This is a genomic window from Clostridium sp. AF20-7 (assembly GCF_003479275.1).
In the GTDB taxonomy this organism is placed as follows: Bacteria; Bacillota; Clostridia; order Lachnospirales; family Lachnospiraceae; genus Otoolea; species Otoolea fessa.
Genome location: NZ_QUGF01000009.1, coordinates 1 through 57671 on the forward strand (window position 1 = coordinate 1; position 57671 = coordinate 57671).

The following is a 57671-nucleotide window of genomic DNA, read 5'->3' on the forward strand; positions in this document are numbered from 1 at the left end:
GAACGTTTGTTGAATGGGATTAACCCATCAACACGTTTTGTCCTATAACCCAATATTTACACAAGTGCAGCAGGATTGCGGACGAAATTTTTTTGTTGCGAAATCTTACGCATGTAATAAAAAGAGAGGAGGAATGCATAGTACGATATACCCAGCAAAGAGAAATTTTTTTATTTTAAAATCTTACGAATGTAATATTTTGAAGATATAACGTACATTGAAAATAGAATATGACCATATCAGCAAAGCAAAATGAATGGAGGTCAATATGAAGAAAGGAAAAAGCAGAAACAAGCGAAAGAAAACAAGAAGCAGGCTTCTATGGATTGCGATTGCTGTTATAGGAATAGCTGCGGTAATTTCTGCAGTATGCGTGGCAGGAATGTTGGCAACAAAGGAAAATGCCTGGAGGACACCGGAAGAACTTCTGGTGGAGTACATGGATCATATTCCAAAACAGGAGTATGAAGAAATGTATGCGATGCTACATATTGAGGCATCGGGGAATGTCAGTCAGGAGGATTTTGTAACTCGAAATTCAGCTATTTATGAAGGTATAGAAGTCCAGAATATGGCTGTTCAGATTATTGCATATGATGAGGAGCAAATGGCGGTAACCTACCAGACTTCTTTTGATACAGTTGCAGGAACTATCAGCTTTGAGAATGAAGCACTCTTCCTAAAGGGCGAAGATGGATATAAGTTGGTTTGGGATGATTCCATGATTTTTCCGAATCTGACTTCTACAGATAAAGTAAGAGTTTCCACTACACAGGCAGTAAGAGGAGAAATTCTGGATAGGAACGGACGTGTCCTTGCAGGAAAAGGTATAGCTTCTTCGGTTGGAATCGTTCCGGGCAAGGTGGAAAACAGAGAGGAAGCAATTGCACAGATTGCAGAACTGTTGGAAACAACTCCGGAAGCGATAGAAAAGATGCTGTCGGCACAGTGGGTAAAGGATGACTCCTTTGTGCCGATAAAAACCATTCCGAGGGTTGAAGAAATCGAGTTGATGAAGATTGAACCGGACGAAGAGGTGCTGAAAGAAAAGGAAAGACATGAAAAGCTACTGGAAATTCCCGGAGTGATGATATCTGATGTTGAAGTGCGTGAATACCCATTAGGAGAAGCGGCTGCACATTTGGTCGGGTATGTTCAAAGCGTTACTGCGGAAGATTTAGAGGAACATGCAGGAGAAGGCTATACAGCCAATAGTGTAATCGGCAGAAGCGGAATGGAGGGCTTGTTTGAGAGTGAACTGAAAGGCCAGAACGGTTGCAGGATTTACATTGTAAATTCGGAAGGCAAAGAGAAGGAGGAACTGGCTTGTATTCTGGTACAGCATGGGCAGGATATTCAGCTTACGATAGATGCCAATTTGCAGGTTTCCTTGTACGAACAGTTTAAGGAAGATAAAAGCTGCTCAGTGGCCATGAATCCTTATACCGGAGAGGTATTGGCCTTGGTCAGCACACCGTCCTATGACAATAACGATTTTATTATGGGATTGTCCAGTGAACAGTGGACTGCGCTTAATGAGGATGAGAATAAGCCAATGTATAATCGGTTCCGGCAAGTGTGGTGTCCGGGGTCTACATTCAAGCCAATTACCGCTGCAGTCGGCTTGGAATCAGGAGCAATCGATCCGATGGAAGATTACGGGAACGTAGGCTTAAGCTGGCAAAAGGATGCATCGTGGGGTTCTTATCATGTAACAACACTCCATGCATATGAACCAGTCATTTTAGAGAATGCCTTGATTTATTCCGATAATATTTATTTCGCAAAGGCAGCATTAAAGATTGGCTCAGAAGAGATGGAGAGTTCTTTGACCGGACTTGGTTTTAATGAGGAACTGCCATTTGAGATTAAGATGGCAGAGTCGCAGTATTCCAATACAGAGGGAATTGAAACTGAAATACAGTTAGCTGACAGCGGTTACGGACAAGGACAGGTTTTAGTGAATCCGTTACATATGGCTTGTATCTATTCTGCTTTCTGTAATGAGGGAAATGTCATAAAACCGTATTTGGTATATCAGAAAGACGCAGTAGCTGAGTATTGGATTCCAGGAGCCTTTTCTAATGAGACAGCAAGTCGTGTATTGGAAGGAACAAAGAAGGTTGTGAATGATTCTAATGGAACTGGATATGCAGCCCATCGGGATGACATTCTTTTAGCAGGAAAAACAGGTACGGCAGAAATCAAGGCATCGAAGGATGATACTTCGGGTACGGAATTAGGATGGTTTGCAATTTTTACAGCAGAAGATACGGTAGAACGTCCTATATTGATTATCAGCATGGTAGAAGATGTAAAAGGAAGAGGAGGAAGTGGATATGTTGTTAAGAAAGACCGCCTGGTTCTGGAAGAGTGGTTTAGTAGTAATTAGTTTTTTACTGATGCATAGTGTTTCGGGGTGCAGCGATGCACCCCCGGAAGAAGATACAGTTTCGGAAACAGTAATTGATATTTAGGCTATTCCAGAAGAACCTCAGGAGAATGCAGAAGAAATTATAAACATCTGTATAGATCTTTATAAGAAGGCAGCAGAAGAAAACAAGATAGCTGATTTGGAAACGATTCGCAGTATTGTAAATTGCCTTGGAGAAAATGGATATCCGGCTGTTGACAGCAGAAATCAAGTTAACATGACTGAGGCAGAGCAGGTACTGGAATTTTGCGAAAAGGTGGATGCACAGGAAGAAGCAGAAATAACGATCCTTGAAGTCAGTTATTTTGGCGGATTTGTAAAATACGATTTGCATTCAAAAGACGGAAGTGTGGATGTGGTCAGAAGCTATTACAAGTATGAAAAGAAAGGATGATATTATGGCATTAAAAAGAAAAAGCATTCTACTGATCATAGTATTTCTGATTGGGTGTTTCGTGTGTGCCTGTGGAAAAGAAGATAGCGTTGTGGGTGAATCTCTTGTGGAAGATACGGAAGAAGTATCTTCCACGGAGGAAACAAAAAGTGCCGAGGAAGAGGCTGCAGAACAATGGGAAAAGGGCTACGACCTTCCAGTAGATGAACAGGAAAGGGAAGAAGCTGAGACTGACTGTAAAAAGCTGATGGAACGTTATCTTGATATTTATGAAACTGCAGATAAAGGGATAGCATCCAATGTTGTTTTGGATGATCAAACGGTTCTTGAAATGCAGAAGAAGGTAAAGGACACAGGATATCCAATTGCTACGATGGTAACGTATTCTAACATGGGGAATTATGAAAGTGTCGATAGTTTTCTTAAAGAATGTATGGAAGGGCAAAGCGGTTCTGTAGTAATTTATGAAATCCACAACGATGGTGGACTGGGCAGAATGAAATTCATTTTTGATGGAACGGATATGTATGTTGTAAGTACAAGAGGAATCTGGAATGCTGACAACGAGCCGGGAATTTCGTACATTTCATATACGAGACTCAAGGAATGGAAATACACGGAAAAAGGATGGTTCTGCTATGAGTTGTGTGTGCCGGAGCCACCGGAAGTCAGTGAAATTGTGGATGGAAGCTGCCTGATTAGAATAAAACCTATGACAGAGGAACAGCGTGAAATGTCTGAACGTTGTGTTCGAGGTCTTGGATATCAGGGAAATAACCTTTTGTGTTCAAACTGGAATATAGAAAATCTGAATGAGTTGGATTATAACGGGATGTTTGAATATCTGTATGGAATGAAATATGGAGAAAAATTTAATTCCGAAGATTATCCAAATGGTATCCCAAAAGAAAAATTTGAAAGTCTGATTATGGAATATCTTCCGATAACAGCAGAGCAGATACGGGATTACGCAGTATTTGATGAGGAAAACCAGACGTATTATTGGGTGCGACTTGGATGCTTTAATTATGCGCCTACCTTCTTTGGGACATCTCTGCCGGAGGTTGTCGACATCAAAGAAAATGAGGATGGGACGGTTACGTTAACGGTGGAGGCAGTTTGCGACATGGTCATTTGCGATGATGCAGTCATTACCCATGAACTTACGGTAAGATTTGCAGAGGATGGCAGTTTTCAGTATTTGGGGAACGAAATCCTAAATGACGGAATTATGCAGATACCCGATTACCAATACCGGATTAAAGAATGATTTGATGATAATGGTGTTCTATGATAATCTTACATGTGTAAGAAAAGAAAGGAGGACACATGAAAAAATTAAAATTAGTTGGAATATTGGTAGCAGTTGTATTGATAGGCGGAGTAATATCCATTTCATTCATAAATAATAACATTGCCTATAAAGTGGAAAAGGAATTATGTGAAACACCACTGCCAGAGAAAACGGAACTGATAGAGTCAATATCACGGGCAGGGAAGCTGACAGGTAACGGAAACGGGATGCAATATTTTGGTGCGATTCTAATTCAGAGCGAGTTGTCCTTGAAAGAACTGGATGATTACTATTCGGATCACAGAAGCAATGAATGGGAGTATCTTGTGGAAATTCAGGAAGGACAGTCTATTGATGTGATTGACCACGAAACTCTGAATTTTGGGAAAGAAATAAATGACGCCGGATATTACATTGTATATTCATGGGAAAGCGAAAATTCTCTATTGAAAGAACTGGATATACGAGGACATTAAAAAGGGGGCTATATCAATGAAAAAATTTATGCTATGTATTATGGGCTCGCTCATTGCACTGTTTGTAGTATTTTGGTGTTGCATTTCGTATACGGTAAATTACAAGAAGATAACTTGCGATACATCCGTTTCACCAGATAAAAAATATGAAGTGATACTTCAAGCTGTTGGAGAACCGGAATGGCCTTTTGGTTCAGCAAGTGGACGGTTAGTCCTTAAAGAAGGCGAAGATAAGATATCGCAAACAGATTTTGAATTGCACAATGACGGTGCAAGCATCAGTAGCAGCTGTTGGAAGGTTACCTGGCATGAGGATTATGTAGAAATAATTCTATCAGGTGAAGAACAATTTGATGAACAAGTCATTTTATATTTCGATGGTACGAAAGAAATACAGCAATTGACAGATGTAGCAGATATTGAAGTAGAATATCCACCAGGAGAGAGATTAGATGAAAGCCGGGTTATAACTGAACAATCCTTTGATGTAGAATTGAATGATTGGGGTGAAGTACAGTTTGTATCTTATCTGCCGACTTATGAAACGCTCTGGGAAGATGTTTCATTTGTGCTGGCAAAAGACAATCAAATTATATATTATTTTCCGGAGTGTTATGAAAATAATAGTACAGAGAATGATAGTGTAGGAATGTTTGATAGTGTTGAAGCGGTTGGATTTCAGGATATAGATGGAGATGGTGCAAAGGATGTGATTGTCATCATAAACTATGTTACAGGAGCAGGACCGCAGGGAATGATGCCACGAAAGACCATTAGAATATTCAGTTCACAGGATAATGGTTTTGTCATTCAACACGATTTAATGGATGAATTAATGGAAAATATGAAAGAGGATGATATTTCTATTCCTGCGATCTGTGATTATGTGACATTAATGGAAACAAATGAAATATATGATGGATATCGTACTATATATCAACAATACTTCGCAGACGAAGGATGTGATTTTATGATATCATACGGTGCGAATGGAAATTCTAGAGTTATCTTAAATGAGAATGAGGAAATAATAGAATATCTTGTATATGACAGACTTTCGGAGAATGAAAAATGCGAATTATATGTTTTATACAGAAGTAAGAAAAACACAGATGGTTCATGGTATATCTCAGAGGCGGAGATCCTTGATATATTTGCATATAGTATGTCTACAAAAGATGTGGTCAGTAGTGGTAAAACATCATGGTCAGCGACTGGAAGTGAAGAGCATGAAATAAATTAAGATAAGCTTTTGATTTTAATTCGATTATCTACATGTGGAGTGAGGTGTTTTTATGAGAAAGTTTGTTAGAACGTATTCTCCATTTTTAGTATATTTTGTATGTGTGGCTTTGGCTTATTTTCTTTGTTTTTATTTATTTCCCAAATATAATGCGGCCTTAGCCTATTTGGGTTTTTTAATTATATATACATATATTAATATTGGGGTTTTTATTTTAGGTTTTTTTATGGGAAAAATCATTGTCAAACGTAGCATTGACATTAGCTTTTTGCTGTGCCTAATATATGCATTAATTTCTTTCGGGTTGATGCTCTTGATAGGTTCTCTGAAATACGTTTTTTATGATTATATATATAGTAACTTTACGTTTACATTTTCAATCTTCATTGAATCATTAGGTGATAGAGATAGTTTGTTTGTTTCAATTGGGACATTTATATCTTTTTTTATTGGAGAAATTATAGAATACATCAATGATAAATCTAATTCTTGACGTATAGAACTGGATAATTGAAACGCTTTTATGCATAAAGTGAAAATAAAAAAATCGGGCAAAGGATTATACGACTATGACCTTTACCCGATTTCTTTATTTCCAGATATTCATGTCGGACAAGATAGACATGGTTATTTCAGTTGCGTTGCCTCCAGTAGCATCGCTGTCTGCACCAATGTTGGTAGCAAAAAAGTATGTATTATCTACAGTTTCAATATAGCCGATAAACCATCCGTTCACATCCTGTCCATCCACACGGCCGGTTCCGGTCTTTCCGTAGAATGTTCCGGCATCGGAAGAGGAAAGGCAGATGGCATCTTTTACTGCATTGATATTTTCAGGGGCGAAGCCGAAGCTGTTATTTTGTAGCTTGGTTAGAAGTTCGACCTGCTCTATTGGGGAAATCTTCAAGGAAGATTCCATCCAATAAGTGGAGAGATCACCACTTATATTTTCGTTTCCATATCCAATTTCCTGAATATAGTTGGAAATGTCAGCGGCTCCAAGCTGTTCGTCCACAGATTCAAAATACCAATTCACAGAGGAATTCATTGCAGACTGTAAGGTCTGATCCGCATTCCATGCTTCAAATGGATAAGTTTCGCCATTCCATGCAATGAACGAATTTTCCGGTGTAATGATATCTTCTTCCAATCCGAACAGGGCATCATATATCTTGTAGGTGGAGTTTGGAGCAACTCGTAAGGTGGAATGCTCCATGTCGTGTATGCTCCATGCATCATTTTCTAAATCGTACAAAACAAAGCTGCCTTCGTATTCTCCAAAGTAGGAAGAAAAGTCAACATAGGAAATATTCTCAGAAGAAGTTCTCCATTGATAATGGCTGACCTCTGCTGCGTATGTAGATAAAATCGGAGCGAGACCAAGAAGCAGGACAGCGGTCAGCATGAATGCAGTCATGCCCTTTAGCCTTTTCATAAATGTCGGCTTCTCATATGAGGCAATATTGATGATTCTTCGTTTCATCTGTTTCATGTTTCCACCAAGGCCGGCAGCAAACGGAAAAGGAGTAAGTGAAACCTTCTCTGCAAAGTTAATTAGTGTATTGCCATAATCTTCGTAAGCATCCTCTTCAAGCATTTTCAAAACGGAAGTGTCACAGGCAACCTCTCTGTCATTACGCATTTCTTTCAATGCATACCAGACAAGAGGATTGAACCAATATACCACTCCGGCAAGGTTCATCAGATAACTGGCAATAGCATCTTTGTGCTTATAGTGCTGCAGTTCGTGTAACAGCATGTACCGCATATCGGATTCGTTGTAATCAGAGATCAGATGAATCGGCAGATAAATACACGGTTTCAAAAGTCCCACAATAATCGGGGATTTCAAAAATGCGGTGCTGTAAACAGGTATATTTCTGTGAATTCCCATTTCCTCTAAACATTGATGATATAGTCTGCGTACTTCCGGGTTCTGGAGGGGAAGTGCAGATTTCTCCAAAGTGCGTAGGCGGAGCGAGGATTTGATTACCAATATAATCATTGCAAAAATGCCTACAATCCATATCCCTAACAATATGTATCCGGAAATGGATGGTGTCTCGCTATTTACAGAAAGTGCGAAGTCATTCATCCAGTCTGTATTTCCTGCTGGATTAATTCCCACAGCTTCTCCTATAGCGGTTGCGGTACCAGAAGCAGGAGAGCTTCTTAAGTTACCAAGCCACGAGAAGATTTGTGGAAATCCGATGAGACGGAACGGTATAAAGGGAAATGTCAGCAACCCAAGAAGCAGGAACCACAGATTATACTGCATACGGCTGGAAAGGTTGTCTTTGAATATCCGCTTGGCTATCAAAAGAATTCCGATGATACCGCTGATAAATACATTGCATATTAAAAAGCGTATCATAAAATCAGCCACGTTAATTGCCTCCTTTTTTTGACCTCTTGGAAAGAAGGGAGCGGAGGGTATCTATTTCTGTTTCAGACAGTCTGTCATTTTCTATATAGGCAGACAGCATGGCAGTGATATCCCCGTCATAGTATCGTTCCAGAAAAGAGTTGCTTTCCTGGCCGATGTATTCGCTTTCTTTCACGACTGGGGTATAAACAAACACTCGGCTCTGTTTTTCATAAGTCAGAACGCCTTTTGTTACGAGACGTTTGATTAAAGTCTGTATCGTCTTAGGACTCCAGCTTGTGGTCTGTAATAATTTATCTGTTATTTCATTTGTACTGATCGGCGCATGTTTCTATACGATTTTCATAACTTCAAATTCAGCTTCAGAAATCTGTGGTAAATCGCTCATTTCAAATCCCTCCTTAAATCTTACGGTTGTAATAAAAATATTATAGACGCTATTTATGTGGTTGTCAATTTTAGAAAAAACAGATTGACTTGAAATCTTACTCGTGTAATAATTGAAATATTACAAGAGTAAGATTTGGAGATGGCAACAAAAAGAAAAGAACCAGAATCACAACGGATTAGCTGGTTCCTTTACTCGTTTGAATTACCTCTTTTATGTATAAGTGCTAAGAGGTATTCAATTGCTGGAAGAATCTCGGCTGCCTCTTGCTCATCACATTCCTGTAGCATCAATAACAGTTTTTGTTTTTTCAACCCGTCCGTAGTAGTGTCAGGGTGAAAAATACGGTCTGCAGGAATGTGTAAATAAGCGATGATCTGGCACAATACTTCGAACTTGGGATTACCACGGTCGTTTTCAATATTTAGTATTGTACGCTCATCACAACCTATTTGTTCAGCTAATGCTGCTTGAGATAGATTCTATCCCGTGATTTATGGTGCATCCGATGAGGATGATTGGACGAGCGAAGCTACATGGTATAAAGCCAATCCTTTCCTTGGAGAAACTATCGATATTGAAAAGGTTCGAAATGCCTATATCAGTGCAAGGGAAAATGTTGCAGAAGAGAATATCTTCCGGCAGCTTCGATTAAACCAATGGGTAAAACAGTCCACACGTTGGATACAGATGGATAAATGGGATGCATGTGCATTTTTCTTCCAACATTTTGAAGTCACAGCATCTTGCAGCAAGGGAAGAATCGGGCTTGGCAATGCATTTCTGATATAATTTCATGGCTTTATTTTGCAGAGTGTCCTGAACATTGTCGATTAAAGCTTTTTCTTTCTGGAGAAGGTAGACATAGTCTGTTTTTTCTTTTTCGTTACTGAAAGAACGGAAGCTTTCTACCTGATTATATTTTAACTGTGTAAGACAGTTATCAGGAATCGGAATCATATTATTGATATTTAATACCGCATAAAGATATCCGGTGGATTCATCCTGGAGTTTATGGAAATCCAGACTGTTGGACATCTTCTGATGTTTTGGTTTTGCAGAGGAAATAGGGACATAGTAGTGGAAATCTCCGATAGTAAGAAGAATTCCCACATGGAGTTTCAAACGTTCCCCATATTCCACATATCCGACACGGGAATCAAACTGTGTCAGGTAATTGATGTATTTTTTATCGACAACGTACCAATCCATAAAGCCTCCTGAAAAGTAAAAAAGTGGGTGGATTACTCCACCCACTGCTGTTAACCGATTGTTTTAATTGGACAATCTAACCGCTTTTAAACGAGCATTTTAACTGGACGCTCTAACCGCTACACAGATATTTCTATCTGTGTTTTTATTATATGCAATTTACAGCAAAAAATCAATGCCTGTAATTGCTAAATTTTTATGACCTTTTTTCGATTTCTACAGGATTGATTTTATCACAGACAGGTACAAAAAGAAAGAGAGGGATCACTGATAAATCCACAGAAGTTCAGAATTTGAACTTCAAGAAGTCTAAGAATTTGATTAATTTCTGTTTGTAAATTTGAAATAGAACATAGACATAACAGCGTAAGGGCAGTTATAGACCGCAAGTGTTTTACAGAAAGCAATGAAGATGTATCTGGAGCATCAGAAGCATAAGGAGCCTTCCCATGGGAAAATCCCGGTAAAGAAGCTGGTCGGTCAGGGAGAGGGTGCAAAGTCCATTGAGGTTACGGATAGCAATATAAAATCCTTTGAGCGTGTCGCAAGGAAATACAATGTCGATTTCGCAGTAAAGAGGGATAAGACCACGAAACAACCCAAGTATCTTGTATTTTTCAAGGGCAGGGATGCCGATGTGATTGCACAGGCGTTCAAGGAATTTGTAAAAGTTAATGAGAAAAAGCAACAGCGTCCGTCATTACGGCAGAAACTGAAAGGACTTCAGAAGATGATCGCACAGAACAAGAACAGTCTTTGGAACTGTATATGCAGTGCAATGCCAGACTGTGGAGACAGGGACAGAGGGAAACAGTAATGATTTATCATATCATCAACAAAGGAACATAAGAAGCCGGAAGAGGTGTTTCGTCCGTATCTGGTTTGTGTGGAGATTCCGGATCTGAATAGCCGGAAGAAGCTGGGAACGGATCAGGAGAAGACTGGAAAATATACGGGTGCTGGCTGTTTTACTATTGTTGCTGAGGCTGATGGTGTTGGAGCATCAAAGAGGGGGCTGCTGAAAGCATATGAGAAAGAGCGGAATGGGTGGAGCTCGCTGGATTTTGTGACAAGAATATAATGGGTGAGTGATGAGGCTTTGCATTGCGAGTTGGTTCGTGGTGTGAAGCCTCTTTTTGGATCTAAAATTTATTATCGAACAATAGGTTATGTTTAGTTAATGGAGAGAATAGCACTATAAATGATGAATGAGTTTCATATGAAAAAAATGTTAGGTTTTTAGGATTCATCGATTTAGATTTTTTATAAATAGAAGTTCAAAAACAGAAGTAAAATATGTGTAGATTTTTCAAAAAAAATGATTGACGTGCGGAAAACCGCGTGGTATGGTTTTTTGAAGAAAGAGATTATTTTAAAGGCAAACCTATTGAAAGGCAGGATCGCAAAGCCAGAAGGGACTAAAGTCAGAAAGCTTGACCATGTCAGCCGGTTGTCGCTGTTTCCATATCATCATAATATATGGAAAAGATGTTTGAACAGAAGAGATTCCGATACCTTTTATACCATATAGATGTGTGATTTTAAAAAAATATAATAGGGACACTAGCAGATTTTGGCAAGTGTCCTTTTTGTATGCAAAAATGGGTAACAAAACTAGCAGGGACAGGTTTTCTGTATACAGATAAAAGCAGGATGAAGAAGGCATAAGACGGAGAGAGGACTTTTATAAAATGAAAAATTATGAAGACAAAATATATTCCTTAGGTGAGACTGTAACGGGGCAGATACAGGCCATGTCACAGGCCGTACAGAAAACACTGGAAAATAATGGCGGGGTAGGTATAATGACAGGATCTTATGACCAAAACCTGTCTATTTTGTCTGTGGATAATCTGCTGTTGCATAGTACAGGATATACATTCGATACTTTCATGGAACAGACAAAAGGTTCATTGAGAAACTTCTTTTATGACGCGGAAGATATACTGGAGCGAGACCGTTTTTTGCAGCTTCACGGAACAGGGGAAGCACAAATCATTGCAGCAAACGGTACAGTGAATAATGTACGGCTTTGTAAAGAGGACGCGACAGATGAGGCGGGCAGACAGATCTGGGTAATGTCCGTACAGGTCAACTGGGATCATGTAAATTTGGCATTGCTCAATGAAGCTATCTATTCCGGCTTCTGGTATTTTGACTGTGATGAAAACAGTGAGATTGTGAATGCAAACTGGAGTCATGAATTCCGAAAAATACTCGGCTATCATGACACTCTGGACTTTCCGAATAAACTGGAATCCTGGTCAGATCTTCTGCATCCACAGGATAAAGAAAGAGTAATGGTGCAGCTTCAGGCGGCAATTAAGGATAAGACGAACCAGATAAAATACCAGGTAGAGTATCGTATGAGAATGAAGGATAATCAATACCAGTGGTTTCGGACATCGGCAGAAGTAATACGCCGTCTGGATGGTTCTGCCAGCAGGATTGCCGGGATTTTTATTAACATTGATGGGGAGAAAAAAGAAATCATGCAGGCACAAAAATCTGCTGCTTTCCACCGGGCTTTTACGAAAGCAGATCTGTGCGAGTATTATGTGAATCTGGAAGCGAATACTTTTGATACCTTTAAGGTTGAACCGTCCCTGATGACCGTCTTTGAACAGAGTTATACATGGGATGAATTGATTCGGCATTTTGTGGATTCCTATGTTGTGGAGACAGATAAGAAGGCGGTATCCTCTTTTTACGACCGTGGTTATATTGCAGAAAGGCTGAAGGGTCTGGAAACCGAATTGGCTTTAGAGTGCCGTATCAATCTGAATGGAGAAGAACGATGGGTCCGCAATGTGGTCATACGTGGCGAAATAGAGGATTCAGAATATGCCATGATTTTTCTGCGTGATATCACAGAGGCAAAGGTAGAGAGCGCACGGCATCTGCAGATGGCAACGGATAATGCTTCCATGGAGCAGTTGATTCAGAGTATTGTGCGTCTGGTTGACCGCTTTGTTGTCTGTGATCTGGAAAATGACAGATATGAATTCTACAATCTGAATGGACAGATGATATATAAACCTCTGGGATTTTATCATGATTTTCAGATGCAGGTTCTTGAAAAATATAAGACACTGGAATCATTAGAAGCTATAGATATCCTGATAGCCCCGGATAATATTCGGAAGAAACTGAAAAGTGAAAATGATATTTATAAGTTTGAGTATTGCAGCCTGGATGAAAAGACTTATAAAATCGCTTCTTATATTCCCTTGGAATGGAAGAATGGAAAGCTGGAAAAAGTATTGCTGACATCCATGGATGTGACACAGGAGAAGAAAGCAGAGATTGAATCCCGTCAGGCACTGAAAGAGGCTTACCGGTCCGCAGAAAATGCAAATCGTGCGAAAACAGAATTCCTTTCCAATATGTCCCATGATATCCGGACACCAATGAATGCGATTGTGGGTCTGACGGCAATCGCAGGAGCAAATGTTGAGAGCAAGGACAGAGTCATTGAATGCCTCGGCAAGATCACAGAATCAAGCCGCCATCTGCTGGGGCTGATCAATGAAGTATTGGATATGGCACGTATTGAAAGTGGAAAAATGACACTAGCACAGGAAGATTTCAATCTGTCAGAGCTGGTAGATAATCTTATTACACTTACGAAACCGGTGCTTGATGAACATAAACATAATTTTGATATACACATCAATCATATTGAACATGAGGCTGTCTGTGGTGACAGCTTGAGGATTCAGCAGGTATTTGTGAATCTGATGAGTAATGCGATCAAGTATACACCGGATGGTGGAAATATTACTTTTTCGATAGAGGAAAAACCCAATGGATTTTCAGAACTTGGATGCTATGAATTTACGATTGAGGATAATGGAATCGGTATGTCACCGGAATTCCAGAAAATCATGTTTGATCCGTTCAGCCGTGCAGATGACCACCGGACAACCAGAGTTCAGGGAACCGGTCTTGGAATGGCAATCAGCAGAACTATTGTGAACCTGATGAATGGCACTATTAAAGTGGACAGTACCTTGCACAAGGGAACTAAAATCACAGTAACAATTTATCTGGAGCTTCAGGAAAAAGAAAAAGAACAGGACAAAAATCTGATGAATCTGTCGGTTCTGGTAGTGGATGATGATAAGACATGCTGTGAAAGTACAGTTGCCACACTGAAAGAAATCGGTATTACAGGTGAATGGGTTCTTTCTGGCAAGGAAGCTGTTGAACGTTGTTATGCACGTCATGAGCTAAAAAATGATTATTTTGCTGTTATCCTGGACTGGAAGATGCCGGAGATGGATGGTATAGAAACTGCCAGACAGATCCGGAAACGGATAGGAAAAGAGATCACCATCATTGTATTGACATCCTATGAATTCAGCGAAATTGAAGAAAAAGCAAAGGCTGTAGGTGTAGATGCTTTTATTGCAAAACCGCTGTTCCGTTCCCGACTGACGGCTACACTGCGGCAGTTTACTTCAGGCAGAAAAGAAAATACAGCGAGAAATTATCTGGAGAAGCTGTCCGAAGCAGATTATACAGGAAAAAGGATTCTGCTGGTTGAGGATAATGAGTTGAACAGAGAAATTGGTGTTGAAATTTTGCAGATGACAGGGGCAGAAGTGGAAACAGCAGAAAATGGGAAAATCGCAGTTGAAAAAGTGGAAGCTTCTCCGGAAGGATTGTATGATCTTGTTTTTATGGATATCCAAATGCCTGTCATGAATGGTTATGAGGCAACTGCAGCAATCAGGAGCCTTCCGGGTGAAAAGGGAAAACTGCCTATTGTTGCCATGACTGCCAATGCTTTTGCAGAAGATGTACAGCTGGCCAAAAATACAGGCATGAATGGGCATATCGCGAAACCGCTGGATATGAATAAGCTGAATGATGTTCTGGAAAACTGGCTGTAATTGTCTTCCTGGATGTATGGGAAAAGCAGCTAGGAAACATAGAGAGGGTTTTGTTATGACAGAAACTAAATATATATTTTCGAAGCAACCGCAGTCCATGGCAGTTTTGGTTTTTATAACCGTGCTGCGGAAGCAGCAAAGCGGGAAGCCGAAATGAAAACAAGGTTTCTGGCAACTATGAGTCATGATATACGTACACCACTGAACGGTATTATCGGTATGGTAAATATGGAAAATCAGTACGCAGATGATTCACAGATACAGCAGAAGATCAGAGAAAAGGTAATGGAATCCCTGAAATATCTGGTGTCTCTGGTAAATGATGTGCTGGATATGAATAAACTACAGAGCGGAGATTTGAAGGATCAGCAGCTTTTGTTTGATCTGACAATGGTACTACGGGAATTGAACCAGATTTATGATGAGCGGGCTGCCAAGAAAGGCATCCGGTATGAGATTGACTGGAAAAATGGTACATACAGTCACAGCGCTCTGGTTGGAAATCCGGTATATCTTGGAAGAATTCTGTCGAATATTATGGACAATGCCATAAAATTCAGTCAGGCGGGTAGTGTGATTACGGTCTGGGTTGAGGAAGAAACTCTGGATGATGGCAGAGCAATTTTCACTTTCTACTGTAAAGACCAGGGTGTGGGTATGAGTGAAGATTTTATTGCACATGCTTTTGATATGTTCTCTCAGGAAAGCAAGACAAGCAGATCCAGGTATGAAGGCACCGGACTGGGGCTTGCAATTACGAAGCAGCTCGTGGACAGAATGGATGGAAGTATTGAACTGAAGAGCAAAGCAGGTGTCGGGACAACAGTTATTGTAAAAATTCCGTTCAAAATTGGCACACAGGATAAAAACAGTAATTTATCAGATAAGCCAGTAAGCCTTGATGATTATTCGGTAGAAGGCATGCGGGCATTGGTTGTGGAAGACAATGAGTTGAACATGGAAATTTCCAGATGTATACTGGAAGACAGCGGTATGGAAGTTACATGTGCAGTAGACGGGCAGGAAGCAGTTGAAATCTTCGAGAAATCTGCACCGGATTATTTTGGGGTAATTTATATGGATGTTATGATGCCGAGGATGAATGGTCTGGATGCGGCAAGGACAATCAGGGAAATGAAAAGAAGGGATGCCAGGAGGGTTCCGATCATTGCAATGTCTGCAAATGCCTTTGCAGAAGACATTATCAACAGCCGGCTGGCTGGAATGAATGTTCATCTTGCAAAGCCGCTGGATGCGGAAAAAATGATTGTTGCCTTAAAACAATGCATGGCAGATAATAGCGATGTAAAACTGCACGAAGATTTGTAGGAATAAAAAGACAGAGCATCTGTATATTTCACAGGTAAAGAGAAAATGCGGAATTGAGGTTGGAAAGAATTATAATTTATCTAAAAATGAAGATAGTAGGCAGCCACAGTGTCCAGAAGATAAAGAGAGTGCAATTGTGGAGGCATTGAAGCATTTTAAGATGAATAGTTAATAAAGAGAGGTGCATATGCTATGCCAGGTATACTCGTGGTTGAAGATGATGAAAATTTAAATCGTGGAATTACATTTTCACTGAAAAAATCCGGATATGATGTTTTTTCAGCAGAATCAGTGAAAAAAGCGAAAAGAATTGCAAGTGATAATAATGTGGATGTTACCATTTGTGATGTGAATCTTCCGGATGGGAATGGACTGGAATTTGTAAGGTGGATGAGATGCAATTATAATACATACATTATTTGTCTTACAGCACTAGATCAGGAGATGGATCAGGTCATGGGATATGAAGCAGGGGCAGATGATTATATTACAAAGCCGTTTAGTCTTTCGGTACTTCTTTTGAAAATAGAAGCACATTTCCGCCGCAGACAGGAGAAAACGGAAGCCGGAAAGATGATTTCGGGAGATATCGTATTTATCGCAGGAGAAATGAAAGTCCTGATAAAGAGTCGTGAAATCAGTCTGACAAAAACGGAGTTGAAAATGCTGACTTTTTTTCTGCAGAATCCGAAACAGATTCTTTCAAAAACACAAATATTGGAAAATGTGTTTGATCTGGAAGGGGATTTTGTGGATGAAAATACAATCGCTGTCAATATCAGAAGACTCCGTGAGAAAATCGAAGACAATCCGGCTGCACCGGTCTATATAAAGAATATCAGAGGTCTTGGGTATATATGGAATCAGGAGGTAAGGCAGTGACAAAGAGATATCGCAAGAAGATTACAGTAGTGCTCTCCTTGGTATTACCTGTCATAGTATTGTTTGCAATATTAAATGGCTTTACCACGTATGTGTTTTATGAAGATTATAAATATAAAATGAATCTTATGACAGACATTGTTGCAAAGGAAGAATTTTCCGGGCTGGATGCTGTTTCGGAATTGCTTAAGGATAAGGATATTGAAACCAACGAACAGGGAAGGCGATTATTGGAGCAATATGGATACTGGGGGAATAAAGGGAATGCATTTTATTCGCAATTCCGGCATCAGGTTATGGTGACCGGTGCTGTAAGCACTGTGATATGCGTGCTTCTTTTGATTATTTTATTTTATTGGAAGAAGACAGAAGATGCGTGTCATCAGAAAATATTAGACCAGTTGGAAGAAATTCTGATCAGATTCCGTGAAAATAAATTTGATGATTTACTGAAAACGGAAAATCATGCAGAACTGGAAAAATTGAATGATCAGCTTGAAGCAATCGGACATCATATTCAGTTGCTAAAGGAAGAAGCACGGGCAGAAAAAGAGAGCACGAAAGAAATGGTTTCTGATATTTCTCACCAGTTAAAGACACCGGTTGCAGCTTTGGATACATGTTTTAGTGTGCTGATGCAGAATGATTTAAGTGCCACAGAACAGGAGGAGTTTCGTATCCGTTGTCGGAGTGCTCTGGATGGACTGGAGACATTATTGCAGTCGCTTCTTGAAATATCCAAGATGGAAACTGGACTGATTCAGATTAATAAGAAAAAACTTCCGCTTATGGATACTGTCATATCTGCTGTGAACCGCACTTATCCTAAAGCGGATGAGAAAGAAATTGAATTCGTTTTTGACTATGAAAAAGAGCTGGAAACATGCACGATTATGCAGGATAAAAGGTGGCTTGGTGAAGCTGTGATCAACGTTCTGGATAATGCGGTCAAGTACAGTCCGTGTGGTTCAAAAATATTTATCCGGTTACAAAAAAGAAACGATCTTGTAAGAATGGAAATTGAGGATCAGGGAATTGGTATTCCGCAGAATGAGTATCACAAAATTTTTCAACGATTTTACAGAGGAAGTTCCAAGGAGGTCATGGAAAAGAGTGGTACAGGAATCGGACTTTTTCTATCGAGAGAAATTATCGAAAAACACGCAGGTACGATTACGGTAACCTCCGGCAAAAAGAAAAAAGGAAGCACGTTTGTGATTCAATTACCATATGTTGGTTAAATTTTAAGTGAGCAGAAATCTTACAATTCTGTAAGACTTCTGCTCGTTTTTTGAAAGTGAAATGAAAGATTGCCCTGATACAATTTGGATGTAAGATGAAAAGGAGGCAACACATGAGTGTGATATTAGAAACCAAGCAGCTTTGTAAGTTTTATGGCGAAGGTGAGAATCAGGTCAAAGCGGTCAATCAGGTGGAGATTCAGATTGAGCAGGGAGAATTTGTCGCAATTGTTGGAAAGTCAGGTTCCGGTAAAAGTACATTACTTCATATGCTTGGAGGGCTTGATACCCCGACAAAAGGCAGAGTTACTTTAGCAGGGAAAGATTTATACAGGATGAAGGAAGATGCCCTTGCTGTTTTCCGCAGAAGAAAAATCGGATTTGTTTTTCAGGCATTTAATCTGGTTTCATCTGTTAATGTCTGGGAAAATATTGTACTGCCACTGGGGCTGGATGGAAGAAAAGTGGATGAAGCGTATGTAAATGATATTATTGTAACTCTGGGGATTGAAAACCGGATTTATAATCTGCCAAATCAGTTATCCGGAGGACAGCAGCAGAGAGTAGCAATTGCAAGAGCACTGGTGAATCGTCCGGAAATTATATTTGCAGATGAGCCGACAGGCAATCTTGATTCTAAGACCAGTGATGAGGTAATTGCACTGCTTAAAATGACAGCAAAAAAATATGGTCAGACGATTGTAATGATTACCCATGATGACGAAATCGCACAGGTCGCTGATCGCATTCTGGTGATTGAGGATGGACAGGTGGTGGATTTCAGATGAAGACAATAAGCAGGATTGCACATAGCAATGACAAAAAGAACAAGACAAGAAGTATACTGATCATGATGTCCATATGTCTGACTACGATGCTGCTTGTTATCATCAGTACTGTGGGAAATGGGGTAATTCATTTACAGAAAAGTCAGGCGGCAGGCTCATATGGAAGCAATTATGGTCTGTTTGTTTCCGCAGACGGATCGCAGTTAAAAGAAGTAAACCGCCGTGCGGAAATAGATGCTACAGGCACTATGTGCACCGAAGGTATCATAAAAGGCAATGAAAAAGGCGGGTTTGTCTGCATGGATGAGACTGTAAAAAAAATGCTTCCCTATAATAAAGAATATGAGTTAAAGGAAGGAAAGTATCCGGAAAAAATGCAGGAAATTGCCGCAGGAAGAGCATTTTTCCGTGCAATGGGGTATGGTGATGCAAAAGTCGGGGATACGGTGACATTGGATTACCGCGCAGGGATGCAGTCAGAATATAAGTCGGAAGAATTTGTTGTCAGCGGAATCCTATATGATCGGGATGAGTATACCATCGAGGCATCTTATGTTGCTTTCGGGTCACAGGAGTTTTATGATGAGCACGTCGCAGAGAATGACAGACAGTATAATATTTATTTTACTTTAAATGATTCTGCAAATGTATCTATGAATAATATTGATTCGGTTATAAAGCAGATTGCAGCAGCTTGTGGGATCGAAGAAAAAAACGTTATAGTCAATGATCTCTATTTGCAATGGGTCTTGCAGCCGAGTTATGAAACGATTGCGGTATGCGGGGGTTTGATTCTTGCAATTGTACTTTTCTCTGTTGTGGTCATTTATAATATTTTTCAGGTCGGTATTGCCAACAAGATACAGGAGTATGGAAAAATCAAGGCTCTGGGAGCAACAAAAAAGCAGATGAAACAACTGATCTTCAGAGAGGGCATTTTTTTGACAATTTTTTCAATACCGGTTGGATTGCTTCTGGGCTTTCTGATTGCAAAATGCGGTTTTAACTGGCTGGTAGAACAGGGGAATCTTGTATCAACCGGAACTGACTCTATGGGAGTTCAAAATCAGCAGGTGCCTCTGTTTTCCCTGCCTGTTATGTTTCTCTGTATTTTCGTATCATTTCTTACCGTTGCTTTGGCACTGCGTAAACCAATGAAAATTGTTTCACGGATTTCACCTATCGAAGCAACACGGTATTTAGAAAATGCAGAAACACACAAAAAAGGAAAACGAAATGGCAGAAAAAATGTCACCGTGTTTTCTATGGCAATGGCAAATGTAATGGGTAACCAAAAAAGAACCATTGGTACCATCCTCACACTGGGGCTTTCCTGCGCATTGTTTGTGATTATTTCTAATTATGTGGGAAATATTGACACGGAGCATGAAGCACGTCTTTCCGTTAATCATGGACAATTTGAACTGCAGCTTGACTATTCTGCTGAGTATGATGAAAGATATCCGGAGAATAATCTGGATACGATTCTGACGGATAATCCATTGAATGATTCGCTGATTGAAGAAATCAAAAGCATTCCGGGAGTGACAGATGTCATGACGAGAGAGATTGTCTCTGTAAATCTGAATGGAACAAGATTTCCGGCTGCTGTTGTGAGTAAAAATGATTTTGATTTTATGCGCCAGGACGGGGATATTGGCTCTATGGACTATGATCAGGCGGTAAAGAATGGTGATATTTTCTTTGGCTGGTCGACGTGGATGGAACAAGATGGATATGCTCCGGGAAAATCCATTGCATTTGACTTTGAGAATGGAAGTGGAACTTATACCTATCAGGGAAAGATTGCAGGATCCTTTGTAAGTGCAGACACTTATCTTGTCATTCCAGAAGGTGTATACCGTTCCATGAATCCGAGAGGAACAGCCTATGGCTATCTGTGGGTGGACTGTGACAAAAAAGATGTGGCATCTGTGGAGCAAAATCTGAATACATTGATTTCTAATACTTCGCATATAAAAATGGGTACTTATCATGCGCAGTTACAATCTGCAGAATTCTCAGCTCGCACGATGAAGCTTGGCTGTTATCTGTTTATGGCGGTTGTAGGATTCATCGGTTTTATGAATATGGCAAACACCATGATCATGAATATTACGATAAAAAAGCAGGAGTATGGTGTATTACAGGCTGTGGGTATGACAAATAAACAATTAAATTTATGTCTGCAGTTACAGGGACTGATTTTTACGGTTGGCACCATATGTGTAGCACTTGTCGTTGGTCTGCCACTTGGCTACGTGCTCTTTGCCTATGCAAAGCATAATGGAATATTTGGAATGAATGTCTATCATGTTCCAATTACACCAATTCTTGCTATGATTTTGCTGGTCAGCCTTTTGCAGATTGTGCTTTCCTGCGTTTTAAGCAGTAATCTGAAAAAGGAAACGCTGGTAGAAAGAATAAGGTATCAGGGATAGCAAGTAACCAGGCTGTCACTCGGACAATGAGTGACAGCTTGGTTTGCGAGTATACGTCAAAAGATTCTGTGCCCTTGTATTTTCCCTTATCAGAGTTCGTAAACTTATATGGGAATATATAACACAAGGGAAACAATAAGGGAAAGCTCACCTGCGACAAATCCAGTGTTTTCAAGGGTTTGCGAAGAATTTAATAACAAAATATAACAGTTATTAAATCTCTTAAAACAGGTGAAATCTCAATCGGAATTTGATGAGGTGATAATATGAGCAAAAGTAAGAAGTTGACAAATAGGATTATTGCTGTCCTATTGATTGTTTTGGGTCTTATATTGGGTGGCACATGGAATAGCGCGAAGTATTGCATTGGAGATAAAATTTTTATCGCCTTAGGTATATCTCCTTGGTCAAATGGTTCAAGTGGAACACATTATCCTGCTATTATTGGTAGTTTTGTTATTTTGGCTGGAATAAGTATCTTGAACTTAACTTTGCAAAAGAAAACTCGTCTGTGGATTTGGACTGCTGTTATTCTATGCTTTATTTTGTTTAATTTGTTTTTTACCTATATGTAGTAGATGATAACTTCCAGTTTGGCTTTATAAAGAGAGAGATTTAGTAGAAAACTACTTTCTCAAATTAAAAGTGTTTCGCCGAATAGCTTGACCACAACATAGCGACACGTTATGATAAACTTGATTCCACTTTTCTGGGTTTTGTATGCATCGTCTCAATATTAATTTGGTTAAAATGAACAACTCAAAATGTTTTTCAAAGACGCTCTAGGACAATTATATCATGGGCTTTACTAAGCCTATTACAAACTGGAATTTCATAGACGCATTTGCTTTTTAAACGCAAACATTCCCTCGTTTCCATCACCGACAAAATCGTCCGGTGTATCCGGCATAGGATGTTTTTCATTAAAAAACTCCGTAATATGAAAGCCGCAGACATTCACATAAAAATGAATGTTGCGCTTATCAAAGTACGGCGTACAGGTTTCCCATACTTTCGTGTTCGGATATATTCGTTCCAATTCAAACCATATCTTCTTACCGATACCATTGCTCTGAACTCCGTTCTTTACAAAAAGCAGGTCAAGATGGTTATGCTGTGTACTCTCATTGATAACAACAACAGCACCACCCACCATTTCTCCATCGACAACGGCTTTATAGACAACAGAACCCTCCGCATTCAGCGACTGGTCAATGTCCTTTTCAGGTAGAATAACAGCATCTGTTTTCCCGAAAGCATCTTCAAAACCTTTTTGAAATGCTTCCTGCATATCCGACTTGTATTGCGTTAATTCTTTTGGTTCTATACAAACTAATTGGAAGGTCATTTTATATCTATCTCCTCAAAAATACCGATTTTCTTAATTCTACATACTGGAAGTTATAAACATCTTTGCAAATATATCATATCTATCAACTGTACACCGCCCTCATAAATTGGGTGGTCATAATTGTCAGTAAAGAAATTGGGAATCTTGTGAGAACGAACAAACCCACATTTTTCATAAAATGATATCGTCAATGGACTGTCACCTGTTCCAACTTGCAAAACAGAATATTCATCTGCATATTTACTGGCAAGAAAATCAATTAGTGCTTTGCCATAGCCCTTTCCCTGATTTTCCGGATCGACTGCGATATTCTTGATTTCAAGTATTCCATTACCTTCATCGGTAACAACACATTCTGCTTTTTCATCATTGTCTTCAAGCACATACATAGTACCTTTTTCAAGATAGCGCTCAACCATGCTCTCCTGTTCATCAGCTAATAACAATAATGATATAAATTGCTTTTTATTTTCGTTCACTTCTCGGATTTTCATATCCATTACTCCGTCAAATTGGAATTGATCGTGCTCTGTCTTTCGCTAATGCAACTCCATTTTACTGTGAAAACATAAGTTATGCCCGTCTCAAGATTCGCTTTATATCATCCAGATTTTCAACAAAAAAGATTCCCTCCTGTCGCTCGTTAGAAGATAATCCTTTTTCAATCATATGATTTAGAAGTGCTTTCAAATCATCGTAGTAACCGTTCAGGTTGTAGAGAATGCAGGGTGCCTCCAGATGTTTCAAAGACACCTTCGACATTACCTCTGCAATTTCCTCCAATGTTCCCGTGCCGCCCGGGAAGGCAATAAAGGCTTCTCCTAACTCAATCATTTTGTTTTTTCTCTCAGACATATCCTTAGTCACAATCAGTTTTGTCAGTCCATCATGTTGAAACTCATTTTCAATAAAAAAATTCGGCTCAACACCCGTAACATCACCGCCTGCCTTCAATACACTGTCTGCCAATGCTCCCATTAAACCACCTTTAGAACCACCGTAAACAAGTGCATTTCCACTGTTTCCAATCCATGCCCCCAATTCCTCAACTGCTTTTCGTAAGCATGGGTCATTTCCTTCGTTTGCCCCAAGATAAACTGTTATATTCATTGAAAATTTCCTCCTACAACTTCCGATTTGTACTTATTTCTTAAACAGCTCAGAATGTGAACCAAGGCGATAAAGCATCAAAAGAAGAACTTCTCCACGAATCTCATAAATAAGCAGCCAGTCTGGTTCGATGTGACATTCACGCGTGCCTTTATAGTTGCCTGTAAGATCCTGATCTTTGTATTTTGTTTCCAGCGTACCGCCATTCGCCAGAATATCGATTACCTCAAACAGCTTATCAAGATTTTTATTTTGCTTTTTGGCAAGCTTCAAATCCTTTTTAAATTGATTTGTAAACTGAATGTTGTATTTCATACATCGAGAGCTGCCTTAAGCGCATCCATACTGGAATAACGCGGAGCAGAAGGATCCGTCATCATTTTTCTGCCTTCCTCAATGGCAGCGGCTGTGGTATCATTCGGTACTTCCAGTTTTAATTCAAAAGGAATACCATGCTCACGGATAGCGGTTCTCAGGAATATATTTACAGCAGTTGTCATATTCAGACCAAGCTCATTGAAGATTTCCTCCGCCTGATCCTTGATTGCCTTGTCTGTACGAATATTTAAATTAGTTGTTGCCATACAGAACACCTCCATTCAAGTATAGTATATGCATAAATTCGGGTGATATCAATACAATGTCATTATACAAGCTGTGAATTTTCTGTTAAAATGCATCAAAGCCCTTCTGCGTAGCAATCTGCGAATAGACTTTGTATCAAGAAGATTTATGCTGATTCAGAGCTTGAAGAAGATTCAACTATTCGGAATTTCCGAATAGTTCAAAACGAAGGTTCTCGTCAGGTCACACGCGATACCAAACACTATAACCTTCAAATGATCATTGCCGTAGTATGATATCGGATAAGTTGCCGGAGGATATTCAAAAGATGTACGATCACGCACATAAAGAATAAAGAAATGCCGCATATTTGCCCTTTAGAGACAAATATACGGCATTATTAGTATTCAAATGGAATGAAGGTTTAGTTTGTGGGTATAGAAAAAGCACCGTCCAAATAAACCTTGAACGATGCTCTGATAGTTAGCGGATTGTTGCTCAATCTTCTATCTCTTTATATTTTGTTTTATTGCAGTGGTCACTGCATCTATATTGAATGGCTTTGAAATGTGTCCGTTCATTCCAGAATCCAAGGATGCCTGTACATCTTCCTTGAAAGCATTTGCAGATTGTGCGATGATTGGAATTTTCGCAGCGTCTGGGCGCTCCTTGCTCATTGCACGAATTGCCCTTGCCGCCTGATGCCCATTCATTTTAGGCATCAGGACATCCATTAGAATCACATCATATGTGTCTGCTGGATTGTTGGCAAAACAAGCAACTGCGTCCTGTCCGTCTACTGCACGAGTTACATGCATACCTGCTTCTTCGAGCAGCGTGATTGCCAATTCCGCATTCAGCTCATTATCTTCTGCGAGAAGAACCTTTACTCCATTAAGGCTGACATCCTGTATCAGATTCAGCTCAGGTATCTGTTTTGGGTCTGCAAGTTCCATAGGAATTTCTACTGTAAAAGACGAACCACACCCTTTCTTGCTGTGAACCGTAATTATACCGCCCATCAGTTCTACATATTGCTTGGAAATTGCCATTCCAAGCCCCGTTCCGGCATAATGTGTTCGTGCGCCGTTATCCTCCTGTGAAAAGGGTTCAAACAGCCTTTTTTGAAATTCTTCACTCATACCAATGCCATTGTCTTTTACCGCATAACTGCTTACAATATGCCGTTCGTCTATGCCCGGTTTGATACTAATTTCAAAAGTAATCGTTCCGCCATCTTTTGTAAACTTGACCGAATTGCTCAGAAGATTCGTCAATATCTCACGAATTTTTGTTGCATCCGTCAGAACATAAAGTTCTTTGGGGATGTTGCGATGTATCTCAAATGTTAAATCACGATTCAGTAGGAGTCCATCCACGATAGCAATCACATTATCTATTAGGACAGGCAAATTCTCCGGCTCAGGTGAGAAGCTTACCTTTCCGTTCTCGATACGGCTAAGATCCAGTACATTATTCAATAACAACAGCAGATGCTCTGAACTTATTTTTACCTTTTGCAGACTATCGTGAATTTCAGATACATTTGTCTGGTTCAGTGCAATGTCCGTAAATCCGATAATAGCATTCATAGGTGATCGAATATCATGTGACATGTTAAGTAAGAAGGATGATTTTGCTCTGTTTGCGGTCTCTGCTTTTTCCGCAGCCTCGCGCAACAAAATCGTCTGTTCAATTTCATCTTCTCTTTTTCTTTTGTAGCCGATAAAGCAGACAGCACAAAGCAAAAACAGCACACATCCTGCCATAGCTCCAACATAAACGGATGCTCTTCTTGTTCGCTCTACAAGCCCATTCACAGACTGCATATCCATTTCAATGCATAAAGCACCAACTATTTCATCCGAATCGCCCGTTATAGGATAACAGGCTGTGAAAATAGGACCCCATGTCGTATCAACAATGTTCTGCGAATACACCGTTTCTCCTGAAAGAGCCTTGTTAATATACGGAATCATTTCATCCTCAATATAGTCTCCCGGATGTCTGACATCTCCTGCGTTGGGATCCAGACCGTCCACCACATAGATCAGCCTGTTTTCTTCATTTCGGGTGGCGGTGTATAAATATCTGGTTGAATTCAGCGTTCGAATTTCATTTAGAAACGAGGAAACCTCGTGATACATTTCTGTATTTTCATCAGATTGATGGCGGAGCGTGGCAAATTCTTCTCTTCCGATTTTTTTATTTACCAATTTATGAATTGCATCTGCATTTTCCATATCACGTTTGAGTTCCGTTTCAAGGGCGATATCTGTATACGATTTTTGCAGAATATATGTATATGCTGATGCCAACAATGTGATTGAAAGCGTCAAAATTGCAAATAAACCTATGGAAAACTTAGTAAATCGCTGCTTTAACTCCTGAATGTCTTTGACTGACTTCTTGTCTGCTTGTGTTTTCATTCAATTTGACTCCACTTTTTATTTCATAGAAATATGTGGAAGGGGCTGATGTAAATACCGCATCTGCAGAGCGTGCATTTTTCCATCAGCTGATTCGCTTTTCAGATTTATCCTTTAATTGTTTCCTTATCCGTTCGGATGTTCAGATTTGTTGCTGACATACGCACAACTTCCACATGGTTTACAGTATACTTACATACTCATGTTACATCAATATAGTGTCATTATATGAGCTGTGAACTTTCTGTTAAAAGGCATCCATGTCAGATTGTGTAGCCATCTGCGAATAGCCTTTATATTCATCAGAAGGGTGATCCCTCTGGGATGGGGATTTATCCGCGGATATGCGGCTTTGCGGTATGAGAAGGTTTATTTTTTTGTTTGGGGTTTCAAACTTTTATGTGACAAACATAACTGTCTGTGTTATTATAAAAATGATATAAGCGAAAATGACTTTTGCGGAAACGAAAGTATCTTTATATTTTTTTATCCGTATACTTCCCATGATGGGGATAAATACTTGCAAAGTTGATTACTAATATTTTTTCATTATTACAGGTACAATAAGAACATGTAATAGCGGAAATGAGGTATAGTTACTTGCAGATAGAGAAGTATATTGCGGATAAAATAACATCTTTATGTGAAAAGCGTGATATCAGTAAATACAGATTATCGCAGCTGTCGGGAATTTCCCGGTCGTCACTGGGAAGGATCATGGCGCAGGAAAACCTGCCGTCGCTGATCACACTTGAAAAAATATGTGCAGCTTTGGGCGTGACATTATCGCAGTTTTTTCAGGAAGGTAATTCAGAGAATCTGACAGAAAAACAGAAAGAAGTTCTAGGGATATGGAACGATCTGAATGCAAATGAGCAGGAAACAGTAATGTCAATGCTTCGTGGACTTCGGAAGTAGAAGAACAGTTCGAGTATATATATCGGCTGTTCTTTTTTTGTTTTCAGGCGTTAAAACGGTAATGTTTTTCTTGTGTACAGTAGAGCGCTATAGTATAATAAAACCAGTTTTTTGCATAAGTTTAAAAGCTATAATAAGGAAATCGGCAAACCAGATGAAAGTCTGGGACGCAAAGCTACAGGGCCTGTAAAATGGCAGCCAGTTGCATAAAATGAGGTGCACTGTCTGTCTGACAGTGCTTTTTTGTGGTGTTATTTCATAGGCGTAACTATAATGACTTTATCAGGAAAGAAAGAGGTAAAGTATGAAAAAGGCAAAACGTTGTCTGATAGCAGTGGTGTCAGGTGTACTTGTAGCAACTGCTGTCTTGTCTGGATGTGGACAGTTAAAGAAAGAAGTATCTAAAAACGATGATCATATTACCGTTTATCTGTGGGAAAATCGTTTGATGAAAAATATTGCACCCTATATCCATGAACAGTTTCCTGATCAGGATATTGAATTTATTATTGGGAACAATGATACCGATTTATACAGTTATTTTAAAGAACATGATGAATTACCGGATATCATAACAGTACGTCGATTTTCTGGAACAGATGCACAGGACTTACAGCCTTATCTTATGGATTTTGCTTCTTATGATGTTGTTTCTAAGTATTATTCCTATGCGGTGCAATATTATAAGAATGCGGAGGATGAAATCCAGTGGCTGCCAATCTGTGGTATTCCTCAGACGATCATTGCCAACAAAACACTGTTTGATCAGTATGGCATAAAGATTCCAGAAAATTATGAGGAATATGTACAGGCCTGTCAGCAGTTTTATGATAATGGCATAAAACCGTATTCCATGGATCTTGGTGAAGACTGGTCTAATAATGAAATCATCCAGGCAGCGGCAATCGGTGAGTTTACAAGCCTGGATGGTATTGAATGGCGAAACGGTGCAGAGACTGCAGCGGATGAAGTGAAGTTTGATGATACATTATGGAAACGTATTTTTTCAGAAACCAGTCAGTTTCTTAAGGACTCGCATTTTGGCAAAGAAGATATCAATATTGACATCAATACAGGAACCCAGATGTTTGTCGAGGGAAAATCAGCAATGTTTCATGGACATCCGACGGTTATGCAGCAGCTGCAGAAACAGATGGATGCGGAGCTGATCCGTATTCCTTACTTTTCACAGACATCGGATGAATCCTATGTGTATATGACTCCGTCATTAAACATTGCATTTAACAAAAACCTGGAAAAAGACCGGGAGAAACTGGATACTGCACTGGATGTGCTGGATTGTATGATTTCAGAAGAGGGGCAAAAGCTGATTGCGGATGGAAGCGGTGTTATTTCATTGAATACAGATGTTCCAACCATGATGCAGGATGTACCTGGACTGGAAGAGGAAATTAAAAATAATGCTGTTTATATCCGATATTCCGCTCAAAAATCATTTGATGCAAGTCTTGAGGCTGTTCACGGATTACTGTCAGGGGAAATGGATGAAACACAGGCTTATGATACTTTGCGCAGTGTAATGAATCGTAAAGTTCCGGAAGAAAAAGCAACGGTGAATTTTGAAAATGAATATTCCATTTCACTGAACGATAGAAATGGCCGTGATTCAGCATCTTCCATTTTAACTACGATCAGAGAAGAAAATGATGCACAGCTGGCTCTGGCACCATATTATTATTTCACTTCTTCTATGTATAAAGGAGAATGCACCAATAGCCGGGTTGGCATGATGACAGCAAAGAGTTCAGATACAGCATTATATTTTACAAAAATTAGTGGTAAACAGGTTTGTGAACTCGTGGAAAATTATTTCGCCGATGCGGATGAGAATTTTTATGTAACCAATAAATACGAATTACCAATTGCATCCGGTATGAAAATTATCGTCAATCAAGCGGAAAGTGGATTTTCATTAAAGGACTTGACAGTTAATGATAAGAAAATAGACAAAGAAAAGGAATACTCGATTCTTCTTACAGACACCACAATGTCTGTTTTGAAAAAAATAAATCCGAAATGTGAGATTGAGCAGCTTAAAGATACAACATTATCAAGTGCATGGATCGAAGCAATGTCAAAAGGACAGCAGCCGTCAGCACCGGAAGATTATATAGAGGTTGAACAGTAAAAGTGAAGATAGAACAAACGGTAAATAAAAGAAAAAAAATAACAAGGCTGTTGCTTATACTACTTATTATTCTTTTAAGCGTAGTTTGTATAAAGTATCTTATAAGTAAGTCTAGCAAGTATATCAGTGAAAATGGAAAAAGCAGTATGGGAGCTGTTGTTGAGCAGATGCAGCAGACCTATGATCTTCAAGTGAGTGGGTACTACAGCCAGCTGCAGTTGGTTAAGGAATTTTTACTTCATGAGAGGGAGCTGTCTCTTGAAACGGATATGAACAAAAGTTTCTTTGAAGCATGGGAAAAAGAATCGGAAAGTACACTTATATTCCTTCGGGAAAATGGTCAGGCAATATCAGCAGGTGGAACAAAAATGCGGATTGATATGCCAAGTAAATTTCTGCTGGACTTAAAGAATGGATACAATATTGGAAAACTGGTGCGTGTTGATTATGATCAGAAGAAAAAAGACGGTTATCTGGTTGCGATTCCATGTCAGGAATATACTATCAATGGGGAAACTTATACGGCAATTGGAAGCGTGTATGATCATTCGAAACTGGATTCCATGTTAAAACTGAAAGGTTATGACGGGAAAGCATATTTGTTCATTCTGGATAATGACGGAAATATTACGTATACGAACCAGAGTGGTGATAAATACCTGCGTAATTATTCTCTGTTAAAACATTTAAAAGGAGAACAGGCTATTACAGAAGAAGAGGCTGATTTGTTCAAAAAGAAGTTTAATAACAGAGAATCCGGAGTTGCACTTTTGGGAAAACAGAACCCCTATTATCTGGGGTATTGCCCGATAGAAAGCAACAACACCATTTTGGTATGTATTGTGGAAAGGGGAGTTGTTGACAATGTGCTGAGGGATTACCAGAAAACGGTGTTGTTTACAACAATACTCATGGCAGGTTATATATTTTTACTTTTTGCCGGATTATTCTACAGTATTTCCAGACTTAGTCTTGCAGATCAAAAAGCAGAATATGAAAAAAGAAATAATGAACTTCATTTACAAACAATGAAGGAAATGGAAGTAGTCAATCAAAAACTGAAAAAGGCAAAGAACGTTGCAACAGAGGCTTTGCAGACAGCTGAAAATGCAAATAAGGCGAAAACGGATTTCCTGTCTAATATGTCACATGATATTCGTACACCTATGAATGCAATCATTGGTATCACATCTTTGATCAGACATGATGCAGGTAATAAAGCAAAAGTTATAGAGTATGCAGAAAAAATAGACATTTCATCACAGCACCTGTTAGGAATTATCAATGATGTTCTGGATATGAGCAAGATTGAGGCAGGAAAAACAGTCTTCAAGTATTCTGACTTTTCTATTCTGGATCTTGTACAGGAACTTGACACTATATTTCATACTCAAATATATGAAAAGCAGCAGACCCTTACAATCATAAAAGAAAATATTCAGCATGGGTGGGTGAATGGGGATCAGGTTCACCTGATGCAGATTTTCAGCAACCTGCTTTCCAATGCAGTGAAGTATACCCAGGAAGGTGGGGAAATTCAGTTCTTTGTAGAAGAATGTGAGACAAAGTCATCTGTCTATGCAAAGTACCGTTTCTTAGTTAGCGATAATGGTATGGGAATGTCAGCAGATTTCAAGGATACAATTTTTGATGCGTTTACCCGTGCGGAAAGTTCCCTTACAAATAAAATACAGGGAACCGGACTTGGAATGGCGATTACTAAGAATCTGGTTGAGGCAATGGGAGGTACCATTGATGTGGAGAGTGAATTGGGACAGGGAAGCTGTTTTGAGGTTCTCTTGGATCTGAAAATTGCAGAGGATAGAACGGTTGCTCTGGCGGCACAAGAAGAAACAGATGAGCAGGATGGAAATATTCTGCAGGGAATGAAATTCCTGTGTGCAGAGGATAATGAGTTGAACGCGGAGATCCTGATAGAACTGTTAAAGATTGAAGGTGCGGAATGTACCATTTGTGAAAATGGCGAAGAGATTTTGGAAGCATTTGAACAGTCTGCTCCAGGTGATTATGACATGATTCTGATGGATGTGCAGATGCCTATTATGAATGGTTATGATGCAACGAAGGCAATCCGCAGAAGCTCCCATGAAGCGGCAAAGAAGATTCCAATCATTGCAATGTCTGCCAATGCATTCTCGGAGGACATTCAGAATTCTCTGGCAGCCGGTATGAATGCACATATTTCAAAACCGGTTGAGATGAAGGTGCTGGAAAAGACGATCAGAAGCATAAAATCTGGTGGGGGGGGGGTACCGAACCGCAGGTCACTAAACAGTGACAAATGGATTTGATGCGGCAGTGCAATTTTATTAAACCAGGAGGTTGACCAGGAGATTTAATATGATTTCGAGAGCTAAGAAATATGTGGCAGTGTTACTGACTTTTGTATGCGTGTGTATAATATTTTCTCCCCAGACTGCATATGCAGCCGAGGACAGTTCGCAGCATGAAACTGTCAAAGTCGGTTTCTTTGCCATGGATGGTTATCATGTGATGGATGAAGAAGGCAACCGCAGCGGATATGGCTATGATTTTCTTCGTCTGATGGCCCGTTATTGGGATGTAGATTACGAATATGTCGGATACGATCAGAGCTGGGATGATATGCAGCAGATGCTTGAAGATGGCGAGATCGACATGGTAACATCTGCCCGCAAAACACCGGACAGAGAAGAAAAGTTTGATTTTTCACGTCCCATCGGAACCAATTATGGGATGCTGACCGTCCTCAGTGACAACAGCACGATTGTGGACGGCAATTACAGCACTTACAACGGTATGCGTGTGGCGCTTTTGAACGGAAACACCCGGAATGAAGAGTTTGCGGATTTTGCAGACAACAAAGGATTTACATATGTTCCATCTTATTTTGATACGACCGCAGAAATGAAGGAAGCCCTTCAGAGCGAAAAAGTTGATGCGATTGTTACCAGTTCTCTGAGAAAAACAAACAATGAGCGAATCGTGGATAAATTTGGCAGCAGCGATTTCTATGTCATTGTTAAAAAAGGTAATACAGAATTGCTGAATGAGATCAATTATGCAATCGACCAGATGAATGCAGTTGAGGGTGACTGGAAAACGACACTTTATAATAAAAATTATGAAAGCATCGAAACTAAGAATCTGGAATATACGGAGAAAGAAAAAAGTATTATTTCACAGTATTCCAAGGACAACCCGCTTCATGTTCTGTGTGATCCGACCCGTTATCCATATTCTTATAATGAAAATGGTGAGATGAAGGGTATTATCCCGGATTACTTCCGGAAAATTGCAGACTATGCCGGGATTTCCTATGAGTTTCTTACACCTGATACCAGAGATGAGTATATTGCTTATCAGAAAAATACGGAAACCACAGATATGAGCATCGATGCACGCCTGGAAACAGATAACTATGCTGAAACGAAAAAATGGGGGATTACTGCACCTTTCATTACGATGCAGCTGGCAAGGGTGACACGGCGTGACTTTGATGGAAAAATTAATGTTGTTGCTACTGTTGACCAGACAGCATCAAAGTCAATTGAAGATGCAATGGCACCCGGTGCAGAAAAGCTGATGTGCAGTACCCGACAGGAAATGATGGAAGCTGTCCGTGAGGGTAAAGCAGATGCTGCCTTCGTCTACTATTACATGGCACAGGCGTTTGTGAACAGTGACACTACGGGCACCATGACATATACTCTGCTGGAGCAGCCTACATTCACCTACCGCATGGTAATTTCATCAACTGAGAACCATGCGCTGGCTGGTATTCTGACGAAAGCAATGTATGCCATGCCACAATATCTTATTGAAGATCTTGCAGCACAGTATACTACACACAAAGCAACAGAGCTGACATTTGTTGACTGGATCCGTCTGCATCCTGCTGTTACTGTTTGGGTTCTTCTTATTTTTGGATGGCTGCTGACTGCTATGGCTGTGATAATGGTGCGTCTCAGTGCAAGAAAAAAAGCGCAGAAGGCGGCCCAGGAGAAAGCTGAGGAAATGGCGGAATTGGCAGAGCATGCACAGGCTGCAACCAAGGCAAAAACAGCATTTCTGTCACATATGTCCCATGATATGAGGACACCGATGAATGCAATCATAGGATTTACCGGTATTGCAATGAAAAACAATCCGTCAGACGAGGTGAAAAATTGTCTGGAAAAGATTGACGAAAGCTCAGAGCATTTACTGTCGCTGCTCAATGATGTATTAGATCTGACCCGCATCGAAAGTGGAAAAGTGAAATACAATCCGGTACCGGCGGATGTGAAAAACATTACAGATTCTGCATTGGATATTACAAAAGGCTTTCTTACGAACAGGGATATCAACTTTAAGATTCAGCGTGAAGAAGCAAAGATTCCAAATGTACTTGCGGATCCTGCACGCCTGCGTGATGTGCTGGTCAATATTCTGAGCAATGCCGTAAAATACACTCCGGATGGAGGGACGATTACATTTGAAGCCCGGTGTCTGGAAAAGGGCGGGGATGGATATATAAATATGCGTTACCGCATTTCGGATACTGGTATTGGCATGAGTGAGGAATTTACAAAAGAAGTTTTTGAGGAATTTGCACAGGAAGATTCCGATGTGAGAACGCAGTACCATGGAGTTGGACTGGGGATGGCTATCGTAAAGAAGTATGTAGATATGATGGGTGGAACCATTTCCGTGCAGAGTAAAAAGCATGAGGGAACCACATTTACTGTGGATATTCCTTTGAAAATTACAGATAAGGAATGTAATAAGTCAGACACAGGTATTTCTGAAAAGGTGAATCTTACAGGTGTGAATGTCCTTCTTGCAGAGGATAATGAACTGAATGCAGAGATTGCTGCCGTGCAGTTGGAAGAGTTCGGGATGAATGTAGAAAGAGTTGTGGATGGAAAGAATGCTGTTGAGATTTTCAGAAATCATCCGGAAGGCACATTTGATGTAATCCTGATGGATATCATGATGCCTGAAATGAATGGTTATGAAGCAGCAAAAGCAATCAGGGCAATGAATGACAGACCGGATGGAAAAAACATTCCTATTATAGCAATGACAGCTAATTCATTTGCAGAAGATGTTCAGGCATCACTGGATGCAGGAATGAACGCACATTTGTCAAAGCCGATTGTGATTGATGAAGTTATAAAAACGATTTTAAGGTATGTATATAATTGATTAGCAGGGGTTCATGAATTAGTGGAATACAATTGACAGGAGGACTAAAATATGACAATGCAAGAGTGTTACGAAGCTATTGGAGGAAACTATGAAGCTGTCTTGGGACGCCTTCACAGCGAAGCACTGATTCGGAGATTTGCATTAAAGTTCCTTGAAGATCAGAGTTATATACAGTTAAAACAGGCATTGGAAAATAAAAATTATGAAGATGCTTTTCGCGGTGCACACACACTGAAAGGGGTGTGTCAGAATCTTTCTTTTGACCGTCTGTATGAGGTTAGTCATGAGTTGACAGAACTTTTGAGAGATAGAACCGGAGAGCAGCCGGGGATACCGGAAGCAATGGAAAAAGTAACAGAAGTATATGAGATGACAATTGAAGAAATAAAGAAGGGGCTGTAGTATTAAGTGATGCGACATGACTTTCTGCCTTGAATCAAGTGCTTGGAACATCATAAAAATGAGTGGATAAAGGAAACAAAATGTCGATTCACCAATAATTGGCCAAAGCGAATGTGGGAAAACTCCACCGCTCCCAGCGCATGGCCGATTCGCTTCGGTGCTTCCGGCTCTGCTTCCATCTCCGGCTCATCCAGCAGCTCATATACCCGCTCCATGGAGGCCAGCGCCGATTGCAGAGGGTTTGTCATATAGGAAAGCTCTGTGATCGGTTCGCTGGACATGTTCATGTACTGGAAAAAGGCCTGGAACGTGCCGGGGGTCAGGCTGCCTTTCATAAGCATCCCACCGCCGAGGATCGCAATCCATGTGTCTGCCCTCCACGGCAATGTTGATCATGTCGGCGGTGATGGTAGAGATCAGCAAAGCGCCTGCCGCATTCGCTAGCGTGACAAGTAGGATGAATACACACTTGCCGCGATAGGGGTTGAGAAATGGCAACAGATTTTTGAAAGATGAATCACGCTTTCCACAGACTATGGAGGTTACAATAGGCGTAGACCGCTTCGACTTCATCGCCCTCGCAGAGAGCGAAGCAGACCTCTGGCTTTTCGCCGGGATGCAGTTCCTTGCGCTGATTGCCCTGCTTGGTCTGGAGAGATACCCACTCGATGTAGTGCTCCGGCAGCATAGGATGCTCCACGGAGCCGACCTTGACATGGACGATGCCGTTTTCCACCGTCCAGACGGGAACATGCTTCTCCACGGCGGCGTCGGTGGTGCCGGGAACGATCTCGCTCATCGGCTCGCCGCAGCAGATGACAGGAACACCTGCGTCCTTAACTTTGGCAATGATGTTGCCGCAATGCTTGCAAATGTAAAACTTCTGCTCCATGATGATTCTCCTTTTCTTTCTTTAATAATTCTCCGCGTGAATTTCAAAGTAGCTCTGGGGATGGTTGCAGGCAGGGCAGATCTCGGGCGCCTTCTCACCGATCACGATATGACCGCAGTTGCGGCATTCCCACACCTTGACTTCGCTCCTAGCAAAGACCTCTGCCATCTCCAGATTGTGTAGCAGGGCGCGGTAGCGCTCCTCGTGGTGCTTTTCAATGGCGGCGACCAGACGGAACCGCTGCGCCAGTTCATGAAAGCCTTCTTCATCGGCGGTTTTGGCAAAGCCGTCGTACATATCCGTCCACTCGTAGTTCTCGCCCTCAGCGGCAGAGAGAAGATTTTCAGAGGTATCGCCAATGCCGTTCAGTTCTTTGAACCACAGCTTAGCATGTTCCTTTTCGTTGTCAGCGGTTTTAAGGAACAACGCCGCGATCTGCTCATAGCCTTCCTTCTTGGCCTTGGATGCAAAATAGGTGTACTTGTTGTGTGCCTCGGACTCACCGGCAAAGGCAGCCATCAGGTTTTTTTCGGTTTGAGTACCTGCGTATTTCGTTTCTTTCATGATCGATTCTCCTTTCGGTTTTCTGCTTTCATTATATTAGAATTATGATTTCATTCTGTGACAAAGTCACATCTATTTCAAACGATTTAGTCTGTTCTTATCCCGCAGCGTGATCGCGCCTCGTCTTAGTTCCACGAGCCCGTCCTCCGAGAAGCTTTTGAGCATCCGCGCCACCGCCTCCCGCGCCGAGCTGATGTGCTGGGCGATCTGCTCATGGGTCATGCGTATCGTGTCGGAGTCAGTACGCTCTGCTTCGGCAAGGAGAAACTCTGCCAGCCGCCGATCCAATCCCTTGAACATGATCTGCTGCATCGCCCACATCACATCAGAAAAGCGTTTCCATTTCGTGTTCGGTCAAGGATGACCAGAACGGAAGCTGTGTCAGTGTTCGTTCCATATCAATGGCAGCTATGCTTGCCGCAGCCGTGGTTCCCGCAGGTGTGACCTTTTTCGCCGTGCTCATGGTCATGGTGATCACAATGAACATTGGGGTCATAGCCCAGATTTCCGCTGAGCAATGCGCTCACCGCTGCGTCAGCGTCCCCGCTGACACCGCCGTAAAGCTTGATCCCCGCTTCGGCGAGTGCTGCCTGAGCACCGCCGCCGATGCCTCCGCAAATCAAAGCGTCCACGCCGTTCTGCATCAGAAAGCCTGCCAGTGCGCCGTGACCGCTGCCGTTGGTATCAACAACTTCCACATGAGTGATTTTGCCGTCCACAGCTTCATAAAGCTTGAACTGTTCGGTGTGGCCGAAATGCTGAAAAATTTGACCGTTTTCATAGGTAACTGCAATTTTCATAATGGAATCTCCTTTGCATTTTTTGTTGGATTTTTCTGTGTTGGCTCTCTGCATCCGGCACCAACGGCCGCAGTGGGCTGCCTCCTGTCCTCCGCAGATGCGGTAGTTTCCCCCGGTGATGTGCAGCGGTTTCCCGTGGACAAGACACGCTGCGATCTTGCGCCGTGCGACTTCGTAAATCTCCTGCACGGTAGAGCGTGAAATGTCCATTTGCGCGGCACACTGTTCGTGGGTTTGCTGCTCCAAGTCAACCAGACGAATGACCTCGTATTCGTCCAGCGTCAGCAGGATCGGCTTGGTATTCTCGCACCCATTGGGGCAGAAGGTATCAACTTGTGGTGCGCCACAAATCCGACGGCACCGTGGCGGTCTTGGCATGGACGCGTTCCTCCTTTTATTTTCGGTATATACCGATTATAACACCTCGCTCAGAAAAATCAATACAGATTTTTTAAAAGCCGCTGTAATGCTTATCAGAATCTCAAATATAAGTATGGAAATCGACATTTTTGGTGCAGAGGATATTCAAATCTCCAAGCTGTGTGTCGGATGCATGAGTTTCGGCAAGGCATTGACCAGAATCCCGCGGATGGCAGCCGGAAATGCAGCGCCGTCCCAATCAGCGGCTTTTATGTTTCCGGTATTCCGTTGGGGTTAATATGAAATATGAGAAATGGCAATGGGTAAGAAATGATCGGCAGAATATATTTCTGATAAATCAGGCTGTCGCAAGGGGCAATAAAAGAAGGCATAAATACAAAATTGGGAATGAGGGCTTTTGAGGGAGAATAAAGGCGATGGAGTACCTTTGTATTAATGAATATGCCATTTCCTTCGGTTAAATGAAATTGGTCTTCTCCAATCCACAAAGTAACAGTTCCGGATTCAATATAAATAAACTCCAATTCAGTATGCCAGTGCCATTCGATGCCATTTTTGGCAGAAAGTAGAGCTGCCGCCCAGCAAAAATATTTGCTAATTCGGCGTAGACCTCACGGTGGAGAAGCCCGTTTTCCTCCATCGCCCGGAGCTGGGCGGTCAAAACCTTCTGAGACACATTGCCTACGGACTTTTTCAGCTCCCTGAACCGCTTCGTTCCCGGCAGCAGGTCACGCAGGATCAGCACCTTCCACTTGTCCTGACCAAAGGCAAACGGGAAGTGACAGAAGATGATGAGAGAGAAGCGATGCTCTTGACTTTTCTTCAAAAAAGTTTTACTATCAAATCATTATTAGATAGTATCAAAAACTAGATATCGGGGTAACGTAAAAAAGAAATGGTTTGAAAGTTGAAGAAAGGCAGGGGCGATCAGGACATGAATAAGAAAGCATGGAAAGCGGGTGCGGTATCGGCACTGGCAGTTGGAGCGGGGCTGGCGGCAGCGGCGTCGAAGCGGAAAAAGGCAGGAAAAGTGGTTAAGTCGGCTTCGGATTACCGGAATACGGAACGCGGCAGCCAGGAGAAAAACAGCAAGGGAATTTATTATTCGAAGGGAAATTATGAGGCGTTTGCGCGCCCGGAGAAACCGGCGGGAATCGAGGGCAAATCGGCTTATATCGTCGGAAGTGGATTGGCTTCTCTGGCGGCGGCGTGTTTTCTTGTGAGAGACGCACAGATGCCGGGAGAAAATATCCATATTCTGGAGGCGATGGAGGTAGCAGGTGGTGCATGTGACGGTATTCAGGATCCGACCCGTGGATATGTGATGCGCGGCGGCCGCGAGATGGAGGATCATTTTGAGTGCCTGTGGGATCTGTTCCGCAGCATCCCGTCCCTGGAGGTGCCGGGGGCATCAGTTCTCGATGAATATTACTGGCTGAATAAACACGATCCGAACTACTCGCTCTGTCGTGCGACGGTCAACCGAGGCGAGGACGCACACACGGACGGCAAATTCCGCTTGAGCCAGAAAGGCAGCATGGAGATCATGAAGCTGTTCTTCACGAAGGATGAGGATCTGTATGACAAATCCATTGAGGATGTGTTTGATAATGAGGTATTTGATTCGGATTTCTGGCTGTACTGGAGAACAATGTTTGCGTTTGAAAATTGGCACAGTGCATTAGAGATGAAACGCTATTTTCAGCGTTTTATCCACCACATCGGCGGACTTCCGGATTTCTCGGCACTCAAATTTACGCGTTACAACCAGTATGAGTCGCTGATTCTGCCGATGCAGAAATATCTGGAGACGGCAGGCGTCCAGATCCAGTTTGGCACCGAGGTTACGAATGTGCGGTTTGACATCCAGGGTGAGAAAAAGGTTGCGAAGGCGATCGAGTACGTGAAGGGCGGCGAGAAGAAGGAAATCACGTTGACTGAGGATGATTTTGTCTTTATTACGAACGGAAGCTGTACTGAGGGAACGATCTACGGCGACCAGAATCAGGCACCGGTAGAAGGTGCGGAAGTGCGTACCAGCGGCTGCTGGAGTCTGTGGCGTCAGATTGCTGCGCAGGATCCGGCATTTGGACATCCGGAGAAATTCTGCTCGGATATCCAGAAGACGAACTGGGAGTCTGCGACGGTCACGACTTCGGATGAGACAATCATTTCCCAGATCCGCAAGATTTGCCGCAGGGATCCGAGAAGTGGACGCGTCGTAACAGGCGGTATCGTGAGCTGCCGTGATTCAAGCTGGCTGCTTAGCTGGACGATCAACCGTCAGGGACAGTTCAAAGCGCAGAATAAGGACGAGATCTGCGTCTGGGTATACAGTTTATTTACGGATGTACCGGGCGATTATGTGAAGAAGCCGATGCGCGCCTGCACGGGCAAGGAGATCACCGAAGAATGGCTGTACCATCTCGGAATCCCGGAGGATCAGATCGAGGAACTGGCTGAGAACCATGCGAACTGTACGCCGACGATGATGCCGTATATTACAGCATTCTTTATGCCGCGGCGTGCCGGAGACCGCCCGGACGTTATCCCGGATGGATGTGTCAATGCGGCATTTCTGGGGCAGTTTGCGGAGACCCCGCGTGATACTATTTTCACGACCGAGTATTCCGTCCGCACCGCGATGGAGGCGGTGTACGGCTTGTGCGGCGTAGACCGCGGCGTACCGGAGGTATGGGGAAGTGTCTACGATATCCGCGAGCTTCTGGACAGCACGGTCAAGCTGATGGACGGCAAATCGCCGCTGGAAATGAAGCTGCCGATGCCGCTTGAAGCACTCAAAAAGCCGATTCTCCGGAAGATTGACAAGACGGTGGTTGGAAAGCTGCTGCGCGATCACGGCGTGCTGAAAGACTGGATGGTGTAAGAGACTGAGGAACGCAGGTGTTACTGTTCACAGTAACACGCAGGTAAATATGGCTGCGTTAGATAAAGGAAGACAGGCTGTCACAAACAGAAGGCCCCGGACGGAAAACGTTCGTTTGGCATTCGTGTGGCAGCCTTTTTTTGTGTAACAGGAAATTGTCGTGAGGCACATTCTTTTTCACTTGCCCGTTTTTCTCTGACATGATACAATAAAGATTGGCGTAAATGTAGAAAATTTGAGAAGAAAACGATTTTGAAAAGGATCGTTTGATAGATGTGAGGGAAAATAGATGGATTATTTACTTTGTATCCCGGCGCGGGAGACAAATACGAGAGAGAATTGTGAGAAAATACATAATGTTCTGGCGCGCATGTCCGATACCTACAAACTGCGGATTGTACCGGAACCGGTTAAGAATAAGCAGTTTCCATGTCCGCCGTATTACAAGAAATACCGGATCTACAAGCCGGTAAAGGAACGCGATACGAACGGAGAGGCATATCTGGAAAAAGAAGAGGAAGAGATGCTCTTGAGTTCCTGCAAGACGGAGGAAGAGCAGGAACTGATGAAAAGCTGTATCTATGCGTACCAGTATTCGGCGGCGATCGTACTTAAAAGCTTCCGGGAGAAGGAAAAGAAAAATAAGATGCAGGTTCGACCTCTTTCGGAGCGGACACAGGCGCCAAGAGGCGTAAGTGGTCCGAATAGGGGAACACGTCTGGAAACACCGGAAAAAGCCGAAAAGTCGGAACAGGAGCGCAGCGCACAAGAACGTCCGTCTGGCAGTGACAGACCGGAACGATCGGAGAGAAGCTATCGGAACCGTACAGCGGATCGTGCTGCTGAGGGGAATACTGAGCGCACGCAGGGCAGAGAAAGAGCTTGCTCAGAGAGAGAGGGCAGCGCGTGTTTCGGGAGCCGAGAGAGCAGCGGACAGACGTAGCGGAAACCGCGCGGTGCCGGAAAATGAGAAAAGGGAAGACCGCCCGGCTTCTGGAAGGCGGGAGCGGTTTGAGCGCCGTCCACCGCGCAGAGGAGAACGGCCAGAAGTGGAGAAAAATGAGGTCGTGAAAGACCCAGTGCAGGGCGAACTTCCGTTCCGTGCTTACATGGAGACAGGTAGCCTCCCGGCGTTCCGGGATACGGCAGCAACGGTGACTGCACAGCCGATACAGCGGAAGAAAGAAGGTTATATGCCGATGGAGCGCAAACCGGCCGCGCAGACGCAGGAGCCGGAACCACAGGTGTAAGGTATGTGACAGAAACAGAACGATAAAATTAAATCATAGAATTTATAGAATGGCATCGAAACAATAAGAGTTCCGATGCCATTTGAGCATCAAACAGGACTATGCTTTCCATTTCTTTATTCCAACCATTCAGTTCTAATCCCCCCTATTTTCCGCATATGAATAAATGCAGTCTGTGAAAAGTACAGAACAGGGACAGAAAAAGGGGGAAATGCGCATGTATGAGAACCGGACGGTGGAAGAGGTGTGCAGGGAGTTTTCGGTCGATTTGCGGACAGGCTTATCGGCAGCGGAAGTGGAGGTGCGGCAGCGCCATTATGGGGAAAATGAGCTGCGGGAAGCACCACCGCGGAGTCTGATTGTGCGCATCGGGGCACAGCTTTGCGACTCCCTGATTTTTGTGTTGTTTGCGGCAGCCGGGATCTCCCTGCTTTTGGGCGAGTACGGCGATGCGGGGGTAATTCTGGCGGTTGTCGTATTAAATGCCACGGTGGGCGTGATTCAGGAGGGGAAGGCGGAGAAAGCGCTCGAATCCTTAAAACGGATGACGCAGCTGGAGGCGGTTGTGATCCGGGAAGGAAAAGAGCGGGAGATTGCCGCGCGGGAGCTGGTGCCGGGGGATCTGGTCGTGCTCGATGCCGGGAGGCAGGTTCCAGCCGACCTGCGTCTTACCGAGACAGCTGAAATGCGGGCAGAAGAATCAGCGCTGACCGGCGAATCGCGGGCGGTTGAGAAAAACAGCCATTTTTTAGCCGCCGGTGCGCTTCCAGTGGCAGAGCGTAAAAATGAGACATTTATGACTTCTTACGTGACGGCAGGGCGGGGAAAGGGAATTGTCATCGCCACCGGCATGAATACGGAGGTAGGGAGGATTGCCTCTCTGATCCGCGAGGCGCCGGAGGAGGAGACACCGTTGCAAAAAAGGCTGTCGGATCTGGGGAAACTATTGAGTATTCTTACGATCGGGCTGTGCGTTTTATTATTTACCCTCGCCGTCTGGCAGAAGCGCGACGTGATGGAAATGCTGCTCACCGCGATTTCCCTGGCGGTAGCTGCCGTGCCGGAGGGGCTTCCGACGACGGTGACGATTGTGCTGGCGCTGGGAGTGACGAAAATGGCGCGGGCTGGCACGATCGTGCGCCGTCTTCCGTCCGTGGAAACACTGGGGGCAGTCAGCGTGGTCTGCTCAGATAAAACGGGGACGCTGACGAAAAATGAGATGACGGTGACGACATGTTATGTAAATCGACAGGAGTATACGGAACAGGAATTGGCGCGCTCTAAGGAAGGAGAAGTGGGAAAACGGCTTCTGGAGGTATTTGCGCTGTGCAGCGATGCCGGGGAGATGGTGGGGGATGCCACCGAGCGGGCGCTGTACGGATTTTGTGAAAACTGTGGTGTATCTCCGGAGCATCTGCGTCGGAGATATCCGCGGAAAGGGGAGATTCCCTTTGATTCGGATCGGAAGAGAATGACGACGGTGCATGAGCAGGGAGAAAACTGGATTTCTTGTGTAAAAGGGGCGCCGGATGTGATTCTTAAAAGGTGTCGTTATGAGATGGAAGAGGACAAAATTGTGCCGCTGACCAGGGAGAGGCGGACAGAGATTGAGGCGGAGATCACGCGTATGTCCGCGCGTGCCCTGCGAGTACTCGCGGGGGCGTATAGGGAGCTTCAAACAGGAAAAATGCCGGATGGAAAGCGGGAGAAACAGGTGGGACAGCTGGAGCAGAACCTGATATTTCTGGGTCTGGCAGGCATGATGGATCCGCCGAGGGAGGCAGCAGCCGAGGCAGTTGAGGCATTTCGCAGGGCATCTGTGCGGACGGTCATGATCACTGGAGATCATGCAGACACGGCGCTTGCGATCGCCAGGCAGCTGGGGATTGCCAAACGGCGGGAAGAATGCATGACGGGGGCGCAGCTGGAAACGCTGGATGAGGGAGCTCTGGAGGAACGAATCGGTTCTGTATCAGTCTTTGCACGGGTGTCGCCGGAACATAAAGTCCGGATTGTGCGGGCTTTAAAACGCGCCGGGTGCGTGACGGCGATGACCGGGGACGGCGTAAATGATGCGCCGGCGCTTAAATCAGCCGATATCGGGATCGCGATGGGAAAAGGTGGCACCGATGTGGCGCGGCAGGCGGCGGATATGATTTTGACGGATGATAATTTTGCGACGATCGAGAGGGCAATTGAGGAAGGGCGCGGCATCTATGAAAATATACGAAAATCTATACTGTTTCTGCTTTCCTCCAATCTGGGGGAGATTTTAACCATGTTTGCCGCCGTTGCTATCGGAATACCGGCGCCGCTGGGAGCCGGGCACATCCTTTGGATCAATCTGATTACGGACTCGCTTCCGGCGCTGGCACTCGGCATGGATGGAAACGACCGGGAAAACTTGATGCGTCAGCCGCCGCGCCGGACGGGCGAGTCGCTGTTTGCCGGAGGCGGATGGTTTTGCATGGCATTTTACGGGTGTTTGATTGCAGCGGTCACGCTGGGGGCATTTTTCAGCAGACAGGAGCTTTTGCGGGCGCAGACGTATGCATTTACCGTTCTGGGGCTGTCGGAGCTCTTTCATTCGGTCGGCATGCGCTCGCTCACGGGCTCGGCATTTTCGCGCAGTCTTGGGAAAAATCCGCTGATGCTTGCGGCATTCCTTGTGGGGATTCTGATGCAGGTTGCGGTGACGGAGATTCCTTTTTTGATGAAACTCCTTCACACGGTGCGGCTGCACCCGGCAGAGTGGCTGGCGCTTCTCCTGTTATCCGCCACGCCGCTGTTAGTGCATGAACTTCTAGCATTTTTTTTTCGGAAACGGCGTTGATACAGCGAAAATGCAGTTTACAGACAAGTGTTTTTGAAGCTGAATGCATTGGCAAAATCCCGTTACTGTTTCCGGGTAGGCACTTTTGGAACCGAAAGTGCCGTAAGAAAACGTGGTGGCAGCAGGAATTTGCCGTATTTAAATGCGAAGCCACGGCAAATTCCGTTACTGGGCACGTATGCGCGAACAGTAACATGCGGCAGGAGATTGAGCAGATTTCGAAAACAGGCTTGTTCTTTTGGACAAAAAAACTTATAATAAAAGGGAGTCCAAGCTGATTTTGTCAGAAAAGTATAAAAAGTTGCTGTCCGCAGACAGGCATTTTTGAAGTCTAAGGTGCCGCATGAAAATAGAATGGAAGCAACCATAGATACATAGGAAGATGAGGGAAGAGATGAGGGAGAAACAGACGAGAGAGGACGCCTCCGGCGTTCGAAAGAAGCCGGCAGCTTCATCCGCACGATCTTCGGGCAGGCGGGGCACCGCAAAGAAAAGCGGGAAAATTGATGTCGGCAAGCAAAAGAAAGCGGGCAAAAATAACAGCCGGAGCGGTGGGCAGATCGTGTTCCATGCGATGGCAAGGATCTTTGGAACCATGTTCAAGACGCTTCTGGTGTGTCTGGTACTGCTGGTGATTGGCGGTGCCGGATTTGGCGCATATAAGCTGATTCCGCTCTATGAGGACTATAAAAGCCAGATAGAGGGAGTGGTGGAAAACAGTACGCTGGATACGTTCCGTTTGCAGGAGGCAAGTTATATTTATGATTCCAACGGTAATGTGCTGGCGAAGCTGACGGGAGACGAGGATTCCAGTTATTTGACGTATGACCAGATACCGCAGAATGCGGTCAACGCATTTGTGGCGATCGAGGATCGGACGTTCTGGGAAAATCCAGGCATTGATATAAAAGGTATTTTCCGTGTCGCAGTCAATTACTTTTTGACTGAGGGAGCAGAAAAGCACGGCGCGAGTACGATCACCCAGCAGTTAGCGAGAAACCGTTTTCTGACCCGCGAGGTGTCGATGGAGCGGAAGATCAAGGAGATGCTGATTTCCTTAGATCTGACGAAGAAATACACCAAAGAGCAGATTATGGAGTTCTATATCAATGATATCAGCTTCGCGAACACGTACTACGGGCTTCAGGCGGCTGCAAGAGGTTATTTTGGCAAGGATGCGGATGAACTGTCCTTGAGCCAGACGGCATATTTGTGTGCGATTCCGAACTCGCCGACGTATTACAACCCGTACCGTCATCCGGAAAATGCGCTGACACGCCGCGATAAGATTCTGGAAGATATGCTGAGTATGGGATTTATTACGGAGAAAGCGTGCAAAGAGGCAAAGGCGGAGGAGATCACGGTCAACCGCCAGAGAGTGCCGCTGCACAACTATGAGACGACGTATGCGATCGACTGTGCGATTCGCTATCTGATGCGCCGTGACGGCTTTGAATTCCAGTATGGATTCCGCAGCGACGAGGCTTACAAAGAGTACAATGCCAATTACAATGAGGTGTACAACCAGGAGCGCGATGCGCTCTACACGGGCGGCTATAACCTTTATACCTCGTTGGATCCGGACAAGCAGACGATCCTGCAGGATGCATTAGATGGAGTTTTGTCCTTTGATGGCAATACATCCGAAAACGGCGTTTACAAGCTGCAAGGCGCGTCCACCGTTATTGACAACAAGACGAACCGCGTCGTGGCGATTGTGGGTGGACGTAGTCAAGAGACGGATACCTACACATTAAACCGTGCGTTCCAGAGCCCGAGACAGCCGGGAAGTTCTATCAAACCGTTGATCGTGTATACACCGGCACTGGAAAATGGTTACACATCGGAAACAAAGATTCCGAATATCGATATTGACGCGGCGAAGCAGAAGGGCGTGGATGTGAAGTCCCTTTCCGGCGAGAGGCTGGAGCTTCGAAATGCGGTCGAGCGAAGTAAAAATGGTGTGGCATGGTATATCTATGATGATATCACACCGGATGTCGGCATGGCATATTTAACCCAGATGCGCTTCGCGAGCGTGCAGGCGGCGGACTATTATCCGGCGACCTCCCTGGGCGGCTTTACCACCGGTATGACGACCGAGGAGATGGCGGGCGCTTATGCAGCGCTGTCAGACCGGGGACAGTACCGCGAACCGACCTGTATTATCAAGATGATCAATAACCAGGGCGAAGATATTTTTGAAGATTATGAATCGGTTCAGGTTTACCAGGAGAGCAGCGCCGTGCTGATGACCGATATTTTAAAGGGAGTTGTCACAAAAGGTACGGCGGCATCGATGGGGTGGAGCGGCAATATAGAGGCGGCCGGAAAGACCGGTACGACCAACGGCAGCCGTGACGGCTGGTTCTGCGGCATGACGCCATATTATACGATGACGGTCTGGGTTGGCTACGACCAGCAGAAGACACTTTCCAGCCTGTACGGCGGCACGTATCCGGCGAAGATCTGGAAAAATGCGATGGAAAAGATGGTAGAGGGGCTTCCGGCGGCGTCCTTTGATACCCCGGAGACGGACAATGGACGCGGAGAAGGAACCTATCTGGCAGGTCATCCGGATGCATTTGAAATCACAACCAGCGGATATACCGCGGCGAATTTCAGAAGGGATCATTTGCTCTCGGATGAGGCGGCGAAGCTTCTGGAGTCTGCAAAGAGCGGCGATTCCGGTCGCAGCAGCAAGGAGTTAAAAGAAGACGCCAGCGCCAAGATCGAGCAGATCAAGAGCGAATCCATCAAAGAGCGGATGCAGCGGATCTACAAGACGGGTACGGCAGGAAAACGGTATTCAGCCCCGGCGGTTGTGCCGGAAACAACTGCCGAGACAGTTGAAGATCCGGCAGAATCTAGCACGACGATCGTGCCGGCAGGACCGGGCAGCGACATCGGACCAGGACACGGTCCGGCGCAGGAACCGGCAGTGGGTCCGGCGGCGGAGATTGGGCAGTAAAGAATTGAAAATGAGAAGAGTCATTTGATGCAGAGACATTAAATGGCTCTTCTTTGTTTTGTAGAAAAGAATTGTTCTATGAAATCTGTTCAAGATTTATGTGGAATCAATGGCGGAAGAATATTTGAATGAGAATAAAATTGACCGATTGTTTATGCAATAAGGGAAATATGGGGGAAAATGGATTGGAAATGTACAATACAATGAAATAAAACATGATAAAAGATCAATACGATTTAAAGTTCGTCAAATAAAATCAGAAAACGACTTGAAAATGAAAAAATAAAGTGCTAATATATCAGTAAGATATCTGAGATATATTAAAGAAAACAAAGTGCATGTACTAATAAAAGATTAAAAAAAGAAAGGAAGGAAAAAGAGTATGGGCGACAAAATCAGATTTGGTATTATCGGCGGCGGTATGGCAGGTCCGTTAAATGCAGGAGCACTTCGGGATATCCCGGAAGCAGAGGTTGTTGCATTCTGTGACGTGAAAGAGGATGTGGCAAAGGAATTCAGCAAAGAGTACAATATTCCGTCTTATTACACGGATTATAAAGAGATGCTGAAACGAGATGATATCGATGCTGTCTGTGTAGTAACACCTCCATTCCTGCATGAGCAGATGGTTGTGGACTGCGCGAAGGCTGGCAAACACGTAATGTGTGAGAAACCAATTTCTGTCGATTGTAATGCAGCTGACAGGATGATTGCAGCATGTAAAGAAGCGGGCGTTAAATTTGGTGTTATCTTTATGTACCGTTTCATGGATCAGGCTCAGCTGATCAAAAAAGCGCTGGATGAAGGCAAGCTTGGTAAACTTCTTTCGGTTGATTGTTCTGGAAAATGCTTCCGAAGCGATGAATACTATGCTTCCGGTGCATGGAGAGGTACATGGAAAGGTGAGGGCGGCGGTTCCCTGATTAGCCAGACCGTTCATTTTATTGACTTAATGCTTTATTTAGTCGGCGATGTAGAGAGACTGACTGGTAATTATATGACAACCCTGCATCCGGATATTGAAGTAGATGACGTAGCCAACGCAATATTCAAATTTAAGAATGGGGCGTTGGGAAGCCTGGTAAGTAGTAGTGCAGTCCGTCCGGGTTATCCGCGTCACATCGAAATCCATGGTGAAAAAGGTACGATCAAGATTGTGGAAGAAGAGATCGTAGAATGGAAAGTAGAAGGCATGAACGAGGATGATTACCTGACCAAAGTAAAAGTTGACTCTGGTGATACAGCAACGGGTGCTGGCTATGTGGCAACCGAAAACCACAGAAGACAGCTTACTGATTTCATCCATGCAATCAAAGAAGATCGTGAGCCGATGGTAGACGGCGTAGAGGGAAGAAGAACGCTTGAATTTATCCGTGCGATTTATCAGTCGAGCGACCTTGGTAAAGAAGTGCATTTCCCGATCCAGGAAGATGAAAAATACGGAAAGAAGACAGCTTGGTAATAAGGAGGTATAGATTATGGAAAAGAAGATGTATACAGAGACGTTGGAAAAGGTTCGCAATGATTATGCGGTTCGCAATATTGATAAATTAGAGGCAGCGATCAAAGCCGGTGATATGGAAAAAGCGCTGGAGCTGCACAAATTAAATGTAGAGAAAAAGACAGGATTTCACCATTTCGCAGTCCGCTGGGTAAATCAGACATTACGCAATTTCAAGAAATGGGCACCGGATGAGGCGATCTTTGAATGTATGGAAGACTATGCATTATGGTGCTATCCGCCATGTCTGCAGGACTGGATGGAGAAATATAAAGCGGGTCAGGCTACATATAAAGATTTCCCAATGGAAGATTTCCTGGAGAACCGTGCAGTATTATGGTCTGCTCTTCATGATAACGGCGATCAGATTTGGGAAGAGGATGAGGAGAAGATTACCTTTACACTTCCGCGTTGTAACAGCGGCGGCTGGCTGGTAACCGAATGTCAAGACAAGGTACAGACTTTAGATAAACCGGATCCAAGAGCTTATAATAAGGAAGGATTCCAGTGCTACTGCCTGAACTGTACAACCATGTGGGAGTTTGGTTGGTACAAATGGTTTGGATGGCCATTATTCATTATGGATGTGCCGACTATCGGCAGTGACGGTAAGTGCGTGATGGTTATGTACAAAGATCCGAAAGATATCCCGGATTCTTACTATGAGAAACGCGGCTTAGAGAGAAAGATCTAATAAAAAACCGGCGGCAGTTTCACCGGCTGCCGCCTTTGTAAAAACTATCCAGGAAAGGGGGATACATTATGAAAGAAAAGGGGAACCCACTTCTCCAGATAATTCGAAATGTAAATGATGCGGTAGTAGTTGTTCTTTTCCTTGCGATGACAATTACAGTTATTATTCAGGTTTTTTTTCGTTTTGTAATACAGAGTCCTCTTAGATGGACCGAAGAATTAGCGAGATATCTGATGATATGGCTGGTATTGATGGCATCGGCGATTGCGATGAGAAATCGTTCTCACCTTCAGGTAGATGTTCTGACATCTGCACTTCCGCAAAAGCCGAAACGCATTTTGACCGCGATTGTAGATCTTTTAACGATTGTTTTCTTATGTATTATGACATATTTCGGGTTCAAAGTAGTACAGTCTACGACGGCTCAGACGTCTCCGGCGATGCAGATTCCGATGGCTTTGATTTACGCGGCATTCCCAACCGGTGGAGTTTTGATGATTATGGAACAGCTCCTTACCTTTATCGAACGCTTAAAAAACAAGAATGCACCGGAAGAACCGAGAGAATTTATAGATTAGTAAAGGAGGCTGCGATATGTTAGGATTTTTATTTATCTGTATTTTGTGTCTGTTTCTAATCGGAGCCCCTATTTTTGTTGCACTCGGAATGGGAACGACACTTTCGATTATGCTTGAGGGAAATTTCCCATTGGTTCTGGTACCGCAGAGAATGTTTGCGGGTCTTGACAGCTGGCCGATCATGGCGATTCCGATGTTCATGCTGGCAGGAAATCTGATGGATCAGGGCGGTATGTCCAAACGGATTGTAGATTTTGCAAGTGCGTCGATCGGCTTTGTAAAAGGAAGTCTGGCGATGGTAGCCGTACTGGCATCCATGATTTTCGCGGCAATTTCCGGTTCAGCAACGGCTGGAACAGCAGCAATCGGTTCGATCATGACGCCTGCATTTAAAGAAAAAGGCTATAACATGAGTTTCGTAACGGTTCTGCTCTCAGCAGCAGGAAGTATCGGACCGATTATTCCGCCAAGTATCTTAATGGTTCTGATTGGATATTCCACAGGTGCATCTGTTGGTCAGTTATTCCTCGGAGGCGCTATTCCTGGAGTTATGATTGGTGTGGCACTGATGGTCTACTCCTATATTCACGCTTCCAGGGGCGGAGATGCATATATCCAGACAACCAAGTTTGATCCGAAAGAAGTACGGAGAACGATGTTTTCTGCACTTCCTGGTTTAGGACTTCCGATTATCATTATCGGTGGTATCATCAGCGGTATCTTTTCTGCAACTGAAGCAGCGGCTGTGGCGGTTGTCTATGGCTTCCTGGTAGGTATGTTTATTTACAAAGAAATTACATTGAAAGATTTACCTGGTATTTTTGTTAAGTCCGCGCAGACAGCGGCTGGCATCATGATTATCACAGGCTGCGCTTATATCTTTGCATGGTTTATCACAGCAAAACAGCTGCCGCAGCTCTTAATCCAGGTTATGAATACATTCATCACAAGTAAGACTGCATTCCTTATTTTCTTAAATATTGCGCTGTTCTTAGTTGGAATGTTTATGGAAAGTTTCTCTGCAATTATCGTTTTAATGCCGATCTTATTCCCGGTAGCAACCGCTTATGGAATCGACCCGATTCACTTTGGTGTTATTGTCTGCATCAACCTGGCGATTGGATACGTAACACCGCCTTATGGAGCAACTTTATTCGTTGCCTGTGGATTGACCGGCAAGAGTGTAAGAGAGGTATTCCCGTTTGTAATTCCTACGATTCTTGCAATGTTAGTTGTACTGATTATTGTTACATATCTCCCGCAGACCTATTTATGGCTGCCGCAGTTAATGGGATAAGAAGATGAAATGAAAGGAGGATTTATTGATATGAAGAAAAATGTGAAACGGTTTGTAAGCATGACGATGGCGATGCTGGTGGCAGCTGGCTCTCTGGCAGGATGTGGAGGAGGCGGCAGCGCTTCCACAGGAGAGTCCGCAAAGGCAGCGGCTAATACAGGCGGTTCATCCGGTGGTGCGGTGACCGTAAAGGTTTCCTTATCACAGGCAGCAACCGAACCTCCGGTAAAAGCAGCGGAATATTTTAAAGAGATTGTGGAAGAGCGATCCAATGGCGAAATTAAAGTAGAAATATATCCGGATAACCAGCTTGGCAATGAGCGAGATGTCATTGAGGGTATGCAGCTTGGCACCGTAGAGATGGCGATGACGTCGGTAGCGCCGTTCTCCAGCTTTGTTCCATCTGTTAATATATTCTGCCTTCCGTTCCTCTGGAGAGATAAGGAACATATGTATTCCGTTCTGGACTCTGACGAGATTGGAATGTCCTATAGCGGTGACTGTGAGGAGAAAGGCTTCCATCTGATGGGCTTCCTGGATTTGGGAACCAGACATATCATGACAACGCAGAAGACGATCAACAGTATCGAGGATTTAAAGAATCTCAAGATCCGGACCATGGAAAATCAGGTACAGCTGGATTCCTTTACCGCATTCGGCGCAAGCCCGCTGCCGATGGCATACGGCGAATTATACACAGCGCTGCAGCAGAACATTATTGACGGTGCAGAAGCGGCCAATACAAACTATTATTCCAAGAAGTTTTATGAGGCAGCGCCGCACTGGGCAATGGTTGGATGGACCAACGACTTAGGTATCTGCGTAGTTGCTAAGAATTTCTATGATTCTCTTTCGGACGAGCACAAACAGATTATCGATGAGTGCACCAAAGAAATGATCGATAAAGAGAGAGAACTTTATACAGCATCTGAGGATGAGTGCTTGGAACTGTTAAAGGGAGAGGGCATCGAAATCACAGAGCCGGATCGCGAACCATTTATCGAGGCAGCCCAGAGCGTATATGATCAGTGGGGCGATAAAGTAGGCGGAAGAGATAAAATTGACGCAATCGTTAATTTTGGAAAATAAAATGTGTTCAGTGACAGAGAAAGGCAAAGGTGTATATGGGATTTGATTATCAAAGTTTTTTGAATGACAAGATTTTTGAAGAATTAAACAAGATAAAAGCCTTTTCTCCGGAGGTTATTGAGCAGGAAGCGGCGGCGCGAAAAAAACCGGGATTTCCGCATGATAAGCTGGTATTTGCGGCAGCGGATCACAATGCCAGAATGATCAATGAGTACAAAGGAAATCCGATTGGTTTAAGTAATAGGCGGGAGTATTTATCCCGCCTGGTGCGGATGCTGCAGAGTGATCAGATTGATGGAATCGAGGCGACACCGGATATTATTGAAGATTTATTTATCCTCAATAAGTTGCAGCGGGAACGTGGAGAAAAGGCGTTTCTGGATGGGAAGATGCTGGTTGGCACTGTGAACCGGGGCGGTCTGAAAAATACGGTATGGGAGATGGACGATATGCCGTCCTGTTATACAGTCGATCGCCTAGTGAAACTTCGGATGGACGGTGTAAAGTTTATGATCCGTCTGAATCCGATGGATGAGCGAAGCAAATATACGGTTCGGTACTGTGCAGAAGCTGTCAATGCAGCAGAGTCAGCTGGTCTTCCAATTTTTATCGAGGCGCTGTATGTAGAAACGACGGAAACGGGGTTTACGATGAAGACGGATTCAGAGAGTCTGTGTAAGGTAGTCGGCGTGGTAGGCGCTCTTGGCTGCCGTGCATCCGGCAAATGGATTGAAGTTCCGCTGAATCATGAATATGCAGTTCCGACGGCGGCGACCACCTGTCCGGTGCTGGTAGTTCCAGACGAGGTAAAGAGTGAGCCGATTGAGGTTGTAGAAGAGTACACGAAAGAGATCGGAATCAGCAGCAATATCCGCGGAATCTTGCTGGGACGAAATGTTATGTACAATGAATCGGATCCGCTTCCAATCGCGGAAGCGATCGCGGATATCTGGCATAAGGGCGGCAACGCGGAAGAAAATTACAAGCGATGCGTCGAAAAATTATAAAAAAAATAGGGCATATCAGGTTACTGGGCATGTATGCGTGAACAGTAACTATATCAGAAACGGGGTATATACAAAAGTCTAATTGAATTTGATCCTTATTTGCGCTATTATAAAAATAAGCATTCCTGTAGACTAAAAGAAGTTGGATGCAAATCACAGATTTGTTCTACAAGAAAGATGAGGGAAACAATGCGAGTTAGTGATGTGGCATACGAGAAGATTAAGATGATGATTATTACAGCCAGACTTCGCCCCGGACAGACATTAGTAGAGGCTGAATTGATGGAAGAGCTGGGGATGGGACGAACTCCCATCCGTGAGGCACTGAATCGACTGGCATGGGAAAACTTTGTGAAAATTGTCCCGAGACAATGTATTATGGTAAATGAGATTTCCTTATATGAAGTGGAATCGATTTATCAGATGAGATTTGCTCTGTCTCCACTTGAATCAGAGCTTGCTGCTATGAATCGGACGGAAGAAGATTTAAAGCGGCTGAAAGACAGCCTGGAAGTCCTGAGAGAGGAGACAGATGCGGAAGAAAGAGTTCTTTTGGATCGAGCATTTCATAGAATTATTTCTTCTATGACTAGGAATCCGTTTCTTGAGCGGGAGATGAATAATTACCAGGATTTGAGTATTCGTCTTCTGTTTTTAAACCGGATTAATTTATCTTCGATTGATGATATGGATATTGGACATCATGAGGAAATTTATCGTTGTCTTCAGGAGAGAGATGTAGATAAATTGATATCGGTTCAGAAAGCGCATGTTCAGGCATTTAAAGAAAAATTTATCCGCTGAGAGCGGGAACTTCCCTTCGCTGAAAGGCGAAGGGAAATATAAGCCACATAAGATATATTTGAAGTATATTACTAACTCGGACTTTAAGTTGAAAGGAGACCAGCTATGAAAAAAATTGCTTTTATTGGAAGTGGAACTATGGGTACAGCTCTTGCAACGGCAGCCTGCAAGGGAATTGATCCATCGGAAGTTGTGATTACAGATGTGGTTACAGAAAAAGGACAGAAATTAGCGGACGAGCTGGGATGCAACTTTGTTGAGACCAATGGAGAAGCGATCAAGGCAGCTCATTATGTTGTGTTCTGTGTAAAACCGCAGTTTTTAAAGAGTGTTCTGGAAGAGGTGAAACCGGTCTTTGCGGCATGTGCAGAAGAAGGGCAGGAAAAAATTATCGTTTCGATTGTAGCGGGTGTTGAGGTTTCAACCTATATGAAAGAATTAGAGTTAGAAGGAAAGAATGTTCCGGTTATCCGTATTCTCCCGAATACAGCCTGCTTGATTGGAAAAGGTTTTATCCTGATCGAACAGGGCGACAGCTACACGAAGGAACAGGAGGACGAATTCCGGTATATTCTACGTGAAGCCGGTGGATTTGACAGCCTTCCGGCCTCCCAGTTTGTGGCAGGCACGGTATTAACATCTACATCCCCGGCGTTTATCGCAATGTTTGCTAATTCTCTGGCAGACGGCGGCGTTTACAATGGTCTTTTACGTTATCAGGCGAGAAGATATGCACTGGAAGGAATCCTTGGAACCGTGCAGCTGTTTTTACAGAGCGAAAAGCATCTTGAGAATTTAAAAGATGATGTGTGTTCTCCGGCTGGTCCGGCGATGATCGGTGTGAAGACACTGGAAGACCGTGGGTTCCGCAGCAGCGTGATCAATGCGGTTGTCGATGCTTATAAACGATTTGATGAAATTGGAAAATTAAAATAATCGTTGCATCATCCTGAAAAAGCCCCCCTTTATATTTTTATACCACCTTAGCAGCCGGTCGGTTTCTCTGATAAAGAGAAGCCGACCGGTTTTCCATTAACTGCTTGGGATATCTGGTTTTGATAAGTGTTGTTTCCGGTACTGTGCTGGTGTGCAGCCAATGATCCGTTTGAATGTGGCGATGTAATTGCTGACCTGGTTGTATCCGACCAGTCCGGCAATCTGTGAGATGGGCAGATCGCGGTGAAGGAGGGAAACACTGGTCTGGATGCGGTAATTAGTTAAATATCCATAGGGAGTTGTGTGAAGAATATTTTGAAAAATCCGGCAGCATTCTCCGACGCTGATATTGGCTGATGCAGCCAGGTCTGAGAGCTGTAAATCATCTGCGTAATGTGCATAGATGAACAGGAGAATGGATTGCAGGCGCTGCTGGCGCAGGAGGTTAATAGAGGTAGAATTCCCACTGCTGTGAAAATTGGAAATCAACAGATTCCACATCGAGGTAATCTTAATGCAGATAGAATATTCATTGCCTTTAACCTGATTGGAAAGAAATAAATCGGTTATTTTTTTGTGCAGTCCGATCAACTCTTTCTGCCATTCGGATTCCGGGTGAATAGAGAAAGCGGAGAATTTCCCGCCGGCGGTATAGGGCAGGACGTAGTCCTGATCCATGCGGCTTCCAGGAAAAAAGGCAAGAAGGCGGTAAGGAAAATTGAGGCTCGCATAGGAGCCGTCTTCCGACATCTGTGTGACGGCATGAATCAGGGAGGTGTTGACGAAAATCAGATCTCCAGCCTGTCCGGGCAGAGAAAGATTATCTACCTGCATTGTCAATGTTCCGCTTAGTACGAGGGTAAACTGCAGCTCATCATGCCAGTGGAAGTCGCGCAGCCAGCGTCCCGGCGGCTGCATGGAATGAATATCAGAATAGTAGACATTGACCGGAAAATCTTGATCTTGATAGTGGTTGATTTCCTGTAACTGGGAAGTAGATTTCAAAGGATCCCTTCTTTCTATAAAAATTCAATATGTTAAGATTTTGGTATTTTTAGTTATTGATATTGTACCATTTCCACATAAGAATTGCTATACTTTTAAACGAAAAGAGATTTATAGCAGGTGCTAAAAAAATAAATCCCACAGAATGGGAATGTGAGTAAAAAATAGGAGGAAATCAGATGGCAGCAATCGAAAGAAAACCATACATGGATCGGATTGACCGATTAAAACAGAGAGTATTAAAGACCAAGCCAGAGATGGATCTGGAAAATGCAATTATCCTGACAAAGGGCTTCCAGGAATCAGAGGGACAGCCGCTGTGCATCCGGAAAGCATATGCATTTAAGAAACAGTGCCTGGAGAAAACTGTAAAAATCTGGGGGGATGAGCTGATTGTCGGCAATGCCGGAAGCAAGCAGCGCGGCGGTATTTTAAGTGTCGATACCTGCTGGTCGGTTCTGGATGAGGAGCTGGATACCATCAGTACCCGTCCATATGACCCATTCTATCTGCGCCCAGAGGATCGGAAGGCATTTGAGGAGATCATCCGCCCGTACTGGAAGGGACGTTCCACGTATGAGCAGTGGCTGGTACAATGCCCAGATTTTGCGGCAACCTTACGTGACTGCGGCGCTCTTTACATCAACCGTAAATCGGTTC

Annotated in this window: 51 protein-coding genes, 6 pseudogenes and 2 riboswitches (1 of these 59 running past the window's edge); of the genes and pseudogenes, 39 read left to right on the forward strand and 18 right to left on the reverse strand. The window is 43.3% G+C overall.

Annotated elements, in window-relative coordinates; genetic code table 11:
- Positions 1–268 precede the first annotated feature (268 nt).
- The 6 genes from DWX68_RS10460 to DWX68_RS10485 all read left to right on the forward strand — a co-directional run bounded on the left by DWX68_RS10460 (position 269) and on the right by DWX68_RS10485 (position 6334).
- Positions 269–2392 carry a penicillin-binding transpeptidase domain-containing protein gene (locus DWX68_RS10460; protein WP_118629381.1) on the forward strand — a complete coding sequence of 708 codons (2124 nt, stop codon included), beginning with the start codon at positions 269–271 and terminating at the stop codon, positions 2390–2392.
- Positions 2393–2528: 136 nt separating this feature from the next.
- Positions 2529–2828 carry a DUF6070 family protein gene (locus tag DWX68_RS14925; RefSeq protein ID WP_233430257.1) on the forward strand — a complete coding sequence of 100 codons (300 nt, stop codon included), beginning with the start codon at positions 2529–2531 and terminating at the stop codon, positions 2826–2828.
- Between the two features lie 4 nt (positions 2829–2832).
- Positions 2833–4098: a DUF6070 family protein gene (locus DWX68_RS10470; RefSeq protein WP_118629517.1), complete on the forward strand. Its 1266-nt coding sequence runs from the start codon at positions 2833–2835 to the stop codon at positions 4096–4098.
- 59 nt (positions 4099–4157) lie between these two features.
- A complete protein-coding gene (locus tag DWX68_RS10475) occupies positions 4158–4598 on the forward strand; it encodes a hypothetical protein (RefSeq protein ID WP_117921350.1) in 441 nt (146 codons plus the stop codon).
- Positions 4599–4614: 16 nt separating this feature from the next.
- Positions 4615–5841 carry a hypothetical protein gene (locus tag DWX68_RS10480; protein WP_118629383.1) on the forward strand — a complete coding sequence of 409 codons (1227 nt, stop codon included), beginning with the start codon at positions 4615–4617 and terminating at the stop codon, positions 5839–5841.
- 52 nt (positions 5842–5893) lie between these two features.
- On the forward strand, positions 5894–6334 hold the full coding sequence (locus DWX68_RS10485) for a hypothetical protein (RefSeq protein ID WP_118629385.1): 441 nt from the start codon (positions 5894–5896) through the stop codon (positions 6332–6334).
- Positions 6335–6430: 96 nt separating this feature from the next.
- On the opposite strand, the gene DWX68_RS10490 is transcribed toward DWX68_RS10485, so the two are convergent.
- The 3 genes and pseudogenes from DWX68_RS10490 to DWX68_RS10500 form a co-directional block, all read right to left on the reverse strand.
- Positions 6431–8227, reverse strand: a complete 1797-nt coding sequence (locus tag DWX68_RS10490; RefSeq protein ID WP_118629387.1) for a BlaR1 family beta-lactam sensor/signal transducer — start codon at positions 8225–8227, stop codon at positions 6431–6433.
- A gap of 1 nt (position 8228) precedes the next feature.
- Positions 8229–8615: pseudogene (locus DWX68_RS10495) on the reverse strand (BlaI/MecI/CopY family transcriptional regulator).
- A 191-nt stretch (positions 8616–8806) separates the two neighbouring features.
- The gene (locus DWX68_RS10500; protein ID WP_118629389.1) at positions 8807–9067 is read right to left on the reverse strand and encodes a helix-turn-helix transcriptional regulator; all 261 of its coding nucleotides are present in this window, start codon (positions 9065–9067) and stop codon (positions 8807–8809) included.
- A gap of 28 nt (positions 9068–9095) precedes the next feature.
- Here DWX68_RS10500 and DWX68_RS10505 point away from each other — a divergent pair.
- Positions 9096–9329: pseudogene (locus tag DWX68_RS10505) on the forward strand (terminase TerL endonuclease subunit); the annotation flags it as partial.
- On the opposite strand, the gene DWX68_RS10510 reads toward DWX68_RS10505, so the two are convergent.
- Positions 9267–9827: a type III toxin-antitoxin system ToxN/AbiQ family toxin gene (locus DWX68_RS10510; protein WP_118629391.1), complete on the reverse strand. Its 561-nt coding sequence runs from the start codon at positions 9825–9827 to the stop codon at positions 9267–9269. The pseudogene DWX68_RS10505 and the gene DWX68_RS10510 overlap by 63 nt on opposite strands.
- Positions 9828–10209: 382 nt before the next feature.
- Between DWX68_RS10510 and DWX68_RS15045 the strand changes: the two are divergent.
- The 11 genes and pseudogenes from DWX68_RS15045 to DWX68_RS14935 all read left to right on the forward strand — a co-directional run.
- Positions 10210–10578: pseudogene (locus DWX68_RS15045) on the forward strand (PcfB family protein); the annotation flags it as partial.
- Between the two features lie 135 nt (positions 10579–10713).
- Entirely contained in the window at positions 10714–10908 is a 195-nt protein-coding gene (locus DWX68_RS10520) for a hypothetical protein (protein ID WP_182432172.1), read from the forward strand.
- Between the two features lie 286 nt (positions 10909–11194).
- A riboswitch (cyclic di-GMP riboswitch) is annotated at positions 11195–11285 on the forward strand.
- Between the two features lie 434 nt (positions 11286–11719).
- Positions 11720–14725, forward strand: coding sequence for a response regulator (locus tag DWX68_RS10525; protein ID WP_347475187.1), 3006 nt, complete (start codon positions 11720–11722; stop codon positions 14723–14725).
- 153 nt (positions 14726–14878) lie between these two features.
- Complete coding sequence (locus DWX68_RS10530; RefSeq protein ID WP_118629395.1) at positions 14879–16054, forward strand: ATP-binding protein; 1176 nt, start codon at positions 14879–14881, stop codon at positions 16052–16054.
- A gap of 16 nt (positions 16055–16070) precedes the next feature.
- Positions 16071–16226: pseudogene (locus DWX68_RS14930) on the forward strand (23S rRNA (uracil(1939)-C(5))-methyltransferase RlmD); the annotation flags it as partial.
- 20 nt (positions 16227–16246) lie between these two features.
- Positions 16247–16936, forward strand: coding sequence for a response regulator transcription factor (locus tag DWX68_RS10540; RefSeq protein WP_118629397.1), 690 nt, complete (start codon positions 16247–16249; stop codon positions 16934–16936).
- On the forward strand, positions 16912–18177 hold the full coding sequence (locus DWX68_RS10545) for a HAMP domain-containing sensor histidine kinase (protein WP_118629399.1): 1266 nt from the start codon (positions 16912–16914) through the stop codon (positions 18175–18177). Before DWX68_RS10540 ends, DWX68_RS10545 begins: the two co-directional genes overlap by 25 nt.
- 113 nt (positions 18178–18290) lie before the next feature.
- Positions 18291–18965, forward strand: coding sequence for an ABC transporter ATP-binding protein (locus tag DWX68_RS10550; RefSeq protein ID WP_118629401.1), 675 nt, complete (start codon positions 18291–18293; stop codon positions 18963–18965).
- A complete protein-coding gene (locus tag DWX68_RS10555) occupies positions 18962–21406 on the forward strand; it encodes an ABC transporter permease (protein ID WP_118629403.1) in 2445 nt (814 codons plus the stop codon). Before DWX68_RS10550 ends, DWX68_RS10555 begins: the two co-directional genes overlap by 4 nt.
- 266 nt (positions 21407–21672) lie before the next feature.
- Positions 21673–21981: a hypothetical protein gene (locus DWX68_RS10560; RefSeq protein ID WP_118531176.1), complete on the forward strand. Its 309-nt coding sequence runs from the start codon at positions 21673–21675 to the stop codon at positions 21979–21981.
- 22 nt (positions 21982–22003) lie between these two features.
- A pseudogene (locus tag DWX68_RS14935) lies at positions 22004–22160 on the forward strand (IS4/IS5 family transposase); the annotation flags it as partial.
- A 78-nt stretch (positions 22161–22238) separates the two neighbouring features.
- On the opposite strand, the gene DWX68_RS10570 reads toward DWX68_RS14935, so the two are convergent.
- The 5 genes from DWX68_RS10570 to DWX68_RS10590 all read right to left on the reverse strand — a co-directional run bounded on the left by DWX68_RS10570 (position 22239) and on the right by DWX68_RS10590 (position 24451).
- A complete protein-coding gene (locus DWX68_RS10570) occupies positions 22239–22754 on the reverse strand; it encodes a GNAT family N-acetyltransferase (protein WP_118629405.1) in 516 nt (171 codons plus the stop codon).
- A gap of 53 nt (positions 22755–22807) precedes the next feature.
- A complete protein-coding gene (locus DWX68_RS10575; protein WP_118293969.1) occupies positions 22808–23251 on the reverse strand; it encodes a GNAT family N-acetyltransferase in 444 nt (147 codons plus the stop codon).
- A gap of 79 nt (positions 23252–23330) precedes the next feature.
- Positions 23331–23867 carry a TIGR00730 family Rossman fold protein gene (locus DWX68_RS10580; protein WP_107001131.1) on the reverse strand — a complete coding sequence of 179 codons (537 nt, stop codon included), beginning with the start codon at positions 23865–23867 and terminating at the stop codon, positions 23331–23333.
- A gap of 33 nt (positions 23868–23900) precedes the next feature.
- Positions 23901–24182 (reverse strand): type II toxin-antitoxin system YafQ family toxin, encoded by a 282-nt coding sequence (locus tag DWX68_RS10585; protein ID WP_118629407.1) that lies wholly within the window; start codon positions 24180–24182, stop codon positions 23901–23903.
- Positions 24179–24451, reverse strand: a complete 273-nt coding sequence (locus DWX68_RS10590) for a type II toxin-antitoxin system RelB/DinJ family antitoxin (protein WP_107001129.1) — start codon at positions 24449–24451, stop codon at positions 24179–24181. Before DWX68_RS10590 ends, DWX68_RS10585 begins: the two co-directional genes overlap by 4 nt.
- 135 nt (positions 24452–24586) lie before the next feature.
- Between DWX68_RS10590 and DWX68_RS10595 the strand changes: the two are divergent.
- Positions 24587–24721: pseudogene (locus DWX68_RS10595) on the forward strand (cell filamentation protein Fic); the annotation flags it as partial.
- Between the two features lie 216 nt (positions 24722–24937).
- Here DWX68_RS10595 and DWX68_RS10605 read toward each other — a convergent pair.
- Positions 24938–26860 (reverse strand): ATP-binding protein, encoded by a 1923-nt coding sequence (locus DWX68_RS10605; RefSeq protein ID WP_118629409.1) that lies wholly within the window; start codon positions 26858–26860, stop codon positions 24938–24940.
- A gap of 585 nt (positions 26861–27445) precedes the next feature.
- Here DWX68_RS10605 and DWX68_RS10615 point away from each other — a divergent pair.
- From DWX68_RS10615 to DWX68_RS10635, 5 genes are all read left to right on the forward strand, one after another.
- Positions 27446–27778, forward strand: coding sequence for a helix-turn-helix transcriptional regulator (locus DWX68_RS10615; RefSeq protein WP_182432174.1), 333 nt, complete (start codon positions 27446–27448; stop codon positions 27776–27778).
- A 134-nt stretch (positions 27779–27912) separates the two neighbouring features.
- Positions 27913–27988: riboswitch (cyclic di-GMP riboswitch) on the forward strand.
- Positions 27989–28082: 94 nt separating this feature from the next.
- Positions 28083–29927, forward strand: coding sequence for an ABC transporter substrate-binding protein (locus DWX68_RS10620; protein ID WP_118629413.1), 1845 nt, complete (start codon positions 28083–28085; stop codon positions 29925–29927).
- A 146-nt stretch (positions 29928–30073) separates the two neighbouring features.
- Positions 30074–32239: an ATP-binding protein gene (locus DWX68_RS10625; protein WP_243027702.1), complete on the forward strand. Its 2166-nt coding sequence runs from the start codon at positions 30074–30076 to the stop codon at positions 32237–32239.
- 49 nt (positions 32240–32288) lie between these two features.
- Positions 32289–35117 carry a transporter substrate-binding domain-containing protein gene (locus DWX68_RS10630; RefSeq protein ID WP_118629415.1) on the forward strand — a complete coding sequence of 943 codons (2829 nt, stop codon included), beginning with the start codon at positions 32289–32291 and terminating at the stop codon, positions 35115–35117.
- Between the two features lie 51 nt (positions 35118–35168).
- The gene (locus DWX68_RS10635; RefSeq protein ID WP_107001123.1) at positions 35169–35522 is read left to right on the forward strand and encodes an Hpt domain-containing protein; all 354 of its coding nucleotides are present in this window, start codon (positions 35169–35171) and stop codon (positions 35520–35522) included.
- Between the two features lie 50 nt (positions 35523–35572).
- Here the strand turns inward: DWX68_RS10635 and DWX68_RS10640 are convergent, their stop codons facing one another.
- From DWX68_RS10640 to DWX68_RS10660, 5 genes are all read right to left on the reverse strand, one after another.
- Positions 35573–35857: an ABC transporter ATP-binding protein gene (locus DWX68_RS10640; protein ID WP_147354952.1), complete on the reverse strand. Its 285-nt coding sequence runs from the start codon at positions 35855–35857 to the stop codon at positions 35573–35575.
- A 182-nt stretch (positions 35858–36039) separates the two neighbouring features.
- Positions 36040–36414 (reverse strand): desulfoferrodoxin family protein, encoded by a 375-nt coding sequence (locus DWX68_RS10645; RefSeq protein WP_118629419.1) that lies wholly within the window; start codon positions 36412–36414, stop codon positions 36040–36042.
- A gap of 21 nt (positions 36415–36435) precedes the next feature.
- Entirely contained in the window at positions 36436–36978 is a 543-nt protein-coding gene (gene rbr / locus DWX68_RS10650; RefSeq protein WP_118629421.1) for a rubrerythrin, read from the reverse strand.
- A gap of 72 nt (positions 36979–37050) precedes the next feature.
- A complete protein-coding gene (locus tag DWX68_RS10655) occupies positions 37051–37290 on the reverse strand; it encodes a helix-turn-helix domain-containing protein (RefSeq protein ID WP_242995740.1) in 240 nt (79 codons plus the stop codon).
- An 86-nt stretch (positions 37291–37376) separates the two neighbouring features.
- The gene (locus DWX68_RS10660; protein ID WP_118629423.1) at positions 37377–38156 is read right to left on the reverse strand and encodes a DUF134 domain-containing protein; all 780 of its coding nucleotides are present in this window, start codon (positions 38154–38156) and stop codon (positions 37377–37379) included.
- Between the two features lie 115 nt (positions 38157–38271).
- On the opposite strand from DWX68_RS10660, the gene DWX68_RS14705 reads away from it, so the two are divergent.
- Complete coding sequence (locus DWX68_RS14705; protein WP_182432175.1) at positions 38272–38436, forward strand: hypothetical protein; 165 nt, start codon at positions 38272–38274, stop codon at positions 38434–38436.
- Here DWX68_RS14705 and DWX68_RS10670 read toward each other — a convergent pair.
- Positions 38408–38683, reverse strand: a complete 276-nt coding sequence (locus tag DWX68_RS10670; protein WP_243027704.1) for a cupin domain-containing protein — start codon at positions 38681–38683, stop codon at positions 38408–38410. The two genes, DWX68_RS14705 and DWX68_RS10670, sit on opposite strands and share 29 nt — an antisense overlap.
- Positions 38617–38952: a helix-turn-helix domain-containing protein gene (locus DWX68_RS14940; protein ID WP_243027720.1), complete on the reverse strand. Its 336-nt coding sequence runs from the start codon at positions 38950–38952 to the stop codon at positions 38617–38619. Before DWX68_RS14940 ends, DWX68_RS10670 begins: the two co-directional genes overlap by 67 nt.
- A gap of 141 nt (positions 38953–39093) precedes the next feature.
- Here DWX68_RS14940 and DWX68_RS10680 point away from each other — a divergent pair, with 141 nt between their 5' ends.
- The 13 genes from DWX68_RS10680 (at position 39094) to proC (ending at position 56006) form a co-directional block, all read left to right on the forward strand.
- Positions 39094–41046 (forward strand): oleate hydratase, encoded by a 1953-nt coding sequence (locus DWX68_RS10680; RefSeq protein WP_118629431.1) that lies wholly within the window; start codon positions 39094–39096, stop codon positions 41044–41046.
- A gap of 289 nt (positions 41047–41335) precedes the next feature.
- Complete coding sequence (locus tag DWX68_RS14945) at positions 41336–41989, forward strand: hypothetical protein (RefSeq protein ID WP_243027706.1); 654 nt, start codon at positions 41336–41338, stop codon at positions 41987–41989.
- A 13-nt stretch (positions 41990–42002) separates the two neighbouring features.
- Positions 42003–42296 carry a hypothetical protein gene (locus DWX68_RS10690; protein WP_118629433.1) on the forward strand — a complete coding sequence of 98 codons (294 nt, stop codon included), beginning with the start codon at positions 42003–42005 and terminating at the stop codon, positions 42294–42296.
- Positions 42297–42513: 217 nt separating this feature from the next.
- The gene (locus DWX68_RS10695; protein ID WP_118629435.1) at positions 42514–45129 is read left to right on the forward strand and encodes a cation-translocating P-type ATPase; all 2616 of its coding nucleotides are present in this window, start codon (positions 42514–42516) and stop codon (positions 45127–45129) included.
- Positions 45130–45523: 394 nt separating this feature from the next.
- A complete protein-coding gene (locus DWX68_RS10700; protein WP_243027716.1) occupies positions 45524–48100 on the forward strand; it encodes a transglycosylase domain-containing protein in 2577 nt (858 codons plus the stop codon).
- Between the two features lie 382 nt (positions 48101–48482).
- Complete coding sequence (locus tag DWX68_RS10705; protein ID WP_107001112.1) at positions 48483–49562, forward strand: Gfo/Idh/MocA family oxidoreductase; 1080 nt, start codon at positions 48483–48485, stop codon at positions 49560–49562.
- A 16-nt stretch (positions 49563–49578) separates the two neighbouring features.
- Positions 49579–50295, forward strand: coding sequence for a hypothetical protein (locus tag DWX68_RS10710; protein WP_107001111.1), 717 nt, complete (start codon positions 49579–49581; stop codon positions 50293–50295).
- A gap of 68 nt (positions 50296–50363) precedes the next feature.
- Positions 50364–50873 carry a TRAP transporter small permease gene (locus tag DWX68_RS10715; protein WP_107001110.1) on the forward strand — a complete coding sequence of 170 codons (510 nt, stop codon included), beginning with the start codon at positions 50364–50366 and terminating at the stop codon, positions 50871–50873.
- A gap of 16 nt (positions 50874–50889) precedes the next feature.
- The gene (locus tag DWX68_RS10720; protein ID WP_107001109.1) at positions 50890–52170 is read left to right on the forward strand and encodes a TRAP transporter large permease; all 1281 of its coding nucleotides are present in this window, start codon (positions 50890–50892) and stop codon (positions 52168–52170) included.
- 30 nt (positions 52171–52200) lie between these two features.
- Entirely contained in the window at positions 52201–53259 is a 1059-nt protein-coding gene (locus DWX68_RS10725; protein WP_181357224.1) for a TRAP transporter substrate-binding protein, read from the forward strand.
- A 35-nt stretch (positions 53260–53294) separates the two neighbouring features.
- On the forward strand, positions 53295–54266 hold the full coding sequence (locus DWX68_RS10730; protein ID WP_107001107.1) for a hypothetical protein: 972 nt from the start codon (positions 53295–53297) through the stop codon (positions 54264–54266).
- Between the two features lie 189 nt (positions 54267–54455).
- Complete coding sequence (locus tag DWX68_RS10735; RefSeq protein ID WP_181357223.1) at positions 54456–55070, forward strand: GntR family transcriptional regulator; 615 nt, start codon at positions 54456–54458, stop codon at positions 55068–55070.
- A 105-nt stretch (positions 55071–55175) separates the two neighbouring features.
- A complete protein-coding gene (proC, locus tag DWX68_RS10740; protein ID WP_107001105.1) occupies positions 55176–56006 on the forward strand; it encodes a pyrroline-5-carboxylate reductase in 831 nt (276 codons plus the stop codon).
- Between the two features lie 96 nt (positions 56007–56102).
- Here the strand turns inward: proC and DWX68_RS10745 are convergent, their stop codons facing one another.
- Entirely contained in the window at positions 56103–57011 is a 909-nt protein-coding gene (locus DWX68_RS10745; RefSeq protein WP_107001104.1) for an AraC family transcriptional regulator, read from the reverse strand.
- 179 nt (positions 57012–57190) lie between these two features.
- On the opposite strand from DWX68_RS10745, the gene DWX68_RS10750 reads away from it, so the two are divergent.
- Positions 57191–57671 carry the start of a formate C-acetyltransferase/glycerol dehydratase family glycyl radical enzyme gene (locus DWX68_RS10750; RefSeq protein WP_107001103.1) on the forward strand. It continues 1907 nt past the right edge of the window, so the window shows 481 of its 2388 coding nt (coding positions 1–481); it begins with the start codon at positions 57191–57193; the stop codon falls past the right edge of the window.

Coding starts and splice junctions, on each gene's coding strand:
- DWX68_RS10460 (WP_118629381.1), top strand. CDS start 269: ATGAAGAAAGGAAAAAGCAGAAACAAGCGAAAGAAAACAAGAAGCAGG.
- DWX68_RS10470 (WP_118629517.1), top strand. CDS start 2,833: ATGGCATTAAAAAGAAAAAGCATTCTACTGATCATAGTATTTCTGATT.
- DWX68_RS10475 (WP_117921350.1), top strand. CDS start 4,158: ATGAAAAAATTAAAATTAGTTGGAATATTGGTAGCAGTTGTATTGATA.
- DWX68_RS10480 (WP_118629383.1), top strand. CDS start 4,615: ATGAAAAAATTTATGCTATGTATTATGGGCTCGCTCATTGCACTGTTT.
- DWX68_RS10485 (WP_118629385.1), top strand. CDS start 5,894: ATGAGAAAGTTTGTTAGAACGTATTCTCCATTTTTAGTATATTTTGTA.
- DWX68_RS10510 (WP_118629391.1), bottom strand. CDS start 9,827: ATGGATTGGTACGTTGTCGATAAAAAATACATCAATTACCTGACACAG.
- DWX68_RS10525 (WP_347475187.1), top strand. CDS start 11,720: ATGGAACAGACAAAAGGTTCATTGAGAAACTTCTTTTATGACGCGGAA.
- DWX68_RS10530 (WP_118629395.1), top strand. CDS start 14,879: ATGAAAACAAGGTTTCTGGCAACTATGAGTCATGATATACGTACACCA.
- DWX68_RS10540 (WP_118629397.1), top strand. CDS start 16,247: ATGCCAGGTATACTCGTGGTTGAAGATGATGAAAATTTAAATCGTGGA.
- DWX68_RS10545 (WP_118629399.1), top strand. CDS start 16,912: ATGGAATCAGGAGGTAAGGCAGTGACAAAGAGATATCGCAAGAAGATT.
- DWX68_RS10550 (WP_118629401.1), top strand. CDS start 18,291: ATGAGTGTGATATTAGAAACCAAGCAGCTTTGTAAGTTTTATGGCGAA.
- DWX68_RS10555 (WP_118629403.1), top strand. CDS start 18,962: ATGAAGACAATAAGCAGGATTGCACATAGCAATGACAAAAAGAACAAG.
- DWX68_RS10560 (WP_118531176.1), top strand. CDS start 21,673: ATGAGCAAAAGTAAGAAGTTGACAAATAGGATTATTGCTGTCCTATTG.
- DWX68_RS10570 (WP_118629405.1), bottom strand. CDS start 22,754: ATGACCTTCCAATTAGTTTGTATAGAACCAAAAGAATTAACGCAATAC.
- DWX68_RS10575 (WP_118293969.1), bottom strand. CDS start 23,251: ATGAAAATCCGAGAAGTGAACGAAAATAAAAAGCAATTTATATCATTA.
- DWX68_RS10580 (WP_107001131.1), bottom strand. CDS start 23,867: ATGAATATAACAGTTTATCTTGGGGCAAACGAAGGAAATGACCCATGC.
- DWX68_RS10585 (WP_118629407.1), bottom strand. CDS start 24,182: ATGAAATACAACATTCAGTTTACAAATCAATTTAAAAAGGATTTGAAG.
- DWX68_RS10590 (WP_107001129.1), bottom strand. CDS start 24,451: ATGGCAACAACTAATTTAAATATTCGTACAGACAAGGCAATCAAGGAT.
- DWX68_RS10605 (WP_118629409.1), bottom strand. CDS start 26,860: ATGAAAACACAAGCAGACAAGAAGTCAGTCAAAGACATTCAGGAGTTA.
- DWX68_RS10615 (WP_182432174.1), top strand. CDS start 27,446: ATGAGGTATAGTTACTTGCAGATAGAGAAGTATATTGCGGATAAAATA.
- DWX68_RS10620 (WP_118629413.1), top strand. CDS start 28,083: ATGAAAAAGGCAAAACGTTGTCTGATAGCAGTGGTGTCAGGTGTACTT.
- DWX68_RS10625 (WP_243027702.1), top strand. CDS start 30,074: ATGGGAGCTGTTGTTGAGCAGATGCAGCAGACCTATGATCTTCAAGTG.
- DWX68_RS10630 (WP_118629415.1), top strand. CDS start 32,289: ATGATTTCGAGAGCTAAGAAATATGTGGCAGTGTTACTGACTTTTGTA.
- DWX68_RS10635 (WP_107001123.1), top strand. CDS start 35,169: ATGACAATGCAAGAGTGTTACGAAGCTATTGGAGGAAACTATGAAGCT.
- DWX68_RS10640 (WP_147354952.1), bottom strand. CDS start 35,857: ATGAAAGGCAGCCTGACCCCCGGCACGTTCCAGGCCTTTTTCCAGTAC.
- DWX68_RS10645 (WP_118629419.1), bottom strand. CDS start 36,414: ATGGAGCAGAAGTTTTACATTTGCAAGCATTGCGGCAACATCATTGCC.
- rbr (WP_118629421.1), bottom strand. CDS start 36,978: ATGAAAGAAACGAAATACGCAGGTACTCAAACCGAAAAAAACCTGATG.
- DWX68_RS10655 (WP_242995740.1), bottom strand. CDS start 37,290: ATGCAGCAGATCATGTTCAAGGGATTGGATCGGCGGCTGGCAGAGTTT.
- DWX68_RS10660 (WP_118629423.1), bottom strand. CDS start 38,156: ATGCCAAGACCGCCACGGTGCCGTCGGATTTGTGGCGCACCACAAGTT.
- DWX68_RS14705 (WP_182432175.1), top strand. CDS start 38,272: ATGGAAATCGACATTTTTGGTGCAGAGGATATTCAAATCTCCAAGCTG.
- DWX68_RS10680 (WP_118629431.1), top strand. CDS start 39,094: ATGAATAAGAAAGCATGGAAAGCGGGTGCGGTATCGGCACTGGCAGTT.
- DWX68_RS14945 (WP_243027706.1), top strand. CDS start 41,336: ATGGATTATTTACTTTGTATCCCGGCGCGGGAGACAAATACGAGAGAG.
- DWX68_RS10695 (WP_118629435.1), top strand. CDS start 42,514: ATGTATGAGAACCGGACGGTGGAAGAGGTGTGCAGGGAGTTTTCGGTC.
- DWX68_RS10700 (WP_243027716.1), top strand. CDS start 45,524: ATGAGGGAGAAACAGACGAGAGAGGACGCCTCCGGCGTTCGAAAGAAG.
- DWX68_RS10705 (WP_107001112.1), top strand. CDS start 48,483: ATGGGCGACAAAATCAGATTTGGTATTATCGGCGGCGGTATGGCAGGT.
- DWX68_RS10710 (WP_107001111.1), top strand. CDS start 49,579: ATGGAAAAGAAGATGTATACAGAGACGTTGGAAAAGGTTCGCAATGAT.
- DWX68_RS10715 (WP_107001110.1), top strand. CDS start 50,364: ATGAAAGAAAAGGGGAACCCACTTCTCCAGATAATTCGAAATGTAAAT.
- DWX68_RS10720 (WP_107001109.1), top strand. CDS start 50,890: ATGTTAGGATTTTTATTTATCTGTATTTTGTGTCTGTTTCTAATCGGA.
- DWX68_RS10725 (WP_181357224.1), top strand. CDS start 52,201: ATGAAGAAAAATGTGAAACGGTTTGTAAGCATGACGATGGCGATGCTG.
- DWX68_RS10730 (WP_107001107.1), top strand. CDS start 53,295: ATGGGATTTGATTATCAAAGTTTTTTGAATGACAAGATTTTTGAAGAA.
- DWX68_RS10735 (WP_181357223.1), top strand. CDS start 54,456: ATGCGAGTTAGTGATGTGGCATACGAGAAGATTAAGATGATGATTATT.
- proC (WP_107001105.1), top strand. CDS start 55,176: ATGAAAAAAATTGCTTTTATTGGAAGTGGAACTATGGGTACAGCTCTT.